This window comes from Streptomyces sp. NPDC005533 (assembly GCF_042871845.1).
Classification (GTDB): domain Bacteria; phylum Actinomycetota; class Actinomycetes; order Streptomycetales; family Streptomycetaceae; genus Streptomyces.
The window spans coordinates 56,251-112,867 of sequence record NZ_JBIAJH010000012.1; the positions used below are offsets into that span (position 1 = coordinate 56,251).

Below are 56,617 nucleotides of genomic sequence, written 5' to 3' on the forward strand. Positions count from 1 at the left end.
ATGGACTTCGGCATCGCCCGCGCCATGGGCGACTCCGGCATGACCATGACGCAGACGGCCGCCGTCATCGGCACCGCCCAGTACCTCTCCCCGGAGCAGGCCAAGGGCGAGCAGGTGGACGCGCGCTCCGACCTCTACTCCGCGGGCTGCCTGCTCTACGAGCTGCTCAGCGTGCGGCCCCCGTTCGTCGGCGACTCCCCCGTGGCCGTCGCCTACCAGCACGTACGGGAAGAGCCGCAGCCTCCGTCGAACTTCGACCCCGAGATCACGCCCGAGATGGACGCCATCGTCCTCAAGGCCCTGGTCAAGGACCCCGATTACCGCTACCAGTCGGCCGACGAGATGCGCGCCGACATCGAGGCCTGCCTCGACGGCCAGCCCGTCGCCGCCACCGCCTCCATGGGCGCGGCCGGCTACGGCTACCCCGACCAGGGCCACGGATACGGGCAGCCCGGCTACGACCAGCCGACCACCGCCCTGCGCGCCACCGAAGGCGGCCAGACCGCGATGATGGCGCCGATGCCCCCGGGCGACGGCGGCTACGGATACGGCGACCAGGGCCACGGCGGCTACGACCAGGGCCCGAACCGCCGCCAGCAGAAGAAGAGCAAGGCCTCCACGGTCCTGCTCGTGCTGGCCGGCGTCCTCGTCCTCGTCGGCGCGATCCTGATCGGCCGCTCTCTCTTCAGCGACACGGCCGACAACCGGCCCGCCGTGCCCAAGCTCGTCGGCCAGACCCTCGAACAGGCGCAGAAGAGCGGCGACAACGTCGGACTCAAGGTGGTCAAGGGCGGCGACGCGCCCTGCGACAACCAGCCCAAGGGCAACGTCTGCACACAGGACCCGGCGGCCGAGACCAAGGTCAAGGACGGTTCCACGGTCACGGTGACGGTCTCCTCGGGCGCGCCCAAGGTCCAGGTCCCGATCGTCACGAGGCTCACGTTCGAAGAGGCCGAGAAGACCCTCAAGGACCGGGGCTTCCAGGTCGAGCGCAAGACCGAGGAGTCCGACCAGACCCCCGGGCTCGTGCTGGAGCAGGACCCGAAGGGCGGCGAGGCGGAGAAGAACTCCGTCGTCAGGCTCACGGTGTCCAAGGAGCTGCCCAAGGCCGTGGTCCCGGAGCTCAAGGGCAAGACCAGGGACGAAGCGGAGAAGGCGCTCAAGGACGCCAAGCTCAAGCTCGGCAGCGTGACGGAGGGCGACCAGCCCGGTGCCGCTCCGGGCACGGTCGTCCTGCAGCAGTTCGCGGCCGGGCAGCAGCTGGAGGCGGGCAAGACGGTGAACATCACCATCGCCAAGGCCTCGACGGCGACCGTGGTGCCGAACTTCGCCGGCCGGACGCTGGGCCAGTACAAGGACGATCTGCGGAACGCCAACCTGCGGGTCGGCATCGTCGGCGGCCCGACGGACGACAACGCGATCGTGGTGGGGACCAACCCGCCGCCGGGGACCCCGCTCACCTCGGGCCAGCCCGTCAACATCGCCACCACCCAGGGCCAGCAGGACGGCGGCGGCCTCATCTCCGGCCTGACCGGCGGCAACGGCCGCCGGTAGCGCGGAAGCCCGCAAGCCCGACACACCGGTCCGGCCCTTCACCCCCGTCCTCGGGGGTGAAGGGCCGGACCTGTTCCGTACCCGTGCCTTCCGTGGGGCGCCTTCCGTACGGCGCCTTCCGCACCCCGCCGCTGCGCGGCCGTCTGCGTCCCGCCCGGGCGCGTCCGGGGCCCGGGTGACCCCGCGGGCCCGTCGGGGCTCAGGAGGCGCCGCAGGAGCCTCTGGGGGCCCTCCTCAGCGCAGCTCGGCCGGCGGCGTCCGCTTCGCGTCCACCTTCTCCGTGCGCACCAGCTCGCCCCACACGACGTACCGGTACTTCGAGGTGTAGACCGGCGTGCAGGTCGTGAGCGTGATGTACCGGCCCGGGGCGGTCCTGCCCGAGTCCTTCGGGACCGGGTTGATCACGTCGGTGTTGTACTTCGACGTCTGGCGCAGCTCCGCGAAGACCTTGTAGACGTACCAGGTGTCGCGGGTCTCGAAGACGACCGCGTCGCCGTTCTTCACCTTGTCGATGTTGTGGAACTTCGCCCCGTGTCCGTCGCGGTGCGCGGCGAGCGAGAAGTTCCCCTTCTCGTCCCACGGCAGCGCCGACTTCACCGGCTCCGTGTAGTAGCCGGCCACGCCGTCGTCGAGGACGTCCGGCGCCGTGCCCGGCTTGACCAGCACCTCGCCGTTCTTCATCGCCGGTACGTGCAGGAAGCCGACGCCGTCCCGGGTGTCCAGCGCCCCCGGCTCCGCGGGCCGGGCGGGTGTCTGCCACTGCTGGCGGACCTCGTCGCCCTTCGCGGAGGCCTGCCGGTCCGCGAGGACGTTCGTCCACCACAGCGAGTAGGCCACGAACAGGCCCAGCACCAGGCCGACCGTGATCAGGACCTCGCCCAGCAGGCTCAGGAAACCGGCGAGCACACTGCGGTTGCCGGCGGGCGGGGCCGCGGCGCGGCGGCGGGCTCGAGACACTGCTTGTTTCGTCCTTAACTGGTCAGCGCGGGCGGCGGACCCTGGCTGCGGGGCCGTTCGTCGGTCATCCTGCCCCATACGATCATCCGGTAGGTGCTGGTGAACTCCGGGGTGCAGGTGGTCAGCGTGATGTACCGGCCCGGGGACGTGAATCCCGATCCCTCCGGCACCGGCTTGATCACCGCCACGTTCGTCGGCGGGGTCTGGGCGAGCGACGAGGTCGTCTCGTACGTGTAGTACGCGTCCCGGGTCTCGACCACGACGGGATCCCCGGGCACCAGCCGGTTGATGTAGCGGAAGGGCTCGCCGTGGGTGTTGCGGTGGCCGGCCACCGCGAAGTTGCCCTGCGCGTCCGAGGGCATCGCCGTCTTCAGGGCGCCCTCGCCGTAGTGCCCGACCATGCCCCGGTCCAGCACCTTGGGCTTGCTGATGCCCTCCGCGACCGGGACCTTCACGTCGAGCTTGGGGATGTGGAGGATGGCGAAGCCCTGGCCGGGTTCGAAGGCCGTCACGGGCGGCGCCGCGGCCCCGTCGCCGCCCGGCGGGTGCTCCCAGGTCTGGCGCAGCGAGCCGGCGGCCCCGGAGGCCGCCCGCTCCGCCACGACGTTCGTGTACCAGAGCTGGTAGGCGACGAACAGCAGCATCACCAGCCCCACCGTGATGAACAGCTCTCCGCCCAGCCGGCTCGCGATGACCACCGGGCCGCCCGACGCCGGCCGCCTGCGCCGCCGGCCGCCCCGTCTCCGGGTGTGTCTGGCGGCCCGTTTCGCGGCCTCCTGAGCTGCCCTGCGTCGCGCGGCCCGGCCCTCCGTGGGCGCGGACGGCGCGACCGTCGTCACGCGACGGCCTTGCCCACCACCGGGGCCAGCCCCACCGACCGCTCGACGGCACCCGCGTCGCCGCACCGCACCAGCCAGTTCGCGAGCATCCGGTGACCCCACTCGGTCAGGACGGACTCGGGGTGGAACTGCACGCCCTCGACGTCGTGCTCCCGGTGGCGCAGGCCCATGATGATCCCGTCCTCGGTGCGCGCCGTGACCTCCAGCGCGTCGGGCAGGGTGCCGGGCTCGGCGGCGAGGGAGTGGTAGCGGGTCGCGGTGAACGGCGACGGCAGTCCCTCGAAGACGCCCCGCCCCTCGTGGAGCACGGGTGAGGTCTTGCCGTGCAGCAGCTCGGGCGCCCGGCCGACGACGCCGCCGTAGGCGACGGCCATCGACTGCATGCCGAGGCACACGCCGAAGACGGGAACGGCCGTCCGCGCGCAGTGCCGGACCATGTCGATGCAGACGCCCGCCTCCTCCGGCGTGCCCGGTCCGGGGGACAGCAGGACACCGTCGAAGCCGTCCTGCGCGTGCGCGAGCTCGACCTCGTCGTTGCGCAGCACCTCGCATTCGGCGCCGAGCTGGTAGAGGTACTGGACCAGGTTGAAGACAAAGCTGTCGTAGTTGTCGACAACCAGAATGCGCGCGCTCACGGAGTGGCTCCCGATCCCTCGTCCACCGTCACATCGTTGAACGGCAGGAGCGGCTCGGCCCACGGGAAGACGTACTGGAAGAGCACGAAGACCACCGCGAGGACCAGTACGAGAGAGATCAGCGCGCGGACCCACGCGTTGCCCGGCAGGTGCCGCCAGATCCAGCCGTACATGCCGCCTGTTTCCTTTTCGTCCACGTTCGTCCAACGCACCGCAAGGGCGGTACGCGAACAGACTAAAGGCAGCGGCCCGACGGGGTGGGTCACCCGGACAAACCCTCCGGCGGGCCCTGCCCCACGGGGCGGGCCCCGGTCAGCTCCGCCCAGACGACCAGCCGGTGGCTGTGGCCCCACTCCGGATCGCAGGTCGTCAGGGTCAGGTACCGGCCGGGCGTGGTGAACGGCGACTTCTCCGGGACCGGGGCGACCACCCCGACCCGGGTCGGCAGCGTGCGCAGGGGCCCGCCCCGCACGGTGTACGTGTACCAGGTGCTCTCGTCCTTGACGATCACCTCGTCGCCCGCGCGCAGTTCCGGGAAGTCCTTGAAGGGATCGCCGTAGGTGCGCCGGTGGCCGGCGACCGAGAAGTTCCCGGTGGCGCCGAGGGGGGCGGTGGCGGCGTAGTGGCCCAGGCCCTTCTTCAGCAGCTCGGCGTCCGTGCCCTCCAGGACGGGCTTGACCCAGTCCGGGCCGAAGCGCGGGACGTACATCTGGGCGAAGGCCCGGCCGGCGGGGTAGGGGGGCGGGGCCGGTTCGGCGGGTGCGGCCGGTTCGGCGGGGGCCGCCTGCGGCGCGGACGACGCGGGCTGCGGCGCGGCCGCCGGGGCGGCGGCCGCCCAGCGGTCGCGCAGCCCGGCCCGCTCCCCGTCCATGGCCCGGTCGGCCTTGACCCCGGTCCACAGCAGGACGTAGGCGACGAAGAGCAGGATCAGCGTGCCCGCCGTCAGGCACACCTCGCTGAACGTCCGTACCAGCAGGCGCAGTACGACGTCGGAACGGACCCGCTCACGGGGTGGGAGCCACCGGCTTCGCATAGTGGAGGTCCACTGTGCCGGAGTAGCCCGGAAGTGTCAGCGCCTTGTGCTCGTCCACTTTCCAGCCGAGCCCGTAGGCGTTGACGTACAGCTGGTAGTTCTGCAGGGCCGGCGAGGCGGCCAGGGCCTTCTTCAGCGCGCCGGGGTCGCCGACCGCCGAGATCTTGTACGGGGGCGAGTAGACGCGGCCCTGGAGGATCAGGGTGTTGCCCACGCAGCGCACCGCGCTGGTGGAGATGAGCCGCTGGTCCATGACCTGGATGCCCTGGGCGCCGCCCTGCCAGAGGGCGTTCACCACGGCCTGGAGGTCCTGCTGGTGGATCACCAGGTCGTTGGGCTGCGGCTCGGGCACGTTGGGGATGCGGGCGGTGGCGTTCGGCGGGGCGTCGTTGAGGGTGACCGTCAGCCCCTTGCCGGACAGCTCCTCGGTGCCCGAGGCGGCGCGCAGGGCGGCCAGCTTCGCGTCCTCGGCCTTGGTGCTGCCGTCGTCGCGGTCGGCGAGGGCGTCCACCCGGCGGCGGGCCGCGCCGGTGCTCTGCTCCAGCTCCGCGTTGTCCTGGCTGCGCTCCTTGATGAGGTCCGACAGCTTGAGGAGCGAGGCGTCCGTCCGGATGTTCGTACCCTTGGAGGTGTTGAAACTGGTGACGAAGAGCAGCCCGGCCAGGGCGAAGACGGCGGCCGTCAGCAGCCGGACCGGCCTGGCCCGGCGACGGGGACCCGCGGAGGAGTCGTCGGAATCGCTCAACGTACCCTTCTCCTTCAACGCCACAGGTCCACTACGCTAACGGACGCCCGGGGCAGGCAAGGTCCCCAGCGCATCGACAGGAGAGCCCCTCGTGCCGAAGTCACGTATCCGCAAGAAGGACGACTACACGCCGCCGCCCACGCGGCAGCCGCAGAGCATCCGGCTGACGAACCGCAGCTGGGTCGCCCCGGTCATGCTGGCGTTCTTCCTGATCGGACTCGCGTGGATCGTCGTCTTCTACGTGACCGAGACCCAGCTGCCGATCGAGGCGCTGGGCAATTGGAACATCGTGGTCGGTTTCGGCTTCATCGCCGCGGGATTCGGTGTGTCCACGCAGTGGAAGTAGCACCTCTCGACCTCTGACGGAAGCTCTCCCCATGAGTTATCCACAGCGTCATCCACACCTGAGGAAAAGACAGAAGATCTGTGGATAACTCTGTGGAGAGTTGACGCCGGTGTGATCAGGTGAGTTCCGCCGTGCGGACCAGCACCAGGGCCGTGGCCAGCAGGAACACCCCCGCACAGGTCCCCCACTGGACGAGTGCGCGCGTCCTGCCGACGGCGGGCGTGAGCATGCCCAACGCCACCAGGGCGCCGGTGACCAGGCCGCCCACGTGGGCCTGCCAGGACACGCTGAGGCCGGTGCCGAGCGGTACGAAGGTCAGCAGCAGCATCAGCGCGACCATGACGAGCACCGGGCGCATCTCGTACCGCAGCCGGCGCACCAGGACGACCGTGGCGCCCAGCAGGCCGAAGACCGCGCCGGACGCGCCGAGGGTCGGGGTGTTCGGCGCGGTCAGCAGATAGACGAGGGCGCTGCCGCCCAGGCCCGACAAGAGGTAGACCGTCAGGTAGCGGGCCCGGCCCAGTGCCGCCTCCAGCGGGCCGCCGATGACCCACAGGCCGATCATGTTGCCCGCGATGTGCCACAGCTCGGTGTGCAGGAACACCGAGGTCAGCAGCCGGTGGTACTCGCCGGTGGACACGCCCTCGACGGGGCCGGGTGCGAACGCGAACTCCCGGTAGCGGCCGATCAGCTCCAGCTGGACCGCCAGGGCCGGGTCGATCGCGGCCACCAGGAACACCAGGACGTTGATCCCGATGAGGATCTTGGTGACGAGGTGGGGGTCGGAGGCGACCACCCCGCCGGCGATGGTCCGCGGCGCGTTGGCGGTCGGCGGGTGCCCGGTGCCGGAGCCCTCACGGACGCACTCGGGGCACTGGAAGCCGACCGAGGCGCTGATCATGCAGTCGGTGCAGATGGGGCGCTCGCACCGGGTGCAGCTGATCCCCGTGTCGCGGTCCGGGTGGCGGTAGCAGCCCGGCAGACGGTCGGTGTCCATCGGTTCCCTCGATCGGCGGCGAGGCAGGGGTGCGCCCCGCCGGTCCGTTATGCCCCATCACTTCATACGCATGCAGGACGGACGGGCGGGGCGGAAAGGTTCCCGGAGCCGTCAGCGCCTCTCGACGACCACGGACTTGATGATCACGTCGTCCAGGGGGCGCTCGGTGCGCGGGTTGGTGGCGCTGCCGGCGATGGCGTCCACGACCCTCTGGCCGGCCGGGTCGGTGACCTCGCCGAAGATGGTGTGCTTGCGCGTCAGCCAGGCGGTGGGCGCCACGGTGATGAAGAACTGCGAGCCGTTGGTGCCCGGTCCCGCGTTGGCCATGGCGAGCAGGTAGGGCTTGGTGAAGGCCAGGTCGGGGTGGAACTCGTCGGCGAACCGGTAGCCGGGGCCGCCGGTGCCGTTGCCGAGCGGGTCGCCGCCCTGGATCATGAAGCCGCTGATGACGCGGTGGAAGACGGTGCCGTCGTACAGCGGGTCCGTGGTCTTCTGACCGTCGGTGGGGCGGGTCCACTCCCGCGCGCCGGTGGCGAGCTCCACGAAGTTCCGGACGGTCTTCGGAGCGAAGTTCTCCAGCAGCTCGATCTCGATGTCGCCGTGGGTCGTCTTCAGGGTGGCGTAGAGCTTCTCGGCCACGGATCTGCCTTCCATAGTCATCACTGTCGGTCCAGATGGTCGCACGGAGCGCTCCGCAGCACTGAAATCCTCCACCCGTATGCCCTGTCACGCATGCCTCTCGGTAAGAGGACAGGCATGATCCGACAAAGGGTGGAAAGGTGAACTGTGTCCGCCACCGAGGAGGAGGATCCCCGTGACCCGCAAGGACAGCGTGCGCCTGGCAGCCGAGAGCGCCAGGGAAAGTTTCCTGCACGCGGCGGAAGTGGTGGCACCGTACGCGGAATCCGCCAGGGACGCCGCGGTGCACTACGCCCAAGAAGCCAACGAACTGCTCGCGCCGAAGGTGTCGTACGCGGCCGACGCGGCCGCCCGACAGGCGCGTACGACCTACGACAGCCATCTGCATCCCCGGCTCAAGGCGGCGCGCGCGCACGTGCCGCCGCACGTGGACCGGGCGGCGACGAAGGCGGTGCACCAGACCCGCGTCGCCGCGCGGCAGGCCGCCGACTACACCCAGCCGCGGATCGAGAGCGCGCTCGCGGCCGCCACACCGGTGGCCGAGGAGGCCGCCTCGCGGTCGGTGGCGGCCATCGCGGCGCTGCGCGGCCAGATCTCGGCCAAGGAAGTGCAGAAGCTGGTGCGGCGCCACGAGCGGCGGGAGCGCCGCAAGGGCCTGCTCAAGGGTGTCGTGGTGATCGGCGTGCTGGCCGGCGCCGCCTACGCGGCGTGGAAGTGGTGGGACCAGCAGTCGAACCCGGACTGGCTGGTCGAGCCGCCCGCGGCCACGGAGCTGTCGACGCAGGACGCCGCTCCTGCGAGCTTCGACGACGAGCTCGCGGCCAAGGAACGCGAGTCCGGTCCGGCTGCGGACGACCCGCAGCGCTGAGCGTACGGACACGCGGAAGGGGCCCGGATCCGGCTGGATCCGGGCCCCTTCCGCGTGGGTGCTCAGCCGGGGAGGGTGAGGACCGTGCCGGGCCGGATCAGGTCGGGGTTCGGCCCGACGACCCCCTTGTTCATGGCGTAGAGCTCCCGCCAGCGGGCCTCGTTGCCCAGCTCGCGGCGGGCGATGGCGGAGAGCGAGTCGCCGGCCTGGACGGTGTACGTGCGCTTCTTCGCGGTGGCCCCCGGCTTGGGCATCGGCGCGGCGGGCACGGCCTTGTGCGCGGCCGACGTGGGGGAGGGGGTGTGCGCGGCGCCCGCCGGCGCGGCGGGCGCGGGACCGGGCTTCGGCATCGCGGCGGGCTTGGGAGGGGCCGGCACGGCCTTGTGCGCGGCGGACGTGGGGCTGGGGGTCGCGGGGGCGGGCGTGGGCTTGGGCTTGGGCGGTGCGGCGGCCGCCATCCGCTCGGCGGCGGCCCTGGTGGCCGCGGCGGCGTCGGCGGCCGAGCTCGCGGGAGGGGCGGCCCGCGCGGCCGGCTGCTGCTCCACCTGCTCCTTCCCCTTGTCGGCGGCCTCGTGTTCCTTCTTCTTGTCGGACTTCAGGAAGTCGAAGAGTCCCATGTGCGTACGCCTCCGGCGTGAGGGTGCCCCCCTGGGCTCGGTGCCTTCCCCCACTGTCGGACACGGGGCGCGGGGTGGCCCTGTGACACGGCCATCCGGGCGACCTCCGGCGGTGCGCCGCGCGGCGCCCGCGGTGCTCCGGCCTGCGGCCGGGAACGGCCCGGGAAGGGAGCGGGAACGCGCGGCCCCAGCATCGTGGGACACGATGGAGGAGAATTCTGTGATCATCAACCAGTCCGCGGAGCGGGTCGTGCTGGTCAGGCCCGGACCGGGGCTCGTGAGCGCCGCGGTCGTGGCGGGCCTGGACGTCTGGGTGGTGTCGGACAGCGGCCCGTGTCCACCCCGGGCACGGCTTCCCGCCGGGCTGCCCCCGCAGCGACTCCTCCAAGTGGACTTCGCCGACACGGCCGCGCTGCGCGCCCTGTTGTCGGACACGGTCGTCGAACACGGCATCGGACACGTCCTGTACCTCGCGAGCGATCTCGAGAAGGGTCTCGGCAGCGGGGCGGCGGCCGCGGCCGGGGAAGTGCTGCGGGAACTCTCCGCATGCCCGGAGACCCCCTCGGGCCGGCTGCCGGACGTGGTGACGATCCGGCGCATCCTCAACGAGAGCCGGACCTCGGCCGTACGCGCCGAGGAGGCCAGGTCCGTCGCCGAGGCGCGCTCGCTGGCGGAGGACTTCCCCCTGCCGGTGGTCATCAAGTCGGCCGACAAGGCGGGCTGTTGGTGGACGGTTCCGGTGCACGACCGGCGTGCGCTGGACCGGTGGGCCGAACAGGCCGTCACCGCACGGCATTCGGCCCCCTATCTCGTCGAAGAGCTCTTGACGGGAGCCAAGTTCCGTGTGGAGACCCTGACGGTCGACGGAATGCACCTCGTCGCCGACATCACCCCCGAGGGGAACGCCGTACCGCTGCACGAGACGGAGCAGGCCGGGATCCGTGCGACGGTGCGGGCCCTGCTGGATCTCGCCGGTTACGAATCGGGCACCACGCGGACGGACGTGCTGGTCAGCGCGCGGGGATCGCGGATCGCGGCGGCCACCGAGCCCGACCGGGAACGGGCCGGTAACGGCCGTTCCCGGTCCGCGGCCGGGAGCGGTATCGAGAGGGGAACGGACCGGTAAGGGCTACCGCCAGTCTGTGTCCTGTCGAGAGCGGCCACCGCACCACACGGGAGCCGCACCGGTACACAACGTGGGGGTTCAACACATGCGCAGCAAGCTGGCCGGACTGATCGGGATCTTCGCGGCGACCCTCGTGATCGGCGTCGGTGTGACGGTCCAGTCCACGGACGCCGGTCAGCCCTCCGGGTACGAGGTCCTCGCGGACGACAAGGGCCCCGGCGCCCCCTCCCCGGGCCCGACCACCCGCTGAGCAGCCGCTCCCCGCGCACCACGCGGACGTGCCCCGCACCGGATTCCGGTGCGGGGCACGTCCGCGTGCCGGGTCAGTACGTCCGGCGGTGCTCCGGCAGACCCATGAACTCGAATAACTCCTCGGCGGCCGCACGGTGTCCGGCCGCCTCCGGGGAGCGGCCGAGCGCCTCCGCCGCACGGGCGAGGCCCACCAGGGCGGACGCCTCCTCGGCCCGGAAGCTCATCGGGGCGGCGATCTTGTGGGCGTGGGCGTGCAGGGCCAGCGCCTCCTCGTACTCCCCCCACGTCATGTGGAGCCGGCCGAGGACGTTCTCGACCTTGGCGAGCCGGATCGGGGCGCCGCTCGCACGGCCGAGGAACAGGGCCCGCTCGGCGAAGGAACGGGCCTGCGTGCCGTCCCCCCGCTCCTGCGCCACCTGGGCGGACACCGCGAGCACCAGGGCGACGTCCCCCGGCGACCTGGTCTCGTCGCACAGGTCCCGGGCGCGCTTGAGGGTCTCGTGCGCGTCCGTGTAGTCGCCGAGGCCCACCTGGGCGAAGGCCAGATCGGCCAGGGCCACGATCTCGTTGCTGCGGTAGCCGAGGTCGCGGCCGATCCCGATCGCCCGGCGGGCGGCCTGGGCCGCTTCCGGGTAGCGGCCCCACCGCTCGTACAGCGTGCTGAGGGTGGTCAGGTTCTCGGCCTCCGCGCGCGGGTTGCCCAGCTCCCTGGACATGCCGAGCGAGCGCTCCAGGAGGGGCAGCGCCTCCCCGTACCTCCCGAGCATCGACAGCAGCAGCCCGATGGTCGATTCGCTGTGCGCCTCGGTGTGCCGGTCCCCGGCGCGCATCGCGGTGTCGCGCGCCTCCCTGGCCACCTCCAGCCCTTCCTCGAAGCGGCCGAGCTTCCAGCAGGCCGCGCCCAGATTGGCGAGGCTGATGCCGAGGAGCGCCGGATCGTCGAGCCGGCGGGCGGCGGCGACCGCGAGGTGGCCGACGCTCCAGAACTCGTCGAGCTGTCCGCGCGCGTGCAGGTGGAAGCCGACGTTGCGGCTCAGGCAGGCCGCGTACCGGTCGTGGCCGGAGCGCTCGGCGAGGGACACGGCGGCCAGCAGCCCGGCCTGTTCCCGGTCGAACCAGCTGACGGCCTGCTCGGCCAGTGTGAAGGCCGGCCGCTCCCCCTGGTAGGGCGGGATGCCGGTGGGCCGGCGCTCGCGACCGGGGAACAGCACCTCGCAGGCGGCGTTCGAGGTCGTCAGGTAGTAGCCGAGCAGCCGCTCGACGGCCGCCGCGTCGTCCTCCGCCGTCGCCGGTCCCCGCAGGCTCTGCGCGAAGCTGCGCACCAGGTCGTGGAAGGTGTAGAGGCCGATGTCGGGCTGCTGCACCAGGTGCACGTCGAGGAGGAACTCCAGGGCGTCCTCGGCGTCCCGGACGGCCGTGCCGAGCAGGGCCGCCGCCGAGTGCACGTCCGTTCCCGCGCACGGGTACAGGCTCAGGATGCGGAAGGCCGTGCGGTACTCCTCGTCCATCGCCAGGTACGACAGGCGCAGGGTCGCCGCGACGCTGCGCTCGCCCGAACTCAGCTCGTCCATCCGGCGTTTCTCGTCGCGCAGCCGCTCGACCAGGTAACGCACCGTCCAGCGCGGTCTGTTGCGCAGCCGGGCGGTCGCGATCCGCAGGGCCAACGGCAGGTGTCCGCACAGCTCGGCCAGTTCGGCGGAGGCCTCGGGCTCGGCGGCCACCCGGGTCGTGCCGAGCGTCTCGGTCATCAGGCTGGTGCTGTCCTCGGGCTCCATCATCCCGATCGACACCCACTCGACGCCGTCGAGGTCCAGCAGCCGTCCCCGGCTGGTGATCAGGACCAGACAGCCGGGCGAGGCCGGCAGCAGTGGCCGGATCTGCGCGGCGTCGACCGCGTTGTCGAACAGCAGGAGCATCCGCCGGCCGTCCAGCCTCGAGCGCCACAGGGCCGTGCGGCCCTCCAGGTCCTCGGGGATCCGGTCGCCGGGCGTGCCGACGGTCCGCAGCAGGCTGTCGAGCGCGCTGGCCGGTGAGACGGGCCGGCCGCCCGGGGTGAATCCGTGCAGGTCGATGTGGAGCTGCCCATCGGGATACCCCCCGGCCAGGCGGTGTGCGGCGCGGACGGCCAGGGTGGTCTTGCCCATGCCGCCCATGCCGTCGATGGCCACGATCCGGGAGTACCGCTCGGCGCCCCGGCCCTCGTCCTGTACGTAGTCGAAGAGTTCGGCCAGTTCCTTGGCGCGGCCGGTGAAGTCGGGCAGGTCGTACGGCAGAGTGCACGGGGCGTCGGTCGCCCCCGTCCCGGCCGCCGCCGGCTCCGCGGGAACCGGCTCCGGCGACCCGGCCGCCGCGGGCTCGGTCGCCGCCCGTACGGGAACGGCCGGCTCGGGCGCCGGCGGTACGGGGGCCGCCTGCTCGGCCGGTTCCGGCCGAGCGGGCACCTCGGGTACGGGCGCCACGGGTACGGGCTGCGGGCGCTCGGGCGTGGCCAGTTCGGGACTGTCCCGCAGGATCGCCTCGTACAGCCGGGACAGCCGCGGTCCCGGATCGATCCCGAGCTCGTCGACGAGGAGCTCGCGGACCTCCCCGAACTCCTTGAGCGCCTCGGCCTGTCGGCCCGAGCGGTACAGGGCGAGCATCAACTGACCGCGCAGCGTCTCCCGCAGCGGGTGCTGGGTGATCAGCGCGCGTAGCCCCGAGATGAGCTCGCCGCTCTCGCCCAGCGCCAGGCACAACTCGTAGCGTTGTTCGGCAGCCGCCAGCCGACGCTCTTCCAGCGCGGTCGCCGCGGCCTCGATCACCGGCCCGCCCGCGCCGGACAGCACCGATCCCCGCCACAGGGCGAGAGCGGACCGCAGGTACTCGGCGGCCTCGGACCGCCGGCCCTCCCGCACGGCCCGGCCCGCCGCCCTGGTCAGTGCGTCGAACTCCAGGAGGTCAACCTGGTCGTCCGCCACCACCACGCGGTATCCGGGCCCGTCGGTCGCGATCACCGCGTTGCCGGCCGGTATGCGCCGCCGCAGATCGGCGACGGCCTTGCGGACCTGGTGCGCCGCGGTCACCGGCGGGTCCTTCTCCCAGGTCGCCTCGACCAATCGGGCGACGGGCACCACCCGGCCGGCTTCGAGAAGGAGCATGCACAGGACCCGTTCCTGTATCGCTCCCCCCAGCCTCAGCCGTACTTCTCCGTCCCACCCCTCAAGCGATCCGAGCACGTGAAAACGCGGTCTTCCCCCCACGGGATCCGCGCTCCGTCTCTCCCCGGATTCCGTATCCGCCCCCGGCATCGGCTATCCACCCCCCAAGAACACGACCCCTGGCCAGGTCATGTCACCCGGATCATAGGGGTTCCCCCTAGCAGCCGGTAAGCATCCGGTAGCAGATCAGGAAGGGCGACACAGACAGTTCATGGGCAGGCCGCAGGAGCTGGCAGCACACAGAACGAGTGCCAAAGGAGCAAGGTGTGGGAAGACTGGAGCGACCACTGGCCCCCGATGCCGGACCAGTCACCGCGTTCGCCCGGGAGTTGCGCAGGCTGCGGACCGCGGCCGGCAGCCCCGGATACCGCGACATGGCCACCCGGGCCATGTTCTCCGCCTCGGTGCTCTCCGACGCGGCCGCCGGATACCGCCTCCCGACCCTTCAGGTGGCCCTCGCCTTCGCGGAAGCCTGCGGCGGGGACCGCGCCACCTGGGAGCGCCGCTGGCACGAGGCGGCACGCGCCGACGGCGACGAGGGCGCGGCCCGCCCGGCGGCCAAGGCCGTCCAGCAGCACCAGGAGAACGAACTGCGCGCCGCCGACGTGCGCGCCGTCCTGCCGCCGCCCGCCCAGCTGCCGATGGAGGCTCGTCCCCTGGTGGGACGGATCGAACTGCTCCAGCGGGCCCGCGCGCTGACGGCCCCCACCTACGGCGAACAGCGCCCGTCGGGCCCGCTGCTGATCAGCGGTCAGGTCGGAGCGGGCAAGTCGGCCTTCGCCCTGCGGCTCGCCCACGAACTGGCGCCCGGCCTGCCGGACGGACAGCTCTACGCGAACCTGGACCCGGCCGCCGACGGACGCAAGGACGCGGCGGGCATCGCGGGCGGTTTCCTGGAGGCGCTCGGCATCCCCGCCGACCGCATCCCGAACGATCCCGGGCAGCGCATCGGGCTGTACCGCTCGCTGCTCCACCGGCGCCGGCTGCTCGTGGTGCTGGACGGCGTGCAGCACGAGCGGCAGGTACGGGAACTGCTCACCGCGGCGCCCGAGAGCCGCATCGTCATCACCAGCCGCTCCAGGCTGCTGGGACTCGACGGAATTGGCCGGATCAGGCTGCCCGCCCTGGACCGCGACGAGTCCATGGAGCTGCTCGCCCGACTGATCGGCGAAGACCGGGTCGGCACCGAACCGCGCGCCTGCCTGCGCCTCGCCGACGCGTGCGGGGACCTGCCGCTCGCGCTGAACCTGGCCGGCCGGCGCATCGCGGCCCGGCCCGAGTGGATGCTGCAGGACTCCGTGGCCGAACTGCTCGGCGAGGGGCGGCGGGAACCCGGCCGTTTCCTGGGCCGGCTACAGGTCGGGGACGACAGCCTGGGCAGCCGACTGGACAGCGCCTACCGGCTGCTGACCCCGTGGGCCCGCCTGATGCTGCGCCAGTTCGCCGGCTCCGAGAACCCGCCCTCCGTCGACAACGTCGTGTACGAGTCCACGGACGCGCTCGCCGTCCTGGTCGAGCGCTCAGCCCAGCCGGTGGAGGACCTCCTCGAACGCCTCCTCGACGCGGGTCTGGTCGAACACTCCGACCTGCCGGGGCAGTACGGGCTGACGCCGATGGCCAGGGCGTTCGCGCTGGCCCAGCCCGACCCGACGGAGGAGGAGCAGGTGCCCGTGGCGCGCGCCGACGTGCTCGCGCGGGTCTCCCGCTAGGTCGTCTCTTCCGGATCGTGCCGGGCGGCGCGGGCGAGGCAAGATCCGGAAGAGCCGGCCCAGGTCGCGGTCGCCACCATGGGGCGCTCCGCAGCTCGGCTTGCGGGGCGCCTTCGCGCGTGTCCGCTCAGGTCTCGGAGCGCCCGGGGCCCTGCCTGCCCGCCGCGTGGGTGATCGTGAGGTAGAGGTGCTCGTCGAGGATCTTGGCGAGGGAGATCCCGGGACGGCCGAGGTCGGCGCACAGGGTCCGCTCCTGCGCGTCGCCGCCCTCGGCGAGCGCCGCCCGCGCCCAGGCCCGGCCGGTCTCCAGGTGGCGGGCGAAGGCGGCCCCGTCCCGTACGCCGTAGAGCCGGTCGGCGATCGCCGCGTCCCACGGCATGACCGAGTCGGGGCGCAGGGCGTACAGCGCCTTGGACGCGGCGGTCGGGCCGAGACTGCGGCGGCCGATCGGCAGCGCGGCCAGGTCCTCGTAGGCCCGCGCGAAGCGGGAGATGTCCCGGGGGGTGAGCCGGGACAGCGGCGCGTGCGGCAGGGGGTGGTGCCTCTCCCACCAGGCGGCGAGCCCGGCGCCGAACAGGTCGGGCTCCCCCTCCCGCGGGTAGCGGATCCGGCAGCCCCAGGAGTTCAGCCAGCGGTGCAGGGCGGTGCGGTGGGCGGCGACGGAGAGGTCGAGACCGGGCGCGGTCGCCTCGCGCAGCGCCAGCCAGCTCCGGTCCACTCCCGCGAAGCCGTTGAACACCTCGGCCGAGGAACGCAGTTCGGCGAGGGTGGGGGCGGGCGGGGGCGGCGGCGCGGCCGGGGCCAGGTGCGCGCGCGCCACCTTGGCCGGCACCACCATCCGCCAGGCCTCGGTGACCAGTTCCGTCAGCTCCTCCAGGTCCAGGGCCGCCATCCTGGCCTCGGCCCAGTCGAAGCGCAGGTCGGACGCGCGGGGCAGGAGGAACTTCGCCGGTTCGGCGGCGACGAGCGCCGCCCGCTCCTCCTTGGGGAAGGCGAAGCCCAGCTCGGTCTCGTCCCGGGAGAGCGCGAGGTAGACGATCTTCCCGATCCGGAACTTCACGCGGTCCCGGATCAGGTGCTCCTCGGTTCTCGGCAGGCTGAGCGCGAGCCCGCGTACGTCGTCCGTCGTGACCACCGTCTGCTCCTTCGTTTCCACCCTCGGCCGCCCGCTCACCGGCCCGCGAGCTGCGGGGCGACCGCGTCGAGCGGCGGCGCGTCGAGCGCGCCGAGCCCGATCGGCGACGGGATCCGGCCGGTCAGCCGGTCCGCCAGCGAGCGCGCGATGAGCGGCGCGAACTTGAAGGATGTGCCACCGCAGGCCGCGTACGCGTACGCGTCGCCGCCGAGGGCGACCACCAGCGGTCCGCCGGTCTCGGAGAAGGAGGAGTAGTAGGCGTCCTTGGCGGCGGTGACCCAGGCCGGACCGAAGCCGGGCAGCAGGTCCCCGAACTCCTTCTCCAGCCGGCGCTGCCAGTACGGATCGGTGGCGTGATCGGTGAGTTCGTCCACCACCCGGCAGGCGGTGGCCGAGGTCAGCTTGAGGGCCGTGCCCGCCACCGGCGGGATCAGCCAGGCTCCCCCCTTGGTGCCGAGGGCGGGGACGGCCGGGGTGGACGCCCAGGCCCGCGCCTGCTGCCGGGGCACCCGGCAGTAGAGGAGGGACTGGCGGAACAGCGTCAGCCGTTCGGCGACGGCCTCCGGCATCAGACCGCGGGACCAGGGGCCGACCGCGACCAGGACCGCGTCGGCGTGCAGCACCCGCCCGTCCACCAGTCGTACGTTGCCGCTCTCGCCGTCGACGGCGGTCACGGCCCGGTGCTCGATGAGCTCGATGCCGGACTGCCACTTCAGCCAGCCGACGCACGCGGCGAGGACCCGTTCGGCGAGCAGGACTCCCGCCTCGTCCTCGAGTACCGCGCCGAGACCGCCGTCGAGGCGCAGGTGCGGATAGCGGTCGGACAGGCCGGCCGCGGTCAGTTCCCTGACGCTGCCTCCGGCGTTGCCGAGCATCGCCGCCGCTTGCGCCGCCGCGGCGGGCGGCAGCACGGTGAGGGCGCCGACCTGTTCGTAGAAGCGGGTCAGGAAGAGCTCTTCCAGTTCGACCCAGCGGTGGTGCGCGCGCAGCGCGGCCGCCGTGGCCTGTGGATCCGAGGGGTGCAGGGCCCGCAGGATCCGGTGCTGGTCGAAAGAGGTGGCTCTGCTGTGCGGGATGGGGCCTTGGTCCACGACCGTGACCTTGTGTCCGTCGAGCACGCATTCGACTGCCGTGAGCAGGGCGATCACACCGCCGCCCACTACTGTCACCCTCGCCGACATCACACACCTCCTTTCCGTGTTCCGGTGCCGACGGGTCAGCTGTCGAGGACGATCGTGGTCAGTGCGGCGGCCTTGGCGAGGTGCTCCTCGCAGGCCGGCCGGTCGTCGCCGGCGCAGATCACGTTGGCGTACCGGCTGAGGTAGCCGTCCGGCGGCAGCAGCAGCGTCGTCCCGGGCCCGACCATGACGTTCGCCTCCAGCAGCCCCGGGGTGTCGGACGCGGCAGGCACGTCGACCGAGCGGACGGTGCCGTTCTGCGGCGGGTAGAGGAAGCGGATGCCCACGGTGCGGGACCGGGTCGGCGTCCACTCGGGCCGGGTGCCGCTCGCCACGTCCGCGGCCACCTCGCCCGGCTCGATCCCGGTGGCGAGACTGCCCAGGTACGGGATGAGGTCGCCGCCCAACCGGGCGTTCACCTCGATGATCACCGGACCGCGGGAGGTGAGCTTCACCTCCGTGTGGGTGATGCCGTAGCCGACTCCCAGTTCCCGGTGGGCGTCGCGCAGGATGCCCAGCAGTTCCTCGTCGGCGAGCAGCGGATCGGTGGCGCTGACGACGTGTCCGGTCTCCTCGAAGTAGGGCTCCAGGCCCACTTCCTTGTGCGCGAGGAAGAGCGGGGTCCACGCGCCGTCGAAGACCACGCCGTCGATGCTGATCTCGGGCCCGATCACGCACTCCTCGACCAGCGCCCCGCCCTCGTAGTCGCTGTTGCCGCCATGGCCGGCGGCGTCGGCGACCTCGAAGGCCGCGCGGACCGCCTCGGGGTGGTCGACCCGGATGACGCCGATGCTCGCTCCCATGCCGCGGGGCTTGAGCACGACCGGGTAGCCGAAGGAGTCGGCCGCCGCGAGCGCCTGGTCGGCGTCGGTCACGTAGGCGAAGTGCGGCTGGGGCAGTCCGGCGGCGGTCAGCAGCTGCCGGGTGTTGTGCTTGTTGCGGCAGTTGTCGGCGCCCCGCGAGGTCAGTCCGGGCAGGCCGAGCCGCTCGGCTATGAGCGCGGTGGTCACCACGAGCGTCTCGTCGTAGCTGAACACCCCCACCACCCGGTGTTCGGCGGCCACCGCCTCGGCGGCCTTGATCAGCCCCTCCTGGTCGGGCACCAGGCGTTCCTTGTCGAGCAGCCCGACGGTGGTCGAGCCGATGACGTACTCCGACTGCCAGGTCGGGTCCACCGCGTCCAGGATCCAGATCGGGCGCCGGCGGGCGGCTGCCGCGAGCAGGTACTCGCGGTAGGCCCGCTGTCCGCTGCCGACCAGGATCACCACGCCGTCATCGGTCGTCTTGGCGTCTTCCGTCATCTTCGTCACCTCGCGGAGTGGGTCAGGACCCGGTCGCCGGCCGTCGCGATCGCCGCGAGCTGCGGCTGGGCGATGGCCAGGTAGTCGGGGGTGGACAGGGCCACGGAGCGGTCCAGGCGGGCCGCGTTGAAGTAGATCTCTTCGGTGAGGATCAGGCCCTCGTCGACGACGAGGTGCAGATCGGGGTGGAAACTGAGCGGCATCACCGTGCCGCAGACGCTGCCGGCCAGGCGCTCGGCGATCTCCGGCGTCGCGAAGGCCGTCCGGCCGCCGCCGAACAGCGAGCCGACCGCCTCCAGGTCGACCTGCCGGTCACCGGGCACCACCGCGAGCACGTACTTGCCGACCCGCTTGGTGATGCTCACGCGGACGACGATGCACTTCGCGGCCTGCTCCAGCGGGTGGCCTCGCAGCACGCTCGCCAGGTCCGTGCGGCCTTCGGCGGGGTGGTCGATCAGGCGGTAGCGGGCCTGGTGCCCGTCGAGGTGGTCGAGCAGCCTCTGGTACATCACAGCTCCTCGCCGACGTAGTGCCAGTCCTCGGGATTGATCAGCCCGAAGGGGTTGACCGGGGCCACGCCCTGGAGGTTCTTGGCGACTTCCAGGAGCCGGAAGGGGAAGTTGGGCATCCAGATGACCGGGACCTGCTGCGCGATGTAGTCCTGGTAGGCGTAGAGGTCCTCCAGGTCGTCGCTGACGACCGTGCGCGCGATCAGTTCGTCGGCTTTCGGGTCGCTGTAGCTGCCGAAGTTGACCGAGGATCCGGTGGAGTAGAGGGCCTCTCCGGTGGGGTAGAAGCCCGGGCCGTAGCCCCAGCCGCCGTTCCAGTCGCTGAACTCCCACAGGCACGGGCTGTCGGGGCCCGGGGTGCAGGTGGTGTCCTCCAGGACCAGGACGCTCGCCTCGACCTCGGTGAGCTCGATCTCGATGCCGGCCTGCGCGGCGTCCGCGGCGAACTTGCGCATGACCGCGGTCAGCGTCTCGTGCCCCTTGGCGTACCGCATCGAGAAGCGCAGCGGGGTGCCGGCCGGGATGCCCTCTCCCGCCTCGCCGGGTCCGGTCCCCGCCCGGACGCACGTCCCCGGGGTGGTGCTGGTGTCCCAGCCGTTCTCGGTGAGGTAGCGGCGGGCCGCGTCGATGTCGAAGGGGTACGGGTCCTCGTGCGCGGCGGGCGAGAGCAGCGGGCTGTCCGGCAGGGCCGGGATGGGCCCGGTGGTCGGGTAGCCGTAGCCCTTGTAGACGTCGCGGATCGCGCCGCGGGAGTCGAGGCTGGACTGGAGCGCCTGGCGGAAGTAGAGCTGCTTGAAGATCTTTCCGGCGACGGTGGGGTTGTTGAAGTTGATCGGGAAGTAATGGATCTTGTAAGTGAGCTGGGGCACGAGGTCGTAGTGCTCGCCGAGCGGGTTGGGCCCGCCCAGCTCCGGGTCCTCGGCCGGTTCGGTGACCTCGTCGAAGGGCAGGAAACCGATCTGCACGCCGTCGACGGCCTCGGGGCCCCGGCGGAGCATCTCGTACTGGTCGGTGTCCGAGTCGGTGGGCACCAGCCGGAACTCGTCCAGGTAGGGCTTGTTGGGGCCGGAGTAGTGCTCGTTGGGCACCAGGACGCAATCGCCCGAGGTGCCGTCGATGGTGTAACTGCTCAGCTTCCAGGGGCCGTTGACAACGCTCCAGACGGGGCTGGTGTCCCAGCCCTTGCGCTCGTCGTTGCAGGCCCGCAGGTAGGCGTAGACCGCGGAGGCCTGGGCCGGGTCGTGGGTGGCGTCGGCCGGCCGGTCGTCGCCGGTGCGGTCCCAGGCCTTCGGCAGCGGGGTGATGGTGCTGAACTGGTTCATCAGCACCCAGTTGTGCGAGTAGGCGCGGTCGAAGGTGAAGCTCACCTTGTCCTCGGCGACCTTCTCGTAGCCGGCCAGGTTGTCCGGGAAGAAGCCCGGCGTGTAGCCGCCGAAGCTGTCCTTCTCGGCCTCCAGAAGGTGCATCCACAGCATCACGTTGTCGGCGTTGACCGTCTCGCCGTTCGACCACTTGTACGGCTTCACGGTGATCGTCGCCGTGCGTCCGTCCTCGCTCCACTCGGGCGGCTCGGCGAGGCTGCGCTCGTAGTCGACGGTCGGCTGGCCGCCGGTGCCGTACCAGTACAGCGGGCGGTACATCAGGGTCTGGAACTCGTGCAGGTTGGCCACCCCGTAGTACTCGCCGGGGGTGAACGGGAAGATGAAGACCGGGCTGAAGCCGCTGGTGCAGGCCCAGGTCACGCTGCCCCCGCGGAGCGGGGTGGTGGGCGGGGTCATCTCGGTACCTCCTCCAGTGCGGATTCGCCGCTGTCCGAATGGGCTCCGTAGCGCTCCCAGCGCTCGTTGAGCCGGATGCGTCCGTCGTCGAGGAACTCGGGGGTGCTCCAGCACCTGCCGGCGATCACCTCGCCGTCCGCGAGGACCATCGTGTAGGCGAATTCGAGGTTCCCGTCGGGCTCCACGCGGCCGTTCAGCGAGCCCCGGCGGACGGGGCCGCCGTCGAAGTCGGCCCAGAGCAGGTCGCCTTCCTGGCGGTAGTGGCCGACGGGGGCGTCCTCGCCCGCCGGGTATCCGGTGTTGCGGAAACTTCTGCCGTCGTAGTCGATCACCGGTGTCGTATCTCCTGAGTGATGCACTTGACCGCGCCACCGGCCTTCAGCAGTTCCGACATGTCCACGCCGTGCACCTCGAAGCCGCGCTCGCGCAGCTCACCGATCAGGTGCGTGGCGGTCTCCGTCAGGACCACGTTCAGTCCGTCGCTGACCGCGTTCAGACCGAAGGCGTCGGCATCGTCCCGAGTCGCGAGGATCGCGTCCGGGTAGAGCTCCCGCAGCACCTCCCGGCTCTCCTCGGAGAAGGCGGCGGGGTAGTACGTCACCAGGTCGTCGTCGAGGACGCACAGTGCGGTGTCCAGGTGGTAGAAGCGGGGGTCGACCAGCTCCAGGCCGACCACCGGCAGGCCGAAGAACGCGCGGAGCTCCTCGTGAGCGACGGGGTCGCTGCGGAATCCCGCACCGGCCAGCACGCGCCGGCCGGCCGGGGCGAAGTCCCCCTCGCCCTCGTTGACGTGCTCCGGGACGAGGACCTCGGGGTAACCGTGCCCTTCGAACCAGGCCCGGTACGCGTCGGCCTCGGCCGCCCGCTCCCGGTGGCGGAACCGCGCGATGAGCACCTTGTCGTCGATCACGGTGGCGCCGTTGGCGGAGAACACCATGTCCGGCAGGCCCGGGACCGGGTCGATGAAGGAGACCTCGTGGCCGAAGCCGAGGTAGAGGTCGCGGATCCGCTCCCACTGGGCCAGGGCCAGCCCGGCGTCCATCGGCTTGTCCGGGTTCATCCACGGGTTGATCGCGTAGCTCACCTCGAAGTGGGTGGGCCGGCACATCAGGTAGTGCCGCTTCGTGGCCGTACGCCGGGGGGTCTCAGCCATGCTCCGGCCTCATCTCGGTGCGGATCCGGCTGGCCACGATGTGGGCGGTGCTCAGCGCCTCCTCCAGCGACTCGCCCGTGGCACCCAGGAAGCCGAGGATGTTGTTCCCCGCCGGCGGACGCTTGATGACGGTCCCCGGCGTGGCCGTGATCTTCAGGAAGAAGACGGAGTCCGGGACTTCCGCGGGCACCTCGATCGACTCCACCGTGCCCGCCCCGCTGATCAGGCACATCGCGGCGGTGTGCACACCGGTCGGCGCGTAGTGCGAGACGTCGGGCCGGGTGCCGCGGGCCACGTCGACCACGCACCTGATGGGGTCGTGGCCGGCGCTGATGCGCGCCATGTGGTCCAGGCCGCCGCCGCCGGGACGGATCGCTATCTCCAGGATGAAGGGCTTGCCCTGGTGGAACCTCACCTCGGCGTGCAGCACGGACCGCCGCAGTCCCTGGGCGTGGGCGGCGTCCCGGACCACCGCGTGGACGGCGGCCACCTGCTCGGGGGTCAGGGAGCTCGGCGCGTGGTGGACGTCGTCGTCGAAGGTCCCGCTCTCCACGGTGATCCGGTCCACGATGGAGCCGAGGTAGACCTCGTCGTCCCAGGCCAGCGCCTCGATGAGGTGCTCGTGGCCGTCGAGGTAGCCCTCGACGATGATCCCGTTCGGGCCGAGGTCCAGGCCGTCCGCCTCCATCAGCGCCCAGGTCATGGTCTCGATGCCCAAGGTGGCGTCCGCGAAGCGGGCCGCCATCTCCTGCGGGTCGTCGACCTTGAAGACGAAGTTGCTGGCGGCGCCCAGGGTCGGCTTGAGGATCAGCGGGTAACCCAGCTCCTCGCCGGCGGCCAGCGCGGCCTCGACGTCGGGGGCGTACCGGAAGCCGGGGTGCGCCGCGCTGCCGCGCTCGTGCGCCTGGCGCATCAGCAGCTTGTTGCGGCTGGTGCGGGCCGCCTCGAAGCCGATGCTCGGCAGTCCGAGCGCCTCGGCGACGACCGCCACCGTGACGACCCCGGACTCCGAGAAGGTCAGGACCCCCTCGAACTCCTCCTCCGCGTGCCAGACCTTGGCGGCCGTGACGATGTCCTCGATGTGCTTGGATCCCGCGATCCGGTACCGCTCGGCGTCCCAGAAGTCCTCGCTGCCCAGTCCGTTGAGGACGTAGACCTCTGCTCCGAGCTCCTGGACCTGCTGGTAGCGGGAGATGTAGTAGGTGGCGTTCTGGCTGGCCTCGATGGCGAGCAGCTTCATCTCTGCCTCTCCCCTCAGACCTTGGCCGGGACGGACTCGCGGGCCTCGGCCTCGGCCTCGACCGTGGCGGCGGGCTCGCTGGTCCCGGCCGGGGCGGCGGGCTCCGCGATGGACTCGGACTCCGCGGCGGCGGCCGCGGCGGCGACCTCGCGGTCGTGCTTGCTGAGCGAGATCACGGTGATGGTGGCGATGACGACGACCAGGGCGGAGAGGGCGTAGAAGCCGTTCTTCACGTTGGTGCTGTCGACCAGGAGCGAGATCAGGACGACGGCGGTGGTGCCGGCGGCGAGGCCGAAGGCGTTGGTGGCACCGAAGACAAAGCCGGTCTTCTCCTCGGGCGCCGCGCTCATCAGGGCGGTGCGGGCGGAGATGCGTGCCACGCAGAAGGCGATGGCGGCGAAGGGGATGACGGCCATCATCGCGTAGAGGTGGATGGACTCCATGGACAGGAGCACCGCGAAGGCGAGGTAGCCGATCAGGGCCGTCTTCAGCACGGTGGCCTTGGAGCTGATCTTCTTGAAGGCCCAGGCCGCGAACAGCGCACCGATGCCGAACAGGGCGTCGACGATGCCGAGGTAGCCGGCGTTGGACTTGAAGCCCTCGATGACCAGGACCAGCATGATGCTGTTGCCGACGATGATGACGATGTTGCCGATGATGTAGAGCACCGCGAGACGGGCCAGCGGCGGGCGGGAGCCGGACAGCTTGGCGGCGGCGGCCGACGCGGCCTTCGCGGCGGCCTCGGTGACGGCCTGGCCGGCGGGGCGACGGCCGATGAAGAACAGCAGGGCGGCGGAGACCAGGAACGTGATCGCGTTGAAGTAGAAGAGCGACGTGGTGCCGACCCAGACGATCACCCAGCCGCCGAGGGCCGCCGAGGCGAGCGTGCCGGCCTGGATGGCGATCTCGGCGTTGCCGTTGAACTGGGCGAGCCGGGACTCCGGGATGCGCTCCTTGATCAGGGCGTTGCTGGCCGGGAAGAAGAGGGCCGCGGAGATCGACAGGATGAAGCTGGCGACGTAGCTGACGGTCGACGGGTTGCCGCCGAGGGCCAGCCAGAGCGGCAGACCGATCGCGGCGGCGGCGCTGGCCAGGTCGGAGACCATCGCCAGGGTCCGGCGGTCGAAGCGGTCGGCGAGCTTGCCGAAGAACAGGGAGAGCGCCACCTGCGGGATGGTGACGGCGATCATCAGCCAGCTGACCGCGAGCATCGTGTTGGCCTCGGTGAAGACCAGGTACGAGGCGGCGGTGAGCTGGATGCCGTTGCCCAGGTTGGTGATGAAGGTCGCGGGGATGAGCAGGCGTTCTGCCCGATTGGGACGGGGCGGGGCGATCGTGGACACAGTGCTCCTCGGAGGTCAGGCTCGGATGTCGGCCGGCTCGGCCACGGGCGCGAACGCCCCGACCGCGGTGGACAGGAGGGGGAGTCGCAGCGGAGCGACGGGGTCGGTGGTGAAGGCCCCGGCCGGCAGGGTCAGATCGGCCCCGGCCCGCTCGGCACGGGCCGCGAGGTCGACGAGCAGCGGAGCGGCGCAGGCCGTCAGCGTCCGGACGGCGAGGACCAGGTCACCGAGGTCGCTCGGGACGTCCGCGGCCACCCGGTCCGCCTGCTTCAGCAGCCGGTCGAGGTGGACGACGACCAGGTCCGCCGCGCGGTGGAGGCTGAAGCTCTCCAGCTCGTAGTGGGAGCGGAAGCGCTCGACGACGATGCCCGCGTGGTCGGCGCCGGTCCGCGACACCGGGAGCAGCGCGTCCGCCGGGACGTCGGCGAGCAGGTCCGCCACGCGGCGGACGAGCCGGTTCCACGGCTCGACCAGTCGCGAGCTCGCCAGGGTGTCGAGCGCCTCGCGGCTGAAGTTCGTCCGGGAGTGCTCGGGCGCGGTGAGCGCCAGGTAGAAGCGGACCAGGTCGCGGGGCACCTCGGCCACCAGATCGGCGGCCCAGACCACGTGGCCTTTGCTTGTCGAGAACTTCTGGTTCTCCAGCTCGTAGAACTCGTTCGACACGATGGCGTGCGGCTCGACGTACCGGTCGCCGTGCGCCATCAGCAGCGCCAGGTGCGTCATTCCCCAGAAGTAGACGTTGTCGAATCCGAGGAAGTACACGAGGTCGATGCCGTGCTCGGACAGCCAGTGCTCGTCGTACCGGTCGGTGTGCTCACCGAGCTGCTCGGCCGCGTACCAGGTGCAGTACATCGAGGCGGCCATGCCCTCGGCCCAGGCGTTGAGGACCTGGCCGGGCGTCTCGGTGAACGGCGCCGGGATGCCCCAGGCGGTGGGGTAGGTGATCGGGAAGTCCGGAAGCGGGCGCTCCAGCGCCTCGCGGACCAGCTGCGCGGTGTGCGGCCGCAGTACGTCCCGGTGCCTGACGTAGTAGTCGGCGAGGCGGTCGCGGTACTCCTCCATCGGCAGGACGAGGATCTGCGCCTCGCGGTGCGTGACCACGGCGTCCGGGTCGACGGTGGAGCGCGGACGCAGCAGCTCGTCGAAGTTGTTGGGGTGTCCGCACGACTCGCAGAGTCCGCCGCGGCTCTCCACCAGGCACACCGGGCAGTCGCCGGCGACCAGGCCCTCCATGAGGTACTCGCCGGTGGCCTCGACGTACGGCAGGCGCACGGTCTTCAGCCGGAACGCGCCGTCGTTGTGGAGGTCGGTGACGAAGTCGATGACGGTCTGCCGGTAGCCCTTGTCGAAGGGGGCGAACCCGTCCACGGAGATGCCCGCCGCCTCCAGGGTGGCGCGGATCTGCGTCGCGGAGCGCAGGGCCAGTTCCTCCGGCGTCAGACCCGCCTTGGCCGCGCTGGACACCACGTACGTCTGGCTGTCGTCGGTGCCGCTGGTGAAGATCACCGGACGGCCGGACGCCCGCAGGTAGCGCGCGTACACGTCACCGGCCAGGTACGGGCCCGCCAGGTGCCCCGTGTGCAGATCCCCGTTGGGGGTCGGCGGGGGCGCGATGATGACCGTACGGCGCGTCATGCCCGGGCTCCTTCGTGGCGTGCCGCGAACCGCTGCGTCATGTCGAGGTCCCACCAGACCGAATACATCTCGAAGTCCTCCGCGGACTCGTTGATCACCCGGTGGTCCGAGCCGGGGGCGAAGTAGACGATGTCGCCGGTCACGAGGGGTTTGCGGACACCCTGCGATTCCAGGACCGCGGTGCCGGAGACGGCGATGAAGATCTCGTACTCGTGGTGGGCGTGCGCCGTCGACGCGGTGCCGGGGCGTATCACGCACCAGGACCCCTCGAAGGGGGCGTTGAGCTCGGGCCAGGGCAGCAGACGCTGGGCGTCCAGTCCGTTCTCGTGCGTCAGGGCGTCGCGGTCGAGTTGCTTGGTGAGCATGGGGGTCGTTCTCTCCTCGTCAGGCGGGTACGGCTCGTGAGGGGCGCGCGGTGCTCAGACCGCGCCGGCGAGTGCCAGCTCGCGCTCCTGGGCCGGGATCTCCAGCGATCTCGTCCGGCGGTGCGCGAGGATGTCCTCGGTGATCTCGGCGGAACGGCCGGCGAGCACGCTGAGCAGCGAGTCGGCGATGCCGTGGGTGGCCTCGTTGACGCCCTGCAGGTAGCAGGCGGCGGTCGCCGGGCGGCCCAGGTCGAGCCGGTACTTCCGGCTCACGTTGATCTCTTCGAGACCGATCGACTGCGCGAGGGCCTTGACCGCCCACGGCATCTCGCGGACGAAGCCGGTGCCCAGGAGCACGAGGTCGGTGCGCATCTCCCGCTCGGCACCCGACTTGCGGTCGACGAGGGTCAGGACGATCTCCTCGCCGTCCATCCGCGCGCCGGTCACGTCGGTCATGGGGTGGAGCGCCAGGCGCTCCTGGCCGCTGCGGCGGTCCTGGTAGAACTGCCGGTAGAGGCCGTCGAGGGTGGCCGGGGACAGACCGCCGTAGTTGGAGCGGTACATCTCGGCGAGCAGCTGCTGGCGGGCCTCGGGCGAGGACTCGTAGAACTCGTCGATGAAGGACGTGTAGTACAGCTCGTTGGTGAACTTGCTGCTCTCGTAGCCGTTCAGCCCGATGGAGCGCATGATCATGGTGGGCCTGCACTCGGGCAGGTCCCGCAGTGCGGCGCCGAACAGCTCGGCCGCGCTCTGCGCCCCGCCGATGACCGCGACCCGGTGCGGCAGGTCCGCGCGCACCTCGGCGATGCGCTGCGTGTACTGCGTGCTGTGGATGACGCGCTCGGCCGGCAGGCCGTCGAACACCGCGGGGACGTGGGCGTCGCGGCCGGCGCCGATGACGAGGTAGCGGCAGCCGATGGTGTCGCCGTTGGCGAGGGTGACCACCCAGCCGGAGAGCTCGCCGTCCTCGCCGTTCACGGCCTCGACGGAGGTGCACTCGCGGCCGTATTCGACCTGCACGGTGGCGAGTTCGTCGGCCACCCACTGCAGGTACTCGGATATCTCACTGCGGTACGGAACGAAGCTGGCCAGGTTGACGAAGGCGTCGAGCCGTTCCTGCGAGTGGAGGAAGTTGACGAAGGAGAAGCGGCTGCACGGATTGCGCATGGTGACCAGGTCCTTGAGGAAGGAGACCTGGCTGAGCGCGTCGGGCAGCAGCATGCCGCGCTGCCACACGATGTCCTGCTCGCGCTCGATCAGCAGGGTGTCGCCGGCCAGCTCGGGGGCGAGCTCCTCGACGGCGACCGCCAGCGCGAGGTTCGCCGGTCCTGCACCGACTGCGAGCAGTTCGACGTTGCGATGCGCCATGGAAGTACCTCCAGATGGAACAGGTGGACAGGTTTGTACGGTCGGTCAGGACGGTTCGGGATCTCTTTCCCGTCCTTGCGTTGCCTCCCGAAACCGGGTGATGTCCACATTCCACGGGAGCGCCCGATTGCCCGGAAGCGAAGTCGGACACGGACAATCAACTCTGCGCAGGCCCTGGTCAGAGGGTTGATTGACCGGTGTTCCCGACTACTTCCGGTCAATGCGGAGCGCCTTTTCCATGGGCCGCAGTGATCAGTCGCGTTCGCGTTTCCGGCCGGCCCGCACATCCCGCGGGCGGCCGGGCTTCCCTCTCCACCCCATGATCAGGAGCCCTCGTGCCGCTCACCGAGCCCATCACCCCCGCCGGCGCTCTCTACCGTTCCGAAAGCCCCACCCGGGTCGCCACCCGCCGCCGTCTGCTGATGTGCCGGCCCCGGCACTACGACGTCACGTACTCGATCAACCCGTGGATGAACCCGCAGCACGCCACGGACAACGCCCTCGCGGTCAAGCAGTGGGAGGGGCTGCGCGAGCTCTACCTCGAACTCGGCCACGTGGTCGAGGAGATAGACCCCATCGAGGGCCTGCCCGACATGGTGTTCGCGGCCAACGGCGCGACCGTGGTCGACGGCAAGGTCTTCGGGGCCCGCTTCCGCCACGCGGAGCGCACCGCCGAGGGGCCCGCGTACCTGAGATGGCTGGAAGGCCGCGGCTACACGGACACCCTGTGGCCCGAGTACGTCAACGAGGGCGAGGGCGACATCCTCACCGTCGGGCGACGCCTGCTGGCCGGCACCGGATTCCGCACCGACCCGCGCTCACACGCGGAGGCCCAGGAGTTCTTCGGCCTCCCGGTCACCTCGCTGACGCTGGTGAACCCGGAGTTCTACCACCTGGACACGGCGCTGTCCGTGCTGTCGGACGACGAGGTCATGTACTACCCGGCCGCCTTCTCCCAGGGCAGCCAGGCGGTGCTGCGCGCCATGTTCCCGAGCGCGATCCTGGCCGACGCCGAGGACGCCGCCGTGTTCGGACTCAACGCCTTCTCCGACGGCCGCCACGTGCTGCTGCCCGCCGCGGCCACCGGCCTGCACGCCAAGCTGCGCGCGCGGGGCTTCGAGCCGATCGGGGTCGAGCTCTCCGAGCTGCTCAAGGCCGGCGGCAGCGTCAAGTGCTGCACGCTGGAACTCCGCGACCGCTGAGCGGGAAGGTGACGGCCCGAGCCTTCCGTACCGCCGCGGCGGCACGGAAGGCGGGACGGGCCGGGAGGCGGCCGGGCCGGACGGCCGGGCCGCCCGTCACACGGTGGCCGGCCGGCAGCTGCGGCACCCCCTGAACCCGGCGGCGGCAGCCTCGTCGGCCGAGGTGAACGGCACCTCGTGCCGGGCGGTGATCCGCCGCGCGTGCGCACACGTCGGGTAGCAGAAGATCCGCGTGGTCCCGCTGCCCAGGAAACGGGCACCGAGGCGCACGAACCGCTCCACCCGCTCGGCGTCCACGCCCTCCCATTCCCTCAGTCCCCGCTCGAACCCGGCCGGCAGCCCGCAGTCCGCCGGCAGCCCGTCGTCCCGGCACACCCGGTGCGCCGGGACGAGCACGGGGACGGGATTGGCCCGGACCGCCGCCATCACCTCCGCGGGGGCGAGGCCGGGCAGTCCGGCCTCGCGGGCCAGCCAGGCCGTCGGGCGCAGCTGCCCGAACGGGATGAGCCGGGTGGCCTGGAGGACCGCGCGCTGCTCCCCGGGCAGCGGCCCGAAGTCGTAGCGCAGGGTGCGGTCGCGCCCGCGCAGGGCCCGCGCCAGACCCGGCGGGGGCTTGGCCGCCGAGAGCACCGACCGCCGGGTACGGGCCCGGTAGGCCTCCTCGAACTCCGCCTCGTCGGCGTACCAGTCCGTGGCGGCGGCACCCGTCACCGCTCCCCGCCCGTGGGCGACGTAGAGGGTGCCGACCGGGGAGTCGGCGCGTACGTAGCTGTCGTAGCGGTGTGCCGGAACACCGGCGCGCTCCAGCACACGGAGCGCGAACCCCGCGGGCGCCACCTGGCGCAGGGTGCCCAACTCGTCCGGCAGTCTCATCCCGCCGCCTCCTTCCGTTCCTCTCGGGCCGGCCCGTACCACGTGCGGTCGACGGCCAGGGCGGGCTCGGCGCGCAGAGTGGCCAGACCCCGCGACACCTGCGCCTTCACCGTTCCGACCGGGCAGTCCAGGACCGCGGCCATTTCCTGGTAACTCAGCTCGCCGATGTACCGCAGGACCACCGGCAGCCGGTGGTGGTCCGGCAGACCCGACAGCGCGGCCACCAGCCGGGCCCGCCGTGCCCCGTCGAGCGCGCGCTGCTCCGGCCCCGGAGCGGCGTCCAGGGTCTCGGCACACGCCGCCTCGACTCCGTCGGCCACGCCGGGCCGCCGGCTCAGGGTACGGAGGTGGTTGCGCCACACGTTCGCCGCGATCGTGAGCAGCCAGGCCCGCGGCTGGAGCTGCCGGAGGCGCTCGACGGGGTACGCGCGCAGGGCCGAATAGGCCCGCAGGAAGGTCTCCTGCCCCAGGTCGTCGGCTTCCCGCGCGGAGCCCGAGAGGCGCAGCAGAACGGAGCGCACGGCGCCCGCCTGGGTGCGGACGAGTTCGGTGAACCCGTCGTCCAGGTCGGTCGCGAGCAGTTCCGTCAGCGGGAGCGGCATCTCGTCCATCGTCGTGGTGAACACCGGACCGCGCGAGACCGTTGCACCGGGCGCACGCCGGCACAGAACAATTTCCGCTTATGGCCAAAACAGCGGTGTTCTTGGCCAGAAGCCATCCGTGGTGCTCAAGGTTTTGGAGCTACGGTCGGATCGTGGGCGCTGAGCCGCGCCCCCACGGTTCGAATTGTTCATGGTCCTGCGGGATTTCGGGGGGCACGATGTCAACCATTGTGCAGGGGGTATTGGGAAAATCTTTTTCCGGGCGCCGTCCCCTCCCGCTCTTTCCTGTCGCGGCGCGCCGTCCGGCACCCACGGTGACCCGATTTCCGAAGATCCCAGAAGATCCCGACGGATTGCGCCCCGCGCGTTCCGTCGCCGCGCACCTTCCGCTCGCAGCCGTTGGACAGGGACCACCGCGCTGCACCTCAGCCACCAGGGGGAACGTTGGAGAACCGCGTATTCGGGGCGAGATCCACGGAGGAGTGCGGCTGGTCGTTCGGTGAACGGCTGCGCTCGTTCCGCGGGCGGGCCGGCCTGCCCCAGCACGAACTGGCGGAACGCGCCGGAGTGAGCGTGCGGACGCTGCGCGACATCGAGCAGGGCCGGGTGCGCCGCCCGCAGACCCGGACCGTGCAACTGCTGGCCGACGCGCTGGGCCTCGACGCGGACGCGGCCCGGCAGCTCTCACCGCCCGCGCACGGCGCCGTACGCCCCGCCGGCGGGCGATCCGGTGACCGGCGCCCCGGTGACGAGCGCCTCCACATCGGCATCCTCGGGCCGCTCTCCGTCCGGTACCGGGGCGCCGAGACACCCGTACAGGCGACGAAGGTACGGCGCTTACTGGCCCTGCTGGCGCTCCAGCACCCGGAGCCGGCCGGCCTGGGGGAGATCACCCACGCACTGTGGCCCGACGACCCGCCACGCTCGTACCAGAGCCTGGTCCACACCTACGTCAGCCAGGCACGCCGGCTGCTGCTGCCCTCCGACTCCGTCGCCGGGTTGCCCGCCGAGTCGTTCCTGACGCGTACGCACACCGGGTACGCCCTGGCCCTGGACCGCGACCAGGTCGACCTGACCCGTTTCCAGGACCTTTCGCTGCGGGCGCGGCAGGCGCACCGGGCCGGGGACACGGCGGCCGCCCACGATCTGGCCGGCCGTGCCTACCGGTGCTGGCGCGGCCCCCTGCTGGCGGGCGAACCGCTGCTGCCGCACCATCCCGCCGCCACGGCGGCCGCCCGGCAGCGGGTGGAGAGCCTGCTGCTGTACGCCGACCTCGCCCTGCAACTGCACCGGCCCGGCCAGGTGGTGCAGGCGCTGCGCGGCGCCGCCGAGGAGGAGCCGCTGCACGAGGGTCTCCAGGCCGCGCTGATGCTCGCGCTGGCGAGCTGCGGGGAACAGCAGGAGGCGCTGCGGGTCTTCGCCGCGGTGACGGCCGGGCTCGACCAGGAGCTGGGCGTCCAGCCGGGCGACGAACTGCGCCGCGCCCACCTGCGGATCCTGCACCAGGAACTGCCCTGGCCGAGGACGGGACCGGTGGCGGAACGGACGCCCGCCGGCGCGACGGCGCCCGTACGGCGGCTGCCCACCGCGCCGCCGCCCACCGCGCCGCCCCGGCCCCGGCCGTCCCAGATTCCGGCCGCGAGCACCGGGTTCGTCGGCCGCGGCGCCGAGCTGGAACAGCTGGACCGGCTGCTCCTGCCCACCTGCGAACGGGACGGACAGGTCCCGGCGGCGCTGGTCACGGGATTTCCCGGCGTGGGCAAGACGGCACTCGCCGTGCGCTGGGCGCACCGGGTGAGAGAGCGCTTCCCGGACGGGCAGTTGTACGGCGACCTGCACGGGTACGGCGACCGGCGCGCCCTGGACCCGGGGAAGGTGCTCGCCTCGTTCCTGCGGGCGCTGGGCGTACGGGACACGGAGATCCCCGACACCCTCGACGAGGCCGCGAACCTGTACCGCACCCTGCTGTCGGACCGGCGGATGCTGATCGTGCTGGACAACGCCCGCGAGGAGAGCCAGATCCGGCCGCTCGTGCCGGGGACGGCGCGGTGCGCGGTCCTGGTCACGAGCCGCAACACCCTGCCGGGGCTGGTGGCCCGCGACGGTGTGCCCCGGATCGCCCTCGACGTGCTCGACCGGGACGAGGCGCTCGCGCTGCTGGGGCAGCTGGTGCGCGGCGGCCGCGTGGAGGCCGAGCCGCTGGCCGCGCGGGCACTGGTCCGGCACTGCGGCGGGCTCCCGCTGGCGGTCCGGCTGCTCGCGGCCCGGGTCGCGGAGTATCCCGGGAGCGCTCTCGCCCAGCTCTGCGTCGAGTTGCAGGAGGCCGGGGCGTTCACGGACCTGCCGGTGGCGAGCGACGACCTGTTCGCCGCGGCCCACGCGGCGTTCGAACCGTCCTACCGGTCCATGCCGGAACCCGTGCGCCGCTGTTTCCGGCTGCTCGCGCGAACCGGGGGACGGCTCGTCAACGCGTACACCATGGCGGACCTGGCGCAGACGACTCCGCCGGAGGCGACGCACGTCCTGCGGCGCCTGGTCGGTGCCAGCCTGCTCCGCGAGTGCGGGCCCGGCCGCTTCTCGGTCCCCGCGCCGCTCCTGCGCTACGCGCGCAGGCTGGCGCTGCGGGAGGACACGGAGCGGTTGCAGGCGGTGTGAGGCGCGGGCGGCGACCGCGTCACCCGCCGAGTGCCAGCCGGACGGCGAACACGCCGAACACGACGGCGGTGAGCCCGTCGGCGATGCGCAGCGTCCGCGGGGACCGCAGGTGCCGGGCGAGCCGGTGGACCAGTCTCATCCAGGTGAGGAGCCAGATCAGGCCCAGGGCCAGGTAGCAAGCGGCCAGCAGGGGCACGCCCGCCTCGGGGGTCATGCCGACGGGCACGAACTGCGGCAGGAACGCCATCAGGAAGATGCCCACCTTGGGGTTGGACCCGGTGCACAGCAGGCCCTGCACGAAGGCCTGCCGTTCGGAGGGGCCGGCCGCCGTGACCGGGGCGGCCCCGGCCGGAACCGCCGCGACCTCCGGTACCGCCGCGACCTCCGCTACCGCCCCGGCCGCCGCGCCCTCGGAGCCGGCCGGGCGGGAGAACCGCCGCAGGGCGAGCACCGCCCAGCCGAGCAGGACGAGCGCGCCGGCCCACCGGAAGGCCGCGAACAGCTGCGGGCTGGCGGCGAGCAACGCGGCCAGCCCGGCCGCACCGAGGCCGGCCTGGACGGCCCCCGCGGTGATCATGCCGAGGGCCGCCGCGGTGGCCACCCTCAGGGACCCGTTCAGCACCAGACCCGTGATCAGGACGAGGTCGGGGCCCGGCATCATGATCACGATCAGGGAACTCACCAGGAACGCGGCGGTGTTGATCTCTACTCCTCGATGGACAGGAGGCGCTCCGCGGCTCGGACCGCCTCGTAGTCGCGCCGGATCTGCTCCTCGTCGGGGTGCGCGAGGATCACGAACCCGAAGTTGAGGCTGTCGACCAGGTCCCGGGTGGCGCGGACGTGGTCGCCGTCGTTCAGGCTCTGCACCGAGAAGTGGTGACTGGGCAGGTCGTGGATGACGTCCAGGGCCGCCGTGCCGGAGACGGTCCCGGTGCGGGGCGCGATGTGGAAGACGCACATCTGGTGCAGCAGCAGCTCGTAGCCCTGCGGGAGTTCACCCCCGGTCAGCCAGCGCACGGTGCGGTCGATCTGGCTGTCGGAAGTGGCGTTGCGGTTGAAGCGCGGCTGGCCGCCGCCGTGCGGGCGGGCACCCAGTTCGATGAGGAGCGGCCCCTCGGCGGTGCCCATCACCTCGACGTGGGCCGAACCGAAACGCAGGCCCACCGCGTCCAGGACGCCGAAGACGTACTCCGTGAGGCCCGGGATGGCCGGGTCCTGCGGGGGGAGCCACCGCATGGTGTCGTAGACCGCCATGTGCGGGCCGTTGTCGACCTTGCGGTAGGCACACACGTCGACCACGGCGTGCTTCCCGTCGTGGCTGAAGGTGTCGATCACGTACTCGGTGCCGGTGACGAACTTCTGGACGATGAGCCGGTCGTCCGTCTCGCCGAACTGGTTGGTCCGGCCGAGCTGGCGTTCGAAGACCGCCCGCCAGTCGGTGCCGCCCGCCAGTTTGATCACGCCGTCGGTGCTGGCGCTCTTGGGCGGTTTGACCACCAGGTCCGCCCCGGCCAGGCCCTCGCGTTCCAGCCAGGCCGCCACCTGCCCGGCGTCGTCGGTGCAGATCTGCGGGATGACCGGCAGGCCGGCCGCCGCGACGGCGGCCGCCATGCTGCTCTTGTCCCGACGGGCCGCGGCCAGTTCGGGCACGTTGCTGCGCGCGGGCACCACCCGCGGGGCGAGGCGCTCGGCCAGTTCCACCCCGGACTCGCAGCCGGCCAGCACGGCCCGCGGATCCAGCTCCCGCAACCGCTGGACGAGCGGCTCCAGGTCTCCCTCGTACACGAGGATCTCGGCGAAGTCCTGCGGCCGCCACGAGGAGGCGTAGGCCTCCGGCGGGCGGGGGCCCGTGACCACCGCCACCACCGGGACGCCGTGCCCGGTCAGCGGCTCGGCGAAGAGGGCCCCCGAGGAGTAGGGGTCGACGATCACGCAGGGCCCGTCGTCCCGCGGTGCGCCCGTTCCCCGGTCAGCGTCCGTCACGGCCGACCGCCTCTGCGTCCTGACCGGCCGGCGCGGCCAGAGCGGCCACGGCGTCGCAGTAGCGTGCGAAGAACTCCCCGGCCGGTTCGCTGATGCGGCGGGCGCGCACCGGAGCGTGCACCATGCCCGGCTCCATGACGTAGGTCACCGGCGTCCCGTTCTGCCGCAGCCGCTCGGTGCACTTCTCGGCGTCGACGCGCAGCGAGTCCATCTCGCAGCCCACCACGTAGGCGGGGGGCAGGTCGTGGAAGTCCCCGGTCAGCAGCGGCGACACGTACGGGTCCTCCGCCTGTTCGGGCTCGGGGCAGTAACAGGCGGTGTAGAACTCCATCTCGCCGCCGGAGAGCAGGGGGGCGTCCTCGCCTCCGTGCCGCCACCGGGTGAAGTCCAGCACCGGGCTGATCACGGCCTGGCCGCGCAACCGGGGGCCGCCCCGGTCGCGCGCCATCATCGAGAGGACCACGGCCATGTTGGCCCCCGAGCTCTCCCCGCAGAGCACCGCGGCGTCGGGGTCGACGCCGTCGAGCCCGAGGGCGGGCAGGTCGGCCAGGGTGGCGCACAGGCCGGCGTAACAGTCCTCCAGCGGACCGGGGTACGGGTTCTCCGGGGCCATGTCGAAGTCCAGGGCGACCGCCACCAGGCCGGTGCGGTCGGCGAGTTCGGCGACCAGGCTGTGGTGGCTGTGGAGCGAGCCGATGACGAAGCCGCCGCCGCGTATGTAGAACAGCGGGGCGTCGCCCGTGCGCCGGGCCGGTTCGTAGATACGGATCCGGGCGGTGCGGCCCGCGTGGGTGACGGTCGCGTCACGGTGGCCGACCCCCTCGGGCACCGGGATGGGCAGTACCTCGGTCAACGCGTCGTACAGGGCGCGCTGTCGTTCGACGGGGTAGGTGTAGAAGTCGGGTGGCAGGGCGCCGTCGACGGTCTCCACGAACTTCTCGATGCCGTCTGCGTAGGCCATGGGCAGCTTCGCTCACTTCCGGATGCGGGGCGGGGAGGTGCTCAGGAGGTTTCAGCGGTGGCCGGGGCGGCCGGGCCGCCGGAGGCCGCGGCGGTCGGCTCGGCGGGACGGGCGTCGGCCGGACCGGGCCCGGCGGCCCGTTCCTCCTCGGCGGCCGGGGGTTCGGCCATCCCGAAGAGGGTGGCGACGACCGCCACCGCGGTCAGGCCGCCGCACAGCCACCACACGGAGGCCGCCGAGGCCTGCCAGGCGGCGATGCCGATCACCGGCCCGACGGCGTAGCCGATCTGCATGGGGAAGGCGCAGGCGGCGATGTACCGGCCGCGCAGGTGTGCGGGGGCCACCTTGCCGGGCCAGGCGGAGGCGGTCGGGGTGCCGACGATCTCGCCGATCGTCCACACCACGGTCGCGACGACGAAGACGGCCATGCCGGGGCCGGCCACGTACAGGTTCATGCCGACGCCGACCAGGCCGATGCCCAGGGCGACCGCGAACCGGGCCGGGAGGTGCTGCACGTACTTGGTGAACAGCAGCTCCAGGCAGATCACCATGGCCGCGTTCATCGACAGCAGGACCGAGTAGAAGGTCGGGCCGTGACCGTCCGCCTTGAGCTGGAGCGGCAGGGCGGAGGTGTGCTGGATGTAGACGACGGCGTTGAGGAACAGCGCCAGCAGGAACAGCAGGTAGCGCTTGTCCCGCAGCACGGCCGCGTACGAGCGGCTGCCCTCCTGCGGCTTCGGCCCGGCGGAGGCGGCGGTCGTCCCGGTGCGGACCAGGACCAGCGCCAGCACCGCGAAGGCCGCCTGCGCCCCCGCCTCGGCGTAGAACATCAGGTTGTACGAGTAGGTGATGAGCAGGGCGCCGATCAGCGGACCCGCGGTGGTGCCGAGGTTGAACGCCATCCGGTAGACGGCGAACACCATCACGTGGTGTTCCTCGGGGGTGGCCTCCACCAGCAGCGCCGAGGAGGCGGGCCGGTAGGCCTGGGCGACCACGCCGATCACCGCGGCCACCGCGATCACCAGGGGCAGGGTGTCCAGGTAGACCAGGCTGAGGGTGAGCAGGCTGGCGAAGGCCATGGAACCGACGATGGTCCGCGCGTAGCCGATCCGGTCCGAGACCGAACCGCCGACCAGGACGCCGACGACCGATCCCACTCCGTACGCGCCGAGCGCGAAGGCGGCCGCGGAGGTGCTGAAGCCCTTGTCGGTGAGGTAGAGCACCAGGTAGATCTGGAGGAAGGTGCCCAGCCGGTTGATCAGCATGCCGACCAGGACCAGCCAGATCGGGCCGGGGATCCCCCTCAGCGTCTCGGTGACGGAAGGCCGGCCGGCCTTCTGCCCCTCCGGGGAGCCTTGTCCGGTGGCGCTCACGGAGCCGGCACCTCCACCGGCCGGGAGGCGACCTCCACGATCTCCGGGGCGCGCAGCAGCGCCGCGCGCGCCCGCTCGACGGAGTCGGACAGCGCGATCACCCGGGCGTAGCGGGAGATGTAGCCGCGCGGCGGCAGGCGCAGCACGGCACCGGGATCGACCATGGCCTCCGCGCTGTGCACGTCGGGACCGAAGCGGTCCTCGTGGACGGTCACCGAGTCGATCTCGACGTCCTCGTCGGGGTAGAGGAACGCGATCGCGGCGGCCTTGCGGTGCCGCGCCGCGGTGTCCGGCGTCCGGCCCGCGGCGGTGTCGGCCGCCGCCATCGCGACGTCGACCCCGGTGGCCAGCTCCCCGAGGTAGGGGATCATGTCGCCGCCGAGGCGGGCGTTGACCTCCATCAGGCGCAGACCGCCGGCGGTGATGCGGAACTCGGTGTGGCTGACTCCCGTGTGGAAGCCCAGCGCGGCGTGCGCGGCGCGCAGCGCCTCCAGCAGCTCGGGGTCGGTCAGCAGCGGGTCGGCCCCGTCGACCTCGTGGCCCGTCTCCTCGAAGAAGGGCGCCAGGCCGACCTGCTTGCGGGCCACGACGAGCGGCACGCACGCGCCGTCGAAGAAGACCGCGTCGACGCTGATCTCCGGGCCGTCGGCGTACTCCTCCACCAGGACCGACACGTCGAAGACGGGCACTCCGGGGTAGGAGGCTCCGGAGGCGGCCCGGTAGGCGCTTTCCATGTCCTCGGGCCCGTCCGCCCTGCGCACGCCCATCCCGCCGGCGAGGCCGCGCGGCTTCACCACGACGGGGAAACCGATCTTCTCCGCCGCGGCGCGCGCCTCACCCAGCGAACGGACGCCGATCGAGGCCGGCTGCGGGACCCGGGCCGCGTCCAGCGCGATCCGGGTGGCGTTCTTGTCACGGCAGGCGGTCACCGCCTCGGGGGAGTTGCCCGGCAGGCCGAGCGCCTGCGCCACGTGGGCGGCGGGCGTGACCAGTCCCTCGTCGTAGCAGAACACCCCGGCCACCTCGTGCGCGGCGGCCACCTGCCGGGCCGCCTCGACCAGGGCGTCGGGGTCGGTGTTGTCGACGACCGTGCTCCCCACCACGTAGGGGTCCTCCCAGCCCACCGGTGCGGGCTGGAGCAGCCATAACGCGTAGCGCCGGCTCACCGTCCGCAGGATGAACTCCCTGCTGCGCCGGCCACTGCTCCCGATCAACAGCAGAAGGGGCTTCTGCCCGTCCCACGCCATGGTCCACTCTCCTCGTTCGTCGTCATGCGTCCGGCGGGTGGGGTGCGCGGCCCCTCACGGCCCCGCACCGCACCCCGCCATCACCTGTAGAACACCGGCCCGGCCCGCCGCGTTGCAGCCGCCCGGGGGCTTGGCCGGAAGGGGTCAGCGCGCCGCGCCGGGGCGGGCCAGTTCGGGCGACAGCGGCCGGTACTCCCGGCTTGTGACACCGCACGGCCGGCCGGATACCGCCGGCCGCCCGGCCGGCCGGCGGTCGGGGAAGACCGCGGTGACCCGGCTGCCGGCCCGTACCGCGGGGATCTCGGCGCGCAGCCGCGCGGCGGACGTCTTGCGCTCGTGCCAGGGGCAGACGAGCCGGGAGGCGTCCGGCGTCACGTCGGCCAGGTGCAGCGGGCCGCCGCGGTGCGGGCACTCGGCGTTCATCACGAAGCCCCGGCCGTCGACCGTCGCGTACACGTACGAAGTGCCCGCGACGACCACGCAGTTGTTCCGTCCGGCGACGGAGAAGGTCACGACAGGCATGTGCGGTAGTCCCCCACCGAGTGGATCTCGTAGACGCACTCCTCGGACAGGATGTCGGCTCCGTGCAGCCGGTTGCGCCGGATGACGACGCCCTCGCCGGCCTCCAGGGTCAGCGAGGAGCCCAGCCCGCTCTCGAAGCGCATGGTGCCCGAGACGATGTGGCAGAGCTCGTCGCCCTCGTGGCAGTGGGTGTTGGACAGCTCGTTGAACGGCTCGACCAGGTGCGCCACCGGCGCCTCCACCCGGCCCTCCCGGATGGCCTCGTAGACGGGACCGTGCAGCTTCTTGAGCTCCGGCTGGTCGTCCATCCAGGCGATCTGCTCGCAGAAGTCATGGTCGGCGACCTCCAGGAGGACGCGGTACTCCTCGATGCCCCGGACGATCTCGGGGATGATCCCCTCTCCGTGGGCCTCGATCAGCGGCGCGATGATCTTCTCGCGCGCCATGCGGCCGTGGTGCTGGTCGATGTGGACGTGCTCGGTGAAGTACGTGGTGTCGACGGAGTCGCCGAAGACCTCGTGCAGCAGCCGGTCGGCGCGCCGGCAGAAGTCGACCAGCGAGCTCTCCGTGTAGAACAGGGCGCCCACGTAGCGGAAGAACAGCTCGTGGTTCTTGCCGAGGTAGTGGAAGTAATTGTTCATCAGCAGGCTGCTGTTGAGGTAGTACTGCCAGTACCGGTGGAGGTCGGCCCGGAGGCCGACGGACTCCAGCGTCTGCTCGAACAGGGTGCTGTGCTTGGTGTCGTGCACGCCGTAGCCGTACTCGTCGATGACGACCTTGAACCACTCGGACTGGACGGGACCGTAGTGGCCGAGCACGTTGCGGATCATCGGCGACGCCTCGGAGAGGAAGTCGGCGGCGAACTGCACCAGCCACATGCGCGCCGCGCGTTCGGGGTCCGCGGACCCGGTGATGGCCTGCTCCACCGGCGTCCGCTCCTCGCCGCCGCCCATGTCGAGGGAGTCCAGGTAGCTGTCGAGGTCGGCCTTGGTCCACTTCCCCGAGGTCTCGACCTCGTCGTCGAGGAAGCCGAAGGCGTACCGCTCCAGGGCGGGGCGGACCCGCTCGCCGAGCGCGCGGTTGGCCGGGCTGTAGAACGCCCGGAAGTCCTCCTCCTTGCCCTCCAGCCCGGACTTGGGGAAGAACACGAGGTCGGCCTCGTATATGGAGGTGAGCAGGCGCTGCACGGCCAGGCTCGTGTAGTCGAGGACGTTCTCCCGGCCCGGCACCTTGTCGAAGTCGAGGTGCGGGAGCACCTGCGGCCGCAGCTGACGCCGGTACGGGTTGTCGTGGTTCTGCCAGTCCGTGTTGTCGAGGAAGATCGGGTTCGTGGCGTACTGCACGATGGCGTCGCGCAGGGCGGCGCCGCTGAGCTCGAACGGGATGTGCTCGGGTGCGTGACTCATCGCGTGCTCCTTGGTCCGGATCGCAAGACGTACGGCCGTGTGCCTGGTGGGCGGGCCGGTGGGTCAGATGTGCGCGCTGAGGGAGAAGTCGCTCCAGCGCAGGCGCAGGGGGACCGTCTCGCCCGTCTTCACCGGCACCGGCTTCTCCAGGGGGACCCACCCCTGCATCCAGTGCGAGCGGGTGTTCCCCGGGGAGTTGCACAGCGTGGTGCCGTGCCCCATGTCCAGTTCGAACCAGACGACCAGGGCGTGCGCCTCCCCGTCGGCACGCACGTCGAGGTCGACCGGCCGCTCGCCCGGTTCCAGGGCGTCCTGCGCCAGGTCGAACGCCAGCACCTCGGCGGCGTCGGACAGGAACCGGTGGGGCCAGGTGTCGAGCCGCACCGGGAGGTGACCACGGGTGGCGAGCACGTTCATGAGGGAGACGTCGAAGCCCTCGGCCGTCGTCACCTGGTTGAGCCGCAGGATGTCCTCGCTGCTGACGAGCCGGCCGTAGAGCCGGCCCGCGGACGGCAGCATGATCCCGTCGGGTTTCAGCAGGTGCCGGCGCGCGTGCCGGATCGACGGCAGCAGGCCCTCGCCGATGAGGGCGCAGTCGACGATCTCCGAGATCAGCACGTCCACCGGACCGTCGAGGTCGGGGCCGATCTCCAGCAGGTGGGACGGCTTCCCGATCACCGTGATGACCTCGCCGAACCCGTGGGCGTCGACCACCTGACGGGCGACTTCCGCGAGCATCGGGTTCATCTCGCAGGTGATCACACGCCCCGCGCCGGCCCGCGCCGCGGCCATGGCCAGCAGTCCGCTCCCCGAGCCGATGTCCAGGACGGTCGCCCCGGCCGGTATGCCCCGCTCCAGGGCGCCGACGAGGGCCTCGTTGCGCTCGGTGTCGTTCAGCATCGCGAAGTGCCAGCGGGGCACGGTTCTGCGGGCGATCCGTCCGAAGACCTCGGAGTCGGTGGCCGCACCGCCCGTCGGCGTCGTGAGCAGCGCCGACGCCTCCTCGGCGATCTCGTTCATCTGCTGCGCCAGCGTCTGCAGCGAGGCCGTGATCAGGCGGTGCTGCGAGCTGGTGGCCGACGCCCCCGGACCGTCCGGTCCGGGCTCCGGCCTCGTCGTCGCGCCCTCCGCGCCCTGGACCTGCCGCATGTTCGCTCCTCCCGTTGAACCGCCGGTCGACCGTGGTGCACGAGCGGCCCGCAAGATCCCCGCGCCGTCGCAAGGTCGACCGTACGGAAGGCGGGTGGTGCGAAACTCCAGCGATCCTCCAGCCGTACCGGCGGTTTCGCCAGGCATTGGCTCCCGGGAGGCAGGGGTTGACCTGCGAACGTGCCGGTGCTGCCGCTTCACTGGAAGCAGGCGGCAGAAACCGGGTCCCCGCGCCGGTTGATTCCCCCGATTCCGCCTCTACCGGGCGTCGTGGAAGATCACGCCCAGCACGTGGCGCTGCCCGCTGGTCACGGAGCTCACCCCGTGCCTCAGGGTCACCCGGCTCCAGCCGCGCACCGAGCGCACCGGGCGGTGGCTGACCGTGAAGATCATCCCCTGGCCCTGTCGGGGCCGCCTGACGAGCGGGCGGGACTGGGCGCGCGGGCGCTGCTCGACGAAGACGCTCTCGCCGCCGGTGAAGTCCTCGTCCGGGCGGTCGAGCATGATCGCCACCTGGAGCGGGAAGGTCAGGTCGCCGTAGACGTCCTGGTGCAGGCAGTTGTAGCCGCCGCGCTCGTACCGGAGCAGCAGCGGCGTCGGGCGGTGCTGCCCGGCGGCCGCGCACGCCGCGATCAGTCCGTCGAACTCGGGGGCGAACGCCGGCTGCCCCAGGCGCCGCGCCCAGTCGTTGGCGATCCGGGCGAGCGGCGGGTACAGCTGCTCCCGCAGGTTCTGGACGAGCTCGGGCAGCGGGGGCGAGAAGTAGCGGTAGAGGCCCTTCCCGAAGCGGTGCCGCGCCATCGTCACGGTGCTGCGGAACGCGGTGGGATCGTCGAAGAGCTCGCGGAGGTCCGCGCACTGCCCGGCCGTCAGCAGCGGCGGGGTCAACGCCACTCCCTCCTCGTCCAGTTCGGCGGCCAGCGCCCGCCAGTCGAGGTTCTCCGGGGCCGCAGCGCCGTCCGTCACCCGGGCGCCTTCCGGCGGGTACGGGGCGAAGTCCGGGCCGGGCAGGTCGAAGCCCGGAAGCTGCGGGGGCTCGTAGACGCTCACGTGCTCTGCTTTCCGTAGCGGGAGGGGCGGGGAGTGCGGGAACTGCGCGGAGGGCGGGGACGGGCGGCGGCGGGTCAGTGCGCCGGCGGTGCGCCGGCCTCCTCCAGCGCGAGCAGGTCGCGCTTGGCCTCCGGCCCTCCCGCGTACCCGCTGAGGCTCCCCGTGGAGCCGATGATCCGGTGGCAGGGCAGCACCACGCACAGCGGATTCGTGCCCAGGGCGGTGCCCACGGCACGGGCGGCCCGAGGCCGCTCGAGCGCCTCGGCCAGCTGCCCGTAGGTCGCGGTCCGTCCGTACGGGACGAACTCGGGGAGCAGCAGATTGGTGCGCCGGCTGAACGGCGTGGCCAGTCGCAGGTCCACCGGAACGGTGAATTCGCGGCGCCCGCCGCTCAGGTAGTCGTCGATCTGCGCCCGGGCCTCGTCCAGCACCTTGAGCCCCGGCGCCCCCGCCTCCCCCGGCTCCACCGGCGCCAGCCCGGCCCGGCCCAACCGCTCCGCCGCGGTCTGCGCCGTGCCGTAAGCGCACAGGAGGAGCGCGTCGTCCGTGGCCGCCAGCACGAGCGACCCCACGCGCGTGGCATGGAACGCCACCGTGGCCGGACCGGTGGCAGGGCTGGTGGTCGGCATGGCGCGACTCCTTCGTTCGTCGTGATCCTCGTACGGCCCGCTCGCGTCCCGCTCGGGAAACCCACGAGGCGGCCGACGGTAGAAACACCGCCTCCGTGCGAACAGTTGCGGAACGCCGCACACCACCCCCGCCGACCCCGTCCACAGCGCTCGCGCGGGGCACGCAAAAAGGCCCCCTGACCTGCGTTTCCGCAGGTCAGGGGACCCTTGATGATGTGGAGCCTAGGAGATTCGAACTCCTGACATCTGCCTTGCAAAGGCAGCGCTCTACCAACTGAGCTAAGGCCCCGTGGAACTGGACGCACCCGTCCCACGCGAGAAGGGGGTCGTTCCGCAGAACAGAGTACCGGGTGTACCCCCTCATCTCGCAAAATGATAGGGACTCCCGTCGTGCGACCACTCTCCGTAAGATGCTCGCGAGGTTCGCACCAGCGAAGGGGAGTAGTAAGAGTGGACGCAGTACAGCAAGAGGCCACGGCCAGAGCCAGAGAGCTTCAGCGCAGTTGGTACGGGGAGCCGCTGGGAGCGCTCTTTCGCCGGCTCATAGATGACCTCGGCTTGAACCAGGCCCGCCTCGCTGCCGTGCTCGGCCTGTCGGCGCCCATGCTGTCCCAGCTGATGAGCGGCCAGCGCGCCAAGATCGGGAACCCGGCCGTGGTGCAGCGCGTCCAGGCCCTCCAGGATCTCGCCGGCCAGGTGGCCGACGGGAGCGTCAGCGCCGGGGAGGCCACCGACAGGATGGACGAGATCAAGAAGACCCAGGGAGGATCCGTCCTGAGCAACAGCGGCCAGACCACCATCAGCTCCGGCGCACCCACGGTCAAGCGGGTCGTCCGCGAGATCCAGTCGCTGCTGCGCTCGGTCTCCGCGGCCGGCGACATCATCGACGCGGCGAACACCCTCGCCCCCAGCCACCCGGAACTGGCAGAGTTCCTCCGGGTGTACGGCGCGGGCCGCACCGCCGACGCGGTCGCCCACTACGAGGCCCACCAGAACTGACGGCACGAGGGCGGACGACGGTGACGGGGGACGGGCGCAGCGATGGGTGAGGTCTTCGCCGGTCGGTACGAGCTGATCGATCCGATCGGGCGCGGGGGCGCGGGTGCCGTGTGGCGGGCCTGGGACCACCGCCGTCGCCGCTACGTCGCCGCGAAGGTCCTCCTGCAGAGCGACGCCCACACCCTCCTGCGCTTCGTGCGGGAACAGGCCCTGCGGATCGACCACCCGCACGTGCTCGCTCCCGCCAGCTGGGCGGCCGACGACGACAAGGTCCTCTTCACCATGGACCTGGTCGGCGGCGGCTCCCTCGGCCACGTGATCGGGGACTACGGCCCGCTGCCGCCCCGCTTCGTGTGCCTGCTGCTCGACCAGCTCCTGTCGGGGCTGGCCGCGGTGCACGCGGAAGGCGTGGTCCACCGCGACATCAAACCGGCCAACATCCTGATGGAGGCCACCGGAACCGGGCGGCCGCACCTGCGGCTGTCCGACTTCGGCATCTCCATGCGCAAGGGCGAGCCCCGGCTGACCGAGACCGACTACGTGGTCGGCACCCCAGGCTATTTCGCCCCCGAGCAACTGCTGGGCGCCGAGCCCGACTTCCCCGCCGACCTCTTCGCCGTCGGGCTGGTCGCCCTGTACCTCCTCAAGGGTTCCAAACCCGACTCCCAGGGCCTCGTGGAGCACTTCCTGGCCCACGGCACCCCGGGCGCCCCGGAGGGCGTCCCCGCCCCGCTGTGGGACGTCCTCGCCGGTCTCCTCCAGCCGGACCCCCAGAGCCGGTTCCGTACGGCCACGGGGGCGCGCAAGGCCCTTGCCGAGGCCGTGGAACTCCTGCCGCCGCCCGCGCCGGACGAGGATCCGGTGGAGGTGTTCGACCAACTCGGCCCGCTCCCGCCCGGTTTCGGCCCGCAGGGACCGTCGGCCACGGCGGCGGTGACCCCGCAGGCGCCCACCGCCGGCGTGGTGCCGCTCGGCGCGTCCGCCTCCGTGCGGTCGGCCGCGGAGCGCACCCGTACCGATCCGCGCGCGATGGCGTCGACGGCGTCCACCGTGCCCGCGGCCGCGGCCGCCCCGACCTCGCCCACGGCCCCGTATCCGGCCGTCCCGGCCCAGGTGCCCGCGTACGGGCCGTCGGAGACGGGCAGCTTCCACCTGCCGCCACCCTCACCCGCCGACGTGGCGACGGCGGCCGCCTCCACCGCCCCGCCCGTCCGGACGGCCGGCGGCGTCGCCCCGCCTCCGGCCGGGGCCGTGGCCTCGCTCCTCGCCGCGGCGCTGCTCTGCTTCGCCGTCGGCGTCTGGGCCCTCACCCGGTTGTAGGACCGCGCCCCCGCCGCCCGAGCAGCGTCCAGCCGCCGAGTACGAGCAGCAGCGCGGTCCCGGCGGCGAAGCCGGTCCCGGCGACGACCCGCATCACGGACCGCTCGTCGGCGGCCGCCGCGGCCTCCGGGGCGGTCAGCCCCTTCTCGGCGGCGGTCCGGTCCGCCTCGCCCACGCCGAAGCCGCCCGCGGCCGGACTCCCCTGGTACGCGGGCGCCTTGGCCGGGGTGCCGCCGACCTCCAGCCGCAGGGTCAGCGGCACGGGCACCGCGTCCTCGGTGAAGTCGGCGACCTTCGAGCCCATCGTCACGGCCACGTAGTACCAGCCCGCGACGGCCACGGACCGCACGGTCCGGTCACTGGCGAACCGGTTCTCGTAGGCGACGGGAGGGGTCTTCCCCAGGGTGATCCCGGCCTGCTTGCCGTCGTAGGAGACGTCCTTGTCGGAGACCAGGCCCCGGTACGGGGTGTAGAGCGCGACGGTGAGCCCGCCCGAGGCGGAGCCGTACGTCTTGGTCATCCGGGCGGCGGCGAGTTCGGCGCCGACCCCCAGCTGCTGTCCCCAGTCCAGCGGGACCCGGTAGTAGCGGGTCTGGCCGGGCCGCATCTCGTCGCGCCACACGCCCGCGCGCAGGGCGCGCGCGTCGTTGAAGCCGGTGCCCCCGATGCGGCCCACCGCCTCCGTGCCGGGCAGGGCGGGGGCCCCGGAGGGCCAACTGCCGGGCGCGGTGGTGGGAGCGCCCGGGCCGCGCCCCGGTTCCCGCTGCATCTTGATCTCCAGCGGCCAGGGACCCTGGTCGTAGCCCTTGGCCGACGTACGGGTGATCTTGGCGTAGTACACGCCGGCGGGCGCGCACTCCTCGTCCTCCCCGCCCCACCGGACGCCGGCCGCGCTGATGGGGTAGGGGTCGTAGCCGAAGGTGGCCCGGCCGACGCTGTCCCGGCAGGAGCTCCCGGCGGTGGTCATGATCTCCACGTCGATGCCGTCGCCGCCGGAGACCTTCGCGCCCGCCGGGGGCCGGACCACGGCGGAGACGTAGACGTTCGCGTCGTCCTTCTCCAGGACGAGCCGGTACACGCGCTCCCCGGGGCCGAGGGTGTCCTCGTAGACGCCGCCGGGTTCGATCTGCGGGGCGTCCGCGCTGGAGGGCTTGCCCTCGATCGGCTTGGCGCCGTCCGCGGCCCGGTACGTCGGGACCGGCTGCGGCTGCGTCCCCTCCGTGCGGGCGGCCGCCGGCAGCGCGGCCGCGAGGCCCAGGGCCGCCGCCCCCACCACGGCCCCCAGCCGCACCGTCGTCCGCACCCGACCCATCACGCCCACCCCGAGTTTGCTAGCGCAAGCCAAATCTTTGCATAACGCAAGTTTTCGTCACAGAACAGCACAAAGCCCCGGCGGCAGCGGCAGCCGGGGCTTCATGGGATCAACCTTGGGTCTCACACACCGGAACCAGAAGGCACGGAGTCGGTTGCCTCCGTCCACAGGTCCTGCTCGGCGCGGTCCGCCTGGATCTGGCGGTACACGAGGAGCCCGCCGATGGCGGCCAGTGCGACCAGGAGCAGCTTCTTCACCGCGCGACCTCGTCTTTCGTTGACGTAGGGGACTTCTGGCAGCCAACAATACACACCGACCGATATCCGATCGGCGCCCTTCGAGTGGCGCTGACCCGCCAACTGGCCTTACGACAAAGACCCCCAGGCCTTGGCCTGGGGGTCTTCGACACTGTGGGGCTAACAGGATTTGAACCTGTGGCCTCATCCTTATCAGGGATGCGCTCTAACCAACTGAGCTATAGCCCCATCCGCGCTGCGCGCTGACTCCTGAAGATTAGCGCACAGACCCGGTCAGGCCAAAATCCGTTCCGACGGGGCGTCTGCGCAGGTCATCCGACCCCTCGCAGGCGCTTCGGCGAAGGCCCTACTCGTCCTCGGCGAGGGTCAGCTCCACACCGCCGACGAAGCCCGCCGACAGGTTGTAGACGAACGCGCCCAGCGTGGCCAGTGCCGTCGCCAGCACCACGTCGATCACCGCGATCACCGACGTGAAGGTCAGCACGCGCGGGAGCGACAGGAACGACTGGAGGTCGAAGCCGTTGCTCTCGTTCGAGCCGGTCGCCTCGCTGATGGTGCCGCCGACGGTCGAGAAGACGCCCATCGCGTCCATGACCATCCACAGCACCGCCGCCGCCACGATCGTGCAGATGCCCAGCGCGATCGACAGCAGGAAGCTGACCTTCATCACCGACCACGGGTCGGCCTTGGCCACCCGCAGCCGTGCCTTGCGCGTCCTGGGCGCCGTACGGACCCCCGTACGCGGCTTGCGCTGCGCGGCGGCTCCCCCGTTCGCCCGGGGCGCGCCCGGGCCCGAGGGCGCCGCGTACGCCTGCGGCGGCTGGTACGGCGGCGGTGCGGGCCGGTCCTGGCCGGCTTCCGCGCCGGCCGTCGGCTGCGGCCCTCGGGTGTCCGTCACGGCGATCCCCCTGCCCTCGGCGGTGGCGTCGCCACCCTGGGAGTCCGCGGCGGGGCCACGGGCACCGTTCTCCCCAGTCCTGGCCGGTCCGGCGCCCGTGGCTCCACTCACGACTTACTCCTCGTGCTCCCCGGCCGAAGGCTGCGTGCCCTCGGCGGCCTCGGCGGCCTGTCCGTCGGCCACCTCGGTGTCGTTCTCGTCGGCCTCGACCTCGTCAGCTTCCTGACCGGCCTCGGCGTTGCGGGCGATGCCGACCACGGCATCGCGCTTGCCCAGGTTGATCAGCTGGACGCCCATGGTGTCACGGCCGGTCTCCCTGACTTCGTTGACGCGCGTACGAATCACACCACCGCCCAGCGTGATGGCGAGAATCTCGTCCGTTTCGTCCACCACGAGCGCCCCTACGAGCGACCCGCGGTCCTCCACGATCTTCGCGGCCTTGATGCCCAGACCGCCACGACCCTGGACGCGGTACTCGTCCACCGGCGTCCGCTTGGCGTAGCCGCCGTCGGTCGCGGTGAAGACGAACGTACCCGGCCTCACAACGCTCATGGAGAGCAGTTCGTCACCCTCGCGGAAACTCATGCCCTTCACGCCCGAGGTCGCGCGGCCCATCGGACGCAGCGCGTCGTCGGTCGCCGTGAAGCGGATCGACTGCGCCTTCTTGCTGATCAGCAGCAGGTCGTCCTCGGCGGACACCAGCTCCGCACCGATCAGCTCGTCGGCGGTGCCGTCGGCGCCGTCCGCGCCGGTCTCCCGGAGGTTGATCGCGATCACGCCACCCGAACGGGGCGAGTCGTAGTCCTTGAGCGCCGTCTTCTTCACCAGGCCGCCCTTGGTGGCCAGAATCAGGTAGGGCGCCGCCTCGTAGTCGCGGATCGCGAGGATCTGGGCGATCTTCTCGTCCGGCTGGAAGGCCAGCAGGTTCGCCACGTGCTGCCCGCGGGCGTCACGGCCGGCGTCCGGGAGCTCGTACGCCTTGGACCGGTAGACGCGGCCCTTGTTCGTGAAGAACAGCAGCCAGTGGTGCGTGGTGGACACGAAGAAGTGGTCGACCAGGTCGTCCTGCTTCAGCTTCGTGCCGCGCACGCCCTTGCCGCCGCGCTTCTGCGAGCGGTAGTCCTCGGTCTTGGTGCGCTTGACGTAACCGCCGTGCGTGATCGTGACGACGATGTCCTCTTCGGCGATCAGGTCCTCGATGGACATGTCACCGTCGAAGGGCACCAGCTTGGACCGCCGGTCGTCGCCGAACTTCTCGACGATGGCCGCCAGTTCCTCGCTCACGATGGAGCGCTGACGCTCCTCCGAGGCCAGGATCGCGTTGTACTCGTTGATCTTGGCCTGGAGCTCGTCGTGCTCGGCGACGATCTTCTGCCGCTCCAGGGCCGCGAGACGGCGGAGCTGCATCTCCAGGATCGCGTTGGCCTGGATCTCGTCGATCTCCAGGAGGCCCATCAGGCCCTCGCGCGCGATCTCGACCGTGTTGCTGCGCCGGATCAGCGCGATGACCTCGTCGATCGCGTCGAGCGCCTTGAGCAGACCGCGCAGGATGTGGGCGCGCTCCTCCGCCTTGCGCAGGCGGAACTTCGTGCGCCGGACGATGACCTCGATCTGGTGCGTCACCCAGTGGCGGATGAAGGCGTCGATCGACAGCGTGCGCGGCACGCCGTCCACCAGCGCCAGCATGTTCGCGCCGAAGTTCGTCTGCAGGTCGGTGTGCTTGTAGAGGTTGTTCAGCACGACCTTCGCGACGGCGTCCCGCTTCAGGACGATCACCAGGCGCTGGCCGGTCCGCGACGAGGTCTCGTCACGGACGTCGGCGATGCCGCCGACCTTGCCGTCCTTCACCAGGTCCGCGATCTTCTGCGCGAGGTTGTCGGGGTTGGTCTGGTACGGGAGCTCCGTGACCACCAGGCACTGGCGGTTCTGGATCTCCTCGACCTCCACCACCGCCCGCATCGTGATGGAGCCGCGACCGGTCCGGTACGCCTCCTCGATGCCCTTGCGGCCCACGACCAGGGCGCCGGAGGGGAAGTCCGGGCCCTTGATCCGCTCGATGAGCGCGTCCTGGAGCTCCTCGTGCGAGGCCTCCGGGTGCTCCAGCGCCCACTGGGCGCCGGCCGCGACCTCGCGCAGGTTGTGCGGCGGGATGTTGGTCGCCATGCCGACCGCGATGCCGGCGCTGCCGTTGACCAGCAGGTTCGGGAAGCGCGCCGGCAGGACCGTCGGCTCCTGGTTGCGGCCGTCGTAGTTGTCCTGGAAGTCGACGGTCTCCTCGTCGATGTCCCGGAGCATCTCCATGGCCTGCGGCATGAGCTTGCACTCGGTGTAGCGCATCGCGGCCGCCGGGTCGTTGCCCGGGGAGCCGAAGTTGCCGTTGCTGTCCACCAGCGGCATGCGCATCGACCACGGCTGGGCCAGGCGGACCAGGGCGTCGTAGATCGAGCTGTCACCGTGCGGGTGGTAGGTGCCCATGACGTCACCGACGACGCGGGCGCACTTGTAGAAGCCCTTCTCGGGCCGGTAGCCGCCGTCGTACATCGCGTACAGCACGCGGCGGTGGACCGGCTTGAGGCCGTCGCGCACGTCCGGCAGGGCGCGCGAGACGATGACGGACATCGCGTAGTCGAGGTAGGAGCGCTGCATCTCCGTCTCGAGCCCGACGGGCTCGATGCGGAGCACGGGCTGCTCCTCCGCCGGGTTCTCGGCGTTCTTTGCGGGCTGGGTGGTTTCGTCGGCCATTGCTGGTCAGAAGTCCTTTCAGGCGGCGGTCAGCGGAGCCGACTCAGATGTCGAGGAAGCGGACGTCCTTGGCGTTGCGCTGGATGAAGGAGCGGCGCGCCTCGACGTCCTCGCCCATCAGTACGGAGAACAGGTCGTCGGCCTGCGCCGCGTCGTCCAGCGTGACCTGGCCGAGGACGCGGTGGTCCACGTCCATGGTGGTGACGCGCAGCTCCTCGGCGTTCATCTCGCCCAGACCCTTGAAGCGCTGGATCGAGTCTTCCTTGATCCGCTTGCCGTTCTGCTTGCCCAGCTCCACCAGCGCGTCGCGCTCGCGGTCCGAGTACGCGTACTCGAAGTCGTCCCGGCCCCACTTGATCTTGTAGAGCGGCGGGCGGGAGAGGTACACGTGACCGGCCTCGACCAGCGGCCGCATGAAGCGGAAGAGGAAGGTCAGCAGCAGGGTGTTGATGTGCTGGCCGTCGACGTCGGCGTCCGCCATCAAGATGATCTTGTGATAGCGGAGCTTCTCGATGTCGAAGTCCTCGTGCACACCGGTACCGAAGGCACTGATCAGCGCCTGGACCTCGGTGTTCTGGAGGATCTTGTCGATCCGGGCCTTCTCGACGTTCAGGATCTTGCCGCGGATCGGCAGGATGGCCTGGTACATCGGGTTGCGGCCGGACTTCGCGGAGCCACCGGCCGAGTCGCCCTCGACGATGAAGATCTCGCACTTGGTCGGGTCGTTCGACTGGCAGTCGGACAGCTTGCCCGGCAGCGAGGCGCTCTCCAGCAGGCCCTTGCGACGGGTGAGGTCACGGGCCTTGCGGGCCGCGACGCGCGCGGTGGCCGCCTGGATCGACTTGCGGATGATGTCCGCGGCCTCGACCGGGTTGCGGTCGAACCAGTCGTTCAGGTGCTCGTGGACGACCTTCTGCACGAAGGTCTTGGCCTCGGTGTTGCCCAGCTTGGTCTTCGTCTGGCCCTCGAACTGGGGCTCGCCCAGCTTCACCGAGATGATCGCCGTCAGACCCTCGCGGATGTCCTCGCCGGCGAGGTTGTCGTCCTTCTCGCGCAGCAGCTTCTTGTCGCGCGCGTAGCGGTTGACCAGGCCCGTCAGCGCCGCACGGAAGCCCTCCTCGTGCGTACCGCCCTCGTGCGTGTGGATCGTGTTCGCGAAGGAGTAGACGCCCTCGGTGTACTGCGAGTTCCACTGCATCGCGATCTCGACCGAGAGCATGCGCTCCTTGTCCTCGGCCTCGACGTCGATGACGGTCGGGTGGATGAGCTCGCCCTTGCGCGAGTTCAGGTACTTCACGAAGTCGACGATGCCGCCCTCGTAGTAGTACTTGACCGTGCGCGCCGTGGGCTCGGCCGCGTCCGCGTCGGGGTCGTCCGCACCGACGGTGGCCTTGGCCGAATCGCGCTCGTCGGTCAGCGTCAGGGTCAGGCCCTTGTTGAGGAAGGCCATCTCCTGGAAGCGCCGCGACAGCGTCTCGAAGGAGTACTCGGTCGTCTCGAAGATGTCGCCGTCGGCCCAGAACGTCACCGACGTGCCGTGCTCGTCGGTCTCCTCGTTCCTGGCCAGCGGGGCCGTCGGCACGCCCAGCTTGTAGTCCTGGGTCCAGCGGTAGCCGTCCGTCTTGACCTCGACCGCGACCTTGGTCGACAGGGCGTTCACGACGGAGACGCCGACGCCGTGCAGACCGCCGGAGACGGCGTAGCCGCCACCGCCGAACTTGCCGCCCGCGTGCAGGACGGTCAGGACGACCTCGACGGCCGGCTTCCCCTCGGACGGCACGATGCCGACCGGGATGCCGCGGCCGTTGTCGATGACCCGCACACCGCCGTCGGCGAGGATCGTGACGTCGATGGTGTCCGCGTGCCCGGCCAGGGCCTCGTCGACCGAGTTGTCCACCACCTCGTACACGAGGTGGTGGAGCCCGCGCTCACCGGTCGAGCCGATGTACATGCCTGGCCGCTTGCGGACCGCGTCCAGGCCCTCGAGGACCTGGATCGCACTGGCGTCGTACGAGGCGGTGACCTCGCCGTTCCCGCCGGCTGTGGACTGGTTGTCGTTGGGGTTGCCGGAATCGGCCACGAAGCGCCCTTTCTGGCACAGCACAGGCCGTACTCCGGGCCAGCAGGCATGCAAGCAGGAGCGGCTGCGTCGATCTGCGTTGTCAGCGTGTATCAGCTAGATCCCGCAAGCGGCGGGATTCGCTTCAGTCTACCGGTACCACGGACATGAATGGGGGTTTGCGGGTACCTGAGTCCGCATGTGCCGCCCTGAACCTCCTCTCTCCGACTCCCCACATCCGGGACGGGGCTCAAAGAGGCTCACACGGGCATCCAGCGCTTCGGCCTGTCAACCTCCGGCTACCGTGAGGGACGCCACCCGAAGCGGCCCCGGAATCCCGCGGAGCGGGCCGTCCGCGGTCGCGCGGCCGGCCGCAGGACCGCGCCGGTCCGGCGGCGGTCCGGCAGCGGTCCGGCAGCGGTCCGGCGGTCTAGCCGTAGGTGTCGCCGGGACCCTTGCTGCCGGGCGCCCGCCACGGCCCGTACCCCTTCGGCCGCCCACCCGGCCCCTGCACCTTGATCATCCGGACCGTCCCCTGCCCCAGATCCGCGTTCAGCCGCGCCACCAGCTGCGGCGCCAGCAGCTTCAGCTGCGCCGCCCACGCCGAGGAATCGCACCGCACGACAAGCTCACGGTCCTCGTACCGCTCCGGTTCACAGTGCGCCGCGATCTCCGGGCCGACGATCTCCGGCCAGCGCTCCATCACGCCCGCGACCGCCATCGGCATCTCCCAGCCGCGTTCGGTGCGCAGCCGGTCCAGGGCCGCCATGAGCGGCATCGGGTCCCGGCCGTCCGCGCGGGCCCCCGAGCGCAGTCCCGGCTGCCGGCCCTTCCTGGCGCCGGCCGCGTTGCCCCGGGCCCGCGCCTGCTCCCGCGCGGCCGCGAGGGCCTGGCGGGCGAGGTCCACCCCGGAGACCTCCGGGGCCTTGCGGCCCTCCTGGGGGTTCTTGCCCTGCTCGCTCACAGCCGGGTCACCTCACCGCCGGACACCGCGAACCGCGTTCCCACCAGCACCCCCGGGACGTCGTCGTCCACCGCCGCCGTCACCAGCACCTGTTCGCCCGGCGCCACCAGCTCCGCCAGCCGCTCCCGGCGCCGCGCGTCCAGTTCCGCGAACACGTCGTCCAGGATCAGCACCGGCTCGCTGCCCTCCGAACGCAGCAGCTCGTAGGAGGCCAGCCGCAGCGCCAGCGCGTACGACCACGACTCGCCGTGGCTCGCGTACCCCTTCGCGGGCAGTTCCCCGAGCCGCAGCAGCACGTCGTCGCGGTGCGGGCCCACCAGGGTCACGCCCCGCTCGATCTCCTGCTTGCGCACCTCCGCCAGCGCGGCCAGCAGCGCCTCGTAGAGCGCCTCCCGGGTGCGCGCCGTGCCGTTGTCCACCGGTTCGCCGGCCGAGGACCTGTACGCCAGCCCCAGCGGGCCGCCGCCGGGCGCGAGCTGCTCGTACGCCTTGTCCGCGAGCGGCAGCAGCGTCGCGATCAGGTCGAGGCGCTGCGCCAGCAGCTCCGCGCCCGCGCGCGCGAGGTGCTGGTCCCACACGTCGAGGGTGGACATGTCCATCGAGCGGCCGCCGTGCCGGCGCGCCATCGCCGCCGACTTCAGCAGGGTGTTGCGCTGCTTGAGCACCCGCTCGTAGTCGGATCGGACCGCCGCCATGCGCGGTGACCGCGCGGTGACGAGCTCGTCCAGGAACTTCCGCCGCTCCCCGGGGTCACCCTTGACCAGGGCCAAGTCCTCCGGAGCGAACAGCACGGTCCGGACGATCCCGAGCACGTCCCGCGGCCTGACCTGCGCGGACCGGTTGATCCGGGCCCGGTTCGCCCGCCCGGGGTTCAGCTCCAGCTCCACCAGCTGCCGGCGCTCCCCCTGGGTGACGGCCGCGCGGATGACCGCCCGCTCCGCGCCCATCCGCACGAGCGGGGCGTCCGCGGAGACCCGGTGGCTGCCCAGCGTCGCGAGGTAGCCGATCGCCTCGACGAGGTTGGTCTTCCCCTGGCCGTTGGGCCCGACGAAAGCGGTGACGCCCGGGTCGAGGGGAACCTCGGCCCGGGCGTACGAGCGGAAGTCGGCCAATGAGAGATGCGAAACATGCATACGGCGCCGACCTCCCCCGGCTTCCCACTACTCGCTGTGGTGCTGTGCTGCTGGTGATCCTGTGCGGCTCTGTGAGCTGCTACTTCTTCTCGACCGCGTGGCCGCCGAACTGGTTGCGCAGCGCGGCGATCATCTTCATCTGCGGGGAGTCGTCCTGCCGCGAGGCGAACCGCGCGAACAGCGACGCGGTGATCGCGGGCAGCGGGACGGCGTTGTCGATCGCCGCCTCCACCGTCCAGCGGCCCTCGCCCGAGTCCTGCGCGAAGCCGCGCAGCTGCTCCAGGTGCTCGTCCTGGTCGAGGGCGTTCACGGCCAGGTCCAGCAGCCAGGAGCGGATGACGGTGCCTTCCTGCCAGGAGCGGAAGACCTCGCGGACGTCGGTGACCGAGTCCACCTTCTCCAGGAGCTCCCAGCCCTCGGCGTAGGCCTGCATCATGGCGTACTCGATGCCGTTGTGGACCATCTTCGCGAAGTGGCCCGCACCGACCTTGCCGGCGTGGACGGCGCCGAAGTCACCCTCGGGCTTGAGGGCGTCGAAGATCGGCTGGACCCGGGCGACGTGGTCCTTCTCGCCGCCGTACATGAGGGCGTAGCCGTTCTCCAGGCCCCACACGCCGCCGGAGACACCGCAGTCGACGAAGCCGATGCCCTTGGTCGCGAGCTCCGCCGCGTGCTTCTCGTCGTCGGTCCAGCGGGAGTTGCCGCCGTCGACGATGATGTCGCCGATCGAGAGCAGCTCCGCGAGCTCGTCGACGGTGGACT

General features: G+C 71.6%; 51 protein-coding genes, 2 tRNA genes and 1 pseudogene (2 of these 54 running past the window's edge). 10 read left to right on the forward strand and 44 right to left on the reverse strand.

Annotated features, from left to right (window positions below):
* A protein-coding gene (gene pknB / locus ACFYP3_RS14620) for a Stk1 family PASTA domain-containing Ser/Thr kinase (RefSeq protein ID WP_388831541.1) crosses the window boundary here: on the forward strand, positions 1 to 1,554 show its 3' portion. The gene continues 462 nt to the left of window position 1, outside the view; only the last 1,554 of its 2,016 coding nucleotides appear in the window; the start codon falls outside the window, past its left edge; it ends in the stop codon at positions 1,552 to 1,554.
* Positions 1,555 to 1,788: 234 nt separating this feature from the next.
* On the opposite strand, the gene ACFYP3_RS14625 is transcribed toward pknB, so the two are convergent.
* From ACFYP3_RS14625 to ACFYP3_RS14650, 6 genes and pseudogenes are all read right to left on the reverse strand, one after another.
* The gene (locus tag ACFYP3_RS14625) at positions 1,789 to 2,511 is read right to left on the reverse strand and encodes a class E sortase (protein ID WP_388831543.1); all 723 of its coding nucleotides are present in this window, start codon (positions 2,509 to 2,511) and stop codon (positions 1,789 to 1,791) included.
* A gap of 14 nt (positions 2,512 to 2,525) precedes the next feature.
* Positions 2,526 to 3,206, reverse strand: a pseudogene (locus ACFYP3_RS14630) (class E sortase); the annotation flags it as partial.
* Positions 3,207 to 3,346: 140 nt separating this feature from the next.
* Complete coding sequence (locus ACFYP3_RS14635) at positions 3,347 to 3,985, reverse strand: aminodeoxychorismate/anthranilate synthase component II (RefSeq protein WP_388831545.1); 639 nt, start codon at positions 3,983 to 3,985, stop codon at positions 3,347 to 3,349.
* Complete coding sequence (locus ACFYP3_RS14640) at positions 3,982 to 4,197, reverse strand: hypothetical protein (RefSeq protein WP_388831796.1); 216 nt, start codon at positions 4,195 to 4,197, stop codon at positions 3,982 to 3,984. The genes ACFYP3_RS14635 and ACFYP3_RS14640 overlap by 4 nt, the downstream gene beginning before the upstream one ends.
* A 50-nt stretch (positions 4,198 to 4,247) precedes the next feature.
* Positions 4,248 to 5,018, reverse strand: coding sequence for a class E sortase (locus ACFYP3_RS14645; protein WP_388831547.1), 771 nt, complete (start codon positions 5,016 to 5,018; stop codon positions 4,248 to 4,250).
* Positions 4,990 to 5,763: a DUF881 domain-containing protein gene (locus ACFYP3_RS14650; protein ID WP_388831549.1), complete on the reverse strand. Its 774-nt coding sequence runs from the start codon at positions 5,761 to 5,763 to the stop codon at positions 4,990 to 4,992. Before ACFYP3_RS14650 ends, ACFYP3_RS14645 begins: the two co-directional genes overlap by 29 nt.
* Before the next feature lie 91 nt (positions 5,764 to 5,854).
* Here ACFYP3_RS14650 and crgA point away from each other — a divergent pair, with 91 nt between their 5' ends.
* Positions 5,855 to 6,109, forward strand: a complete 255-nt coding sequence (gene crgA, locus ACFYP3_RS14655; RefSeq protein ID WP_030383881.1) for a cell division protein CrgA — start codon at positions 5,855 to 5,857, stop codon at positions 6,107 to 6,109.
* A 115-nt stretch (positions 6,110 to 6,224) separates the two neighbouring features.
* Here the strand turns inward: crgA and ACFYP3_RS14660 are convergent, their stop codons facing one another.
* Together ACFYP3_RS14660 and ACFYP3_RS14665 are read right to left on the reverse strand one after the other, a co-directional pair.
* On the reverse strand, positions 6,225 to 7,106 hold the full coding sequence (locus tag ACFYP3_RS14660; RefSeq protein WP_388831551.1) for a rhomboid family intramembrane serine protease: 882 nt from the start codon (positions 7,104 to 7,106) through the stop codon (positions 6,225 to 6,227).
* Between the two features lie 111 nt (positions 7,107 to 7,217).
* On the reverse strand, positions 7,218 to 7,745 hold the full coding sequence (locus ACFYP3_RS14665) for a peptidylprolyl isomerase (RefSeq protein WP_388831786.1): 528 nt from the start codon (positions 7,743 to 7,745) through the stop codon (positions 7,218 to 7,220).
* Between the two features lie 175 nt (positions 7,746 to 7,920).
* On the opposite strand from ACFYP3_RS14665, the gene ACFYP3_RS14670 reads away from it, so the two are divergent.
* Positions 7,921 to 8,613: a DUF5324 family protein gene (locus ACFYP3_RS14670; RefSeq protein WP_388831553.1), complete on the forward strand. Its 693-nt coding sequence runs from the start codon at positions 7,921 to 7,923 to the stop codon at positions 8,611 to 8,613.
* Positions 8,614 to 8,675: 62 nt separating this feature from the next.
* On the opposite strand, the gene ACFYP3_RS14675 is transcribed toward ACFYP3_RS14670, so the two are convergent.
* A complete protein-coding gene (locus ACFYP3_RS14675; RefSeq protein WP_388831555.1) occupies positions 8,676 to 9,230 on the reverse strand; it encodes a LysM peptidoglycan-binding domain-containing protein in 555 nt (184 codons plus the stop codon).
* A 205-nt stretch (positions 9,231 to 9,435) separates the two neighbouring features.
* On the opposite strand from ACFYP3_RS14675, the gene ACFYP3_RS14680 reads away from it, so the two are divergent.
* Both ACFYP3_RS14680 and ACFYP3_RS14685 read left to right on the forward strand, forming a co-directional pair.
* Positions 9,436 to 10,356: a hypothetical protein gene (locus ACFYP3_RS14680; RefSeq protein WP_388831557.1), complete on the forward strand. Its 921-nt coding sequence runs from the start codon at positions 9,436 to 9,438 to the stop codon at positions 10,354 to 10,356.
* 85 nt (positions 10,357 to 10,441) lie between these two features.
* Positions 10,442 to 10,606 (forward strand): hypothetical protein, encoded by a 165-nt coding sequence (locus ACFYP3_RS14685; RefSeq protein ID WP_388831559.1) that lies wholly within the window; start codon positions 10,442 to 10,444, stop codon positions 10,604 to 10,606.
* 73 nt (positions 10,607 to 10,679) lie between these two features.
* Here the strand turns inward: ACFYP3_RS14685 and ACFYP3_RS14690 are convergent, their stop codons facing one another.
* Positions 10,680 to 13,745 carry a BTAD domain-containing putative transcriptional regulator gene (locus ACFYP3_RS14690; protein WP_388831561.1) on the reverse strand — a complete coding sequence of 1,022 codons (3,066 nt, stop codon included), beginning with the start codon at positions 13,743 to 13,745 and terminating at the stop codon, positions 10,680 to 10,682.
* Positions 13,746 to 14,071: 326 nt separating this feature from the next.
* Between ACFYP3_RS14690 and ACFYP3_RS14695 the strand changes: the two genes are divergently transcribed.
* Positions 14,072 to 15,514 (forward strand): NB-ARC domain-containing protein, encoded by a 1,443-nt coding sequence (locus ACFYP3_RS14695; RefSeq protein ID WP_388831563.1) that lies wholly within the window; start codon positions 14,072 to 14,074, stop codon positions 15,512 to 15,514.
* A 127-nt stretch (positions 15,515 to 15,641) separates the two neighbouring features.
* Here ACFYP3_RS14695 and ACFYP3_RS14700 read toward each other — a convergent pair whose 3' ends face one another.
* From ACFYP3_RS14700 to ACFYP3_RS14755, 12 genes are read right to left on the reverse strand one after another with little or no spacing between them, the layout of a single operon-like run.
* Entirely contained in the window at positions 15,642 to 16,649 is a 1,008-nt protein-coding gene (locus tag ACFYP3_RS14700) for an MmcQ/YjbR family DNA-binding protein (RefSeq protein ID WP_388831565.1), read from the reverse strand.
* A 35-nt stretch (positions 16,650 to 16,684) separates the two neighbouring features.
* Positions 16,685 to 17,830 (reverse strand): NAD(P)/FAD-dependent oxidoreductase, encoded by a 1,146-nt coding sequence (locus ACFYP3_RS14705; RefSeq protein ID WP_388831567.1) that lies wholly within the window; start codon positions 17,828 to 17,830, stop codon positions 16,685 to 16,687.
* Positions 17,831 to 17,865: 35 nt separating this feature from the next.
* On the reverse strand, positions 17,866 to 19,128 hold the full coding sequence (locus ACFYP3_RS14710; RefSeq protein ID WP_388831569.1) for an ATP-grasp domain-containing protein: 1,263 nt from the start codon (positions 19,126 to 19,128) through the stop codon (positions 17,866 to 17,868).
* Between the two features lie 5 nt (positions 19,129 to 19,133).
* A complete protein-coding gene (locus ACFYP3_RS14715) occupies positions 19,134 to 19,637 on the reverse strand; it encodes a YbaK/EbsC family protein (protein WP_388831571.1) in 504 nt (167 codons plus the stop codon).
* Positions 19,637 to 21,415 carry an ABC transporter substrate-binding protein gene (locus ACFYP3_RS14720; RefSeq protein WP_388831573.1) on the reverse strand — a complete coding sequence of 593 codons (1,779 nt, stop codon included), beginning with the start codon at positions 21,413 to 21,415 and terminating at the stop codon, positions 19,637 to 19,639. The genes ACFYP3_RS14715 and ACFYP3_RS14720 overlap by 1 nt, the downstream gene beginning before the upstream one ends.
* Positions 21,412 to 21,747: a hypothetical protein gene (locus ACFYP3_RS14725; protein WP_030707650.1), complete on the reverse strand. Its 336-nt coding sequence runs from the start codon at positions 21,745 to 21,747 to the stop codon at positions 21,412 to 21,414. The genes ACFYP3_RS14720 and ACFYP3_RS14725 overlap by 4 nt, the downstream gene beginning before the upstream one ends.
* Positions 21,744 to 22,568: a dimethylargininase gene (gene ddaH, locus ACFYP3_RS14730; protein WP_388831575.1), complete on the reverse strand. Its 825-nt coding sequence runs from the start codon at positions 22,566 to 22,568 to the stop codon at positions 21,744 to 21,746. The genes ACFYP3_RS14725 and ddaH (ACFYP3_RS14730) overlap by 4 nt, the downstream gene beginning before the upstream one ends.
* On the reverse strand, positions 22,561 to 23,808 hold the full coding sequence (locus tag ACFYP3_RS14735) for an ATP-grasp domain-containing protein (protein WP_388831577.1): 1,248 nt from the start codon (positions 23,806 to 23,808) through the stop codon (positions 22,561 to 22,563). The genes ddaH (ACFYP3_RS14730) and ACFYP3_RS14735 overlap by 8 nt, the downstream gene beginning before the upstream one ends.
* 14 nt (positions 23,809 to 23,822) lie before the next feature.
* Entirely contained in the window at positions 23,823 to 25,151 is a 1,329-nt protein-coding gene (locus tag ACFYP3_RS14740) for an MFS transporter (RefSeq protein ID WP_388831579.1), read from the reverse strand.
* Positions 25,152 to 25,166: 15 nt separating this feature from the next.
* Positions 25,167 to 26,786, reverse strand: coding sequence for a class I tRNA ligase family protein (locus tag ACFYP3_RS14745; protein ID WP_388831581.1), 1,620 nt, complete (start codon positions 26,784 to 26,786; stop codon positions 25,167 to 25,169).
* Complete coding sequence (locus tag ACFYP3_RS14750) at positions 26,783 to 27,151, reverse strand: cupin domain-containing protein (protein WP_388831583.1); 369 nt, start codon at positions 27,149 to 27,151, stop codon at positions 26,783 to 26,785. The genes ACFYP3_RS14745 and ACFYP3_RS14750 overlap by 4 nt, the downstream gene beginning before the upstream one ends.
* Before the next feature lie 54 nt (positions 27,152 to 27,205).
* Entirely contained in the window at positions 27,206 to 28,519 is a 1,314-nt protein-coding gene (locus ACFYP3_RS14755) for a SidA/IucD/PvdA family monooxygenase (protein ID WP_388831585.1), read from the reverse strand.
* A 335-nt stretch (positions 28,520 to 28,854) separates the two neighbouring features.
* On the opposite strand from ACFYP3_RS14755, the gene ddaH (ACFYP3_RS14760) reads away from it, so the two are divergent.
* Complete coding sequence (gene ddaH / locus ACFYP3_RS14760) at positions 28,855 to 29,721, forward strand: dimethylargininase (RefSeq protein WP_388831587.1); 867 nt, start codon at positions 28,855 to 28,857, stop codon at positions 29,719 to 29,721.
* A 96-nt stretch (positions 29,722 to 29,817) separates the two neighbouring features.
* Here the strand turns inward: ddaH (ACFYP3_RS14760) and ACFYP3_RS14765 are convergent, their stop codons facing one another.
* Positions 29,818 to 30,594 (reverse strand): MGMT family protein, encoded by a 777-nt coding sequence (locus tag ACFYP3_RS14765; protein WP_388831589.1) that lies wholly within the window; start codon positions 30,592 to 30,594, stop codon positions 29,818 to 29,820.
* A complete protein-coding gene (locus ACFYP3_RS14770) occupies positions 30,591 to 31,220 on the reverse strand; it encodes an RNA polymerase sigma factor (RefSeq protein ID WP_388831591.1) in 630 nt (209 codons plus the stop codon). Before ACFYP3_RS14770 ends, ACFYP3_RS14765 begins: the two co-directional genes overlap by 4 nt.
* Positions 31,221 to 31,640: 420 nt before the next feature.
* On the opposite strand from ACFYP3_RS14770, the gene ACFYP3_RS14775 reads away from it, so the two are divergent.
* Complete coding sequence (locus ACFYP3_RS14775; protein WP_388831593.1) at positions 31,641 to 33,851, forward strand: BTAD domain-containing putative transcriptional regulator; 2,211 nt, start codon at positions 31,641 to 31,643, stop codon at positions 33,849 to 33,851.
* 19 nt (positions 33,852 to 33,870) lie between these two features.
* Here ACFYP3_RS14775 and ACFYP3_RS14780 read toward each other — a convergent pair whose 3' ends face one another.
* The 11 genes from ACFYP3_RS14780 to ACFYP3_RS14830 form a co-directional block, all read right to left on the reverse strand.
* Positions 33,871 to 34,533: a LysE family translocator gene (locus ACFYP3_RS14780; protein WP_388831595.1), complete on the reverse strand. Its 663-nt coding sequence runs from the start codon at positions 34,531 to 34,533 to the stop codon at positions 33,871 to 33,873.
* 23 nt (positions 34,534 to 34,556) lie between these two features.
* Positions 34,557 to 35,834 carry an ATP-grasp domain-containing protein gene (locus ACFYP3_RS14785; protein WP_388831597.1) on the reverse strand — a complete coding sequence of 426 codons (1,278 nt, stop codon included), beginning with the start codon at positions 35,832 to 35,834 and terminating at the stop codon, positions 34,557 to 34,559.
* Positions 35,821 to 36,795 (reverse strand): alpha/beta hydrolase, encoded by a 975-nt coding sequence (locus ACFYP3_RS14790; protein ID WP_388831599.1) that lies wholly within the window; start codon positions 36,793 to 36,795, stop codon positions 35,821 to 35,823. Before ACFYP3_RS14790 ends, ACFYP3_RS14785 begins: the two co-directional genes overlap by 14 nt.
* A gap of 41 nt (positions 36,796 to 36,836) precedes the next feature.
* Complete coding sequence (locus ACFYP3_RS14795; protein ID WP_388831601.1) at positions 36,837 to 38,168, reverse strand: MFS transporter; 1,332 nt, start codon at positions 38,166 to 38,168, stop codon at positions 36,837 to 36,839.
* A complete protein-coding gene (locus tag ACFYP3_RS14800; RefSeq protein ID WP_388831603.1) occupies positions 38,165 to 39,415 on the reverse strand; it encodes an acetyl-CoA carboxylase biotin carboxylase subunit family protein in 1,251 nt (416 codons plus the stop codon). Before ACFYP3_RS14800 ends, ACFYP3_RS14795 begins: the two co-directional genes overlap by 4 nt.
* A gap of 144 nt (positions 39,416 to 39,559) precedes the next feature.
* A complete protein-coding gene (locus tag ACFYP3_RS14805) occupies positions 39,560 to 39,937 on the reverse strand; it encodes a Rieske 2Fe-2S domain-containing protein (RefSeq protein WP_388831605.1) in 378 nt (125 codons plus the stop codon).
* Entirely contained in the window at positions 39,925 to 41,343 is a 1,419-nt protein-coding gene (locus ACFYP3_RS14810; RefSeq protein ID WP_388831607.1) for an iron-containing redox enzyme family protein, read from the reverse strand. Before ACFYP3_RS14810 ends, ACFYP3_RS14805 begins: the two co-directional genes overlap by 13 nt.
* A 63-nt stretch (positions 41,344 to 41,406) precedes the next feature.
* The gene (locus tag ACFYP3_RS14815; RefSeq protein WP_388831609.1) at positions 41,407 to 42,492 is read right to left on the reverse strand and encodes a 50S ribosomal protein L11 methyltransferase; all 1,086 of its coding nucleotides are present in this window, start codon (positions 42,490 to 42,492) and stop codon (positions 41,407 to 41,409) included.
* A 258-nt stretch (positions 42,493 to 42,750) separates the two neighbouring features.
* A complete protein-coding gene (locus ACFYP3_RS14820) occupies positions 42,751 to 43,542 on the reverse strand; it encodes a 2OG-Fe(II) oxygenase (protein ID WP_388831611.1) in 792 nt (263 codons plus the stop codon).
* 74 nt (positions 43,543 to 43,616) lie between these two features.
* Positions 43,617 to 44,171 (reverse strand): methylated-DNA--[protein]-cysteine S-methyltransferase, encoded by a 555-nt coding sequence (locus ACFYP3_RS14825; protein WP_388831613.1) that lies wholly within the window; start codon positions 44,169 to 44,171, stop codon positions 43,617 to 43,619.
* 216 nt (positions 44,172 to 44,387) lie between these two features.
* Positions 44,388 to 44,460, reverse strand: a tRNA-Ala gene (locus ACFYP3_RS14830).
* A 161-nt stretch (positions 44,461 to 44,621) separates the two neighbouring features.
* Here ACFYP3_RS14830 and ACFYP3_RS14835 point away from each other — a divergent pair.
* Positions 44,622 to 45,170, forward strand: a complete 549-nt coding sequence (locus ACFYP3_RS14835; RefSeq protein ID WP_030707692.1) for a transcriptional regulator — start codon at positions 44,622 to 44,624, stop codon at positions 45,168 to 45,170.
* 42 nt (positions 45,171 to 45,212) lie between these two features.
* The gene (locus ACFYP3_RS14840; RefSeq protein WP_388831615.1) at positions 45,213 to 46,490 is read left to right on the forward strand and encodes a protein kinase; all 1,278 of its coding nucleotides are present in this window, start codon (positions 45,213 to 45,215) and stop codon (positions 46,488 to 46,490) included.
* Here the strand turns inward: ACFYP3_RS14840 and ACFYP3_RS14845 are convergent.
* The 9 genes from ACFYP3_RS14845 to gnd form a co-directional block, all read right to left on the reverse strand.
* Entirely contained in the window at positions 46,477 to 47,802 is a 1,326-nt protein-coding gene (locus ACFYP3_RS14845; protein ID WP_388831788.1) for a hypothetical protein, read from the reverse strand. The genes ACFYP3_RS14840 and ACFYP3_RS14845 overlap by 14 nt on opposite strands.
* A gap of 122 nt (positions 47,803 to 47,924) precedes the next feature.
* Positions 47,925 to 48,059 carry a DLW-39 family protein gene (locus ACFYP3_RS14850; RefSeq protein WP_208809277.1) on the reverse strand — a complete coding sequence of 45 codons (135 nt, stop codon included), beginning with the start codon at positions 48,057 to 48,059 and terminating at the stop codon, positions 47,925 to 47,927.
* 154 nt (positions 48,060 to 48,213) lie between these two features.
* Positions 48,214 to 48,287 (reverse strand) — tRNA-Ile (locus ACFYP3_RS14855).
* Between the two features lie 118 nt (positions 48,288 to 48,405).
* On the reverse strand, positions 48,406 to 48,957 hold the full coding sequence (locus ACFYP3_RS14860) for a DUF3566 domain-containing protein (RefSeq protein ID WP_388831790.1): 552 nt from the start codon (positions 48,955 to 48,957) through the stop codon (positions 48,406 to 48,408).
* Between the two features lie 114 nt (positions 48,958 to 49,071).
* The gene (gyrA, locus tag ACFYP3_RS14865) at positions 49,072 to 51,699 is read right to left on the reverse strand and encodes a DNA gyrase subunit A (protein WP_388831618.1); all 2,628 of its coding nucleotides are present in this window, start codon (positions 51,697 to 51,699) and stop codon (positions 49,072 to 49,074) included.
* Between the two features lie 43 nt (positions 51,700 to 51,742).
* The gene (gene gyrB / locus ACFYP3_RS14870) at positions 51,743 to 53,803 is read right to left on the reverse strand and encodes a DNA topoisomerase (ATP-hydrolyzing) subunit B (protein ID WP_388831619.1); all 2,061 of its coding nucleotides are present in this window, start codon (positions 53,801 to 53,803) and stop codon (positions 51,743 to 51,745) included.
* Positions 53,804 to 54,188: 385 nt separating this feature from the next.
* Complete coding sequence (locus ACFYP3_RS14875) at positions 54,189 to 54,722, reverse strand: DUF721 domain-containing protein (protein ID WP_030707704.1); 534 nt, start codon at positions 54,720 to 54,722, stop codon at positions 54,189 to 54,191.
* On the reverse strand, positions 54,719 to 55,855 hold the full coding sequence (gene recF, locus ACFYP3_RS14880; RefSeq protein WP_388831622.1) for a DNA replication/repair protein RecF: 1,137 nt from the start codon (positions 55,853 to 55,855) through the stop codon (positions 54,719 to 54,721). The genes ACFYP3_RS14875 and recF overlap by 4 nt, the downstream gene beginning before the upstream one ends.
* A 79-nt stretch (positions 55,856 to 55,934) precedes the next feature.
* Positions 55,935 to 56,617, reverse strand: partial view of a phosphogluconate dehydrogenase (NAD(+)-dependent, decarboxylating) gene (gene gnd / locus ACFYP3_RS14885; protein WP_388831624.1) — the 3' portion only. 193 nt of this gene lie beyond the right edge of the window; the window shows 683 of its 876 coding nt (coding positions 194-876); its start codon lies off the right edge, out of view; the stop codon is at positions 55,935 to 55,937.

Bases quoted from the DNA above. Each gene is read 5' to 3' on its own strand.
- ACFYP3_RS14645 (WP_388831547.1), bottom strand. From the start codon at position 5,018: ATGCGAAGCCGGTGGCTCCCACCCCGTGAGCGGGTCCGTTCCGACGTC.
- ACFYP3_RS14660 (WP_388831551.1), bottom strand. From the start codon at position 7,106: ATGGACACCGACCGTCTGCCGGGCTGCTACCGCCACCCGGACCGCGAC.
- ACFYP3_RS14675 (WP_388831555.1), bottom strand. From the start codon at position 9,230: ATGGGACTCTTCGACTTCCTGAAGTCCGACAAGAAGAAGGAACACGAG.
- ACFYP3_RS14680 (WP_388831557.1), top strand. From the start codon at position 9,436: ATGGAGGAGAATTCTGTGATCATCAACCAGTCCGCGGAGCGGGTCGTG.
- ACFYP3_RS14685 (WP_388831559.1), top strand. From the start codon at position 10,442: ATGCGCAGCAAGCTGGCCGGACTGATCGGGATCTTCGCGGCGACCCTC.
- ACFYP3_RS14690 (WP_388831561.1), bottom strand. From the start codon at position 13,745: ATGCTCCTTCTCGAAGCCGGCCGGGTGGTGCCCGTCGCCCGATTGGTC.
- ACFYP3_RS14705 (WP_388831567.1), bottom strand. From the start codon at position 17,830: ATGTCGGCGAGGGTGACAGTAGTGGGCGGCGGTGTGATCGCCCTGCTC.
- ACFYP3_RS14710 (WP_388831569.1), bottom strand. From the start codon at position 19,128: ATGACGGAAGACGCCAAGACGACCGATGACGGCGTGGTGATCCTGGTC.
- ACFYP3_RS14715 (WP_388831571.1), bottom strand. From the start codon at position 19,637: ATGTACCAGAGGCTGCTCGACCACCTCGACGGGCACCAGGCCCGCTAC.
- ACFYP3_RS14720 (WP_388831573.1), bottom strand. From the start codon at position 21,415: ATGACCCCGCCCACCACCCCGCTCCGCGGGGGCAGCGTGACCTGGGCC.
- ddaH (WP_388831575.1), bottom strand. From the start codon at position 22,568: ATGGCTGAGACCCCCCGGCGTACGGCCACGAAGCGGCACTACCTGATG.
- ACFYP3_RS14735 (WP_388831577.1), bottom strand. From the start codon at position 23,808: ATGAAGCTGCTCGCCATCGAGGCCAGCCAGAACGCCACCTACTACATC.
- ACFYP3_RS14745 (WP_388831581.1), bottom strand. From the start codon at position 26,786: ATGACGCGCCGTACGGTCATCATCGCGCCCCCGCCGACCCCCAACGGG.
- ACFYP3_RS14750 (WP_388831583.1), bottom strand. From the start codon at position 27,151: ATGCTCACCAAGCAACTCGACCGCGACGCCCTGACGCACGAGAACGGA.
- ACFYP3_RS14755 (WP_388831585.1), bottom strand. From the start codon at position 28,519: ATGGCGCATCGCAACGTCGAACTGCTCGCAGTCGGTGCAGGACCGGCG.
- ACFYP3_RS14765 (WP_388831589.1), bottom strand. From the start codon at position 30,594: ATGAGACTGCCGGACGAGTTGGGCACCCTGCGCCAGGTGGCGCCCGCG.
- ACFYP3_RS14790 (WP_388831599.1), bottom strand. From the start codon at position 36,795: ATGGCCTACGCAGACGGCATCGAGAAGTTCGTGGAGACCGTCGACGGC.
- ACFYP3_RS14800 (WP_388831603.1), bottom strand. From the start codon at position 39,415: ATGGCGTGGGACGGGCAGAAGCCCCTTCTGCTGTTGATCGGGAGCAGT.
- ACFYP3_RS14805 (WP_388831605.1), bottom strand. From the start codon at position 39,937: ATGCCTGTCGTGACCTTCTCCGTCGCCGGACGGAACAACTGCGTGGTC.
- ACFYP3_RS14810 (WP_388831607.1), bottom strand. From the start codon at position 41,343: ATGAGTCACGCACCCGAGCACATCCCGTTCGAGCTCAGCGGCGCCGCC.
- ACFYP3_RS14815 (WP_388831609.1), bottom strand. From the start codon at position 42,492: ATGCGGCAGGTCCAGGGCGCGGAGGGCGCGACGACGAGGCCGGAGCCC.
- ACFYP3_RS14825 (WP_388831613.1), bottom strand. From the start codon at position 44,171: ATGCCGACCACCAGCCCTGCCACCGGTCCGGCCACGGTGGCGTTCCAT.
- ACFYP3_RS14840 (WP_388831615.1), top strand. From the start codon at position 45,213: ATGGGTGAGGTCTTCGCCGGTCGGTACGAGCTGATCGATCCGATCGGG.
- ACFYP3_RS14845 (WP_388831788.1), bottom strand. From the start codon at position 47,802: ATGGGTCGGGTGCGGACGACGGTGCGGCTGGGGGCCGTGGTGGGGGCG.
- gyrA (WP_388831618.1), bottom strand. From the start codon at position 51,699: ATGGCCGACGAAACCACCCAGCCCGCAAAGAACGCCGAGAACCCGGCG.
- recF (WP_388831622.1), bottom strand. From the start codon at position 55,855: ATGCATGTTTCGCATCTCTCATTGGCCGACTTCCGCTCGTACGCCCGG.